The organism is Streptomyces sp. NPDC048290, from assembly GCF_040652095.1.
In the GTDB taxonomy this organism is placed as follows: Bacteria; Actinomycetota; Actinomycetes; order Streptomycetales; family Streptomycetaceae; genus Streptomyces.
Window position 1 is genome coordinate 109,042 of record NZ_JBEZLM010000020.1, and the last position, 56,389, is coordinate 165,430.

The following is a 56,389-nucleotide window of genomic DNA, read 5'->3' on the forward strand; positions in this document are numbered from 1 at the left end:
CGGGGTCTGCTGAGGGGGTCGTGGCCCCTGCGGTGTCTGGGCGGCGGGGTCTGCTGAGGGGGTCGTGGCCCCTGCGGTGTCTGGGCGGCGGGGTCTACTGAGGGAGCCGTGGCCCATTCGACGCCTGCTCGGCGGGGTCTACTGAGAGGGTCGTGGTCCCTTCGACGTCTGGTCGGCGTCGGTGTGGAGTCCGGAGCAGAGCATGTCGAATGCTCGGGCTGCCGCCGCGGCGACGCTGTCGCGGGCGTGGGCGCGTGGTGCGCCGGACAGGACGCGTCGTTGCAGTTCGTGCAGGGCGGCCCGGTGGGTACCGGCGAGGGCTCCGGCGAGGAGCGTGGGCATCGGGGGGTCGCCCTGGTGCGGCGGGTGTTCGGCCAGGGCGGTCGCCAGCGCCGCCTCGGCGCGTTCGCCGATCTCGCGTTCGCGTGCGCGCAGGGCGGCGCTGTCGTGGATGACCTGCCAGAACCGGGGCGCGTCGGGGTGGAGCCCGAGTGCGGGGTCGTTGTGCCGCAGGGCGGTCAGGAGGTCGTCGCGGACGGCCTCCACCGGGCAGACGCCGGGGGCACGGTCGTGTACGAGGGTGGCGAGGTGGCGCTCCGCTTCTGCCTGGCGATCGAAGAAGAGGTCTTCCTTGGTGGCGAAGTAGTTGAACACGGTGTTGGTGGAGACACCTGCGTGTCGTGCCACCTCGGCGACCGTGACCTGGTCGAAGCCGTGTTCCAGGAACAGGGGCAGGGCCGCGTCGGCGATCGCCGTGCGGGTCCGCTGCTTCTTGGTCTCTCGTAGGCCCATGCCCAGATGTTAGTGTCACTGCAAAGTTGGAGTGACACCAATATTATGGGGTGGGGTAAGCATGAGCCTGTTCTTCGGCATCTATCCCGGCGGGATCTTGGGCGATGACCAGGGCATCGTCCATCCAGTCCGCCCGGACGTGCCGGACCGCATCACCGAGGCGCTGGACACGCTGCAAGGCGACACGGCGACGCTGTCCGTGCGTGCCTACCGCTCGTTCGCCGCCACGGAGACGCCCGAGCCGCCCACGCCCGCCGATCCCACGACGTATCTCCAACGGGGTCGCAAGCTGGACCTGGTGCTGCAATTCCGGGAGCCGACCGGTGAGTTGCGAGGATGGCGGGAGTTCGTCCGTGAGGCCGTCCGGAGCGCTGGGCCGGAGCTGGCATCCGTCCAGATCTGCGAAGAGCCCAATGCCGACCTGCCGCCGGTCGACGGCAGCACACCGAATGTTCTGAACGCGCTCGTCGAGGGGGTCGTCGAGGCCAAGCGGGAGGCCAGCGCCCTGGGGCGCGGTGTGGCGGTCGGCTTCAACGCCGTACCGACCTTCGACCCGGCCGACACCTTCTGGTCCGACCTCGGCGCTCTGGCCGACGACCGCTTCCGGCGGAGCCTGGACTACGTCGGCCTGGACTTCTTCCCGGACGTGTTCCGCCCCCTCGCCGCCGACCAGTTGGCGGATGCGGTCGCCACCGTCCTCACCGCGTTCCGGCACACCGACCTGCCGAGGGCCGGGATCCCCGGCAGGGTCGCGATCCGTGTCTGTGAGAACGGCTGGCCCACCGGTCCGGGCCGCGGCGAGAAGCGCCAGGCCGCGGTGCTCGAAACCGTCGTGCGGACCGTCGCCGCCCACTCCGTGGACCTGAACATCGATGGATACTCGTTCTTCGCCCTGCGCGACGCCGACAGCACCGCCGAAGGGATCTTCCACCACTTCGGCCTGCTGCGCGACGACTACACCCCCAAACCGGCCTTCGAGACCTACCGGCGTCTCATCGGCGAACTGGGCGGTCCGCAGGACGCGCCGCACTGAGCGTCGGGGGCGGAGTCCGCCCGGGTGAGGAAGGCGTGTCGGGCCCTCACCTGCGGTCTTCCTCGATGGGGGCGGGGCGGCGAGGTGCGGGCACGGGCATGTCGGTGATCCCGTACTGGCTGGCCTGGGCCAGGAACATGTTCCGGTACACGCCCCCTTCGATGGCCATGAGGTCGTCGTGGGTGCCCTGTTCGGCGACGCGGCCCGCGGCCATGACGTAGATCCGGTCGGCGTTCGCCGTCGCGGCGAGGCGATGGGTGACGAGGACGACGGCGTGTCCTTCGGCGGCGAGTGACCACAGGCTGCCGAACGCGGCGATCTCGGCGTGCGGGTCGAGCGCGGACGTGGGTTCGTCGACGAGGAGGAACGGCGCGTCACGGTAGAGACTGCGGGCGGTGCCGAGCTTCTGCCACTGTCCGCCGGAGAGCTGGACGCCCCGCTCGTAGCCCTTGAAGACGATCGAGTCCCAGGCGTGGGGGAGTCGCTCGATGTGGTCGTGGATGCCGCTGGTGCGGGAGGCGTCGCGGACGCGGTCCATGTCACGGGGGCGGTCCCCGGCGCCGATGGCGACATTGGCGGCGGCGGTCATCTCCCAGCGGGGAAAGTCCTGCGCGAGCAGACCGGTCGAGGCGAACACGGCCGCGCGATGGGCGTCACGCAGTTCGGTGCGGGTGCCGTTCGTGTCCTCCCACCACACATGTCCCTGGCCGGGCAGCAGCAGTCCGGAGAGAATCTTGGTGAGGGTGGTCTTGCCGGAGCCGTTGGCACCGACCAAGGCGGTGACCTGTCCCCGGCGCACCGTGAGGTCGACGTGGTCGAGGGCCGGTACGTCGGCCCCCGGGTAGGTGAAGGACACGTCCCGGACCCGGAGCCGGTCCACGCGGTCGGGCAGCGGGGTGCCCGCGTCGGGGATGGCGTGCTGGGCGGCGAGTTCGATGGCGGCCTCGGTGTCGGTGAGCAGGAGGAGTTCCTCGTAGAGACGGTTCACCTGCTGGACGAGCGAGGTGAGGCGGGCGGTCGAGGTGCGGATCGCGATGACGGCGGTCCCGCCGACGGCGAGCGGGAGCGCTCCGCCCGCCAGCAGCCACCACAGCAGTCCGTAACAGGCCAGCGACGCCACACCGGCCAGCGCGCCCGCCCACAGATCGGTGAGGGCCTGGGCGCGGGCGAGGCGCCGCTGCTCCGTCTCGCTCTGCCGGGACATCTCCTCGTAGCTGTGCAGCAGTTTCGTCCCGGCGGCGTGGACGCGGATCTCCCCGGCGGCGTGCGGGCGGGTGAGATAGGCCAGCAGCGAGGCGATGGCCCGCCGGTGATCCACCCAGTTCAGCCGCGAGACGTACTCACGGCGCGCCGACAGCACCGCACCCCACCCCTTGGGCAGGGCGATCGCGAGCAGCATGGGCAGCAGCGTCCAGTGCAGGGACACCAGGACCGCCGCGGCGGCGGCCATCGCGATCACCACACCGGCCACCCCCACCGACAGACGGAGCATTCCGCGTGCCGAGTCGGTGCCGAAGCGGCCCGCCTCCAGGACCCGCTGGATCTCCGGCCGCTCGCTCGCCTCGACCTCGACGCGGGTCACCGCCGCGTAGTAGCGCCCGGTCACCGCCCGCTCCACCTGCGGCTCCAGCCGCCCCGACATCGCCGTCGACCACGCCGCCAGCAGAGCCCCGCCCGCCGCCGCCGCGCCCAGCACCAGCAGCGACGGCAGCGCCTCACGCAGCCGGTTGGCGGTCGGGCCGCCCGCGAACAGTTCGGTGAGCACGCTGTTGACCGCGATCAGCCCCCACGCGGACATCACGCCCTGGCCGAGCTGCGCGGTCACGACACCGGCCATCGCCCGCCGGTCCGTGCGCCAGCCGGTCCGCAGGACCATGGCCGCCATACGGGGGAGCGCGCCCGCCATATGCCCGAACGACAGCCGCAGCAGGGGGCCTTCGTGCCGGACGTAGGACTGGTCATAGCGCAACCGTCCCCCGTACAGCTCCTGTTCCGCGTCCGAGACCGGGATGTCCCCGGCCCGCCCTGGACTCGCTCCGTCCTTCGCCGCGCGGCTCGCTTTCACGATCGTTCCTCCTCGAGGTGTCGGTACTGCCGGGCCCAACGACCCACGCCGGGTGGTCGGGCACATGCGTTTCGGTCGGAAGGGGGGCGTTGCCCACCGTGGTTGTCGTCTTCCCGCGCCTGGGCCGCGGTCGGATACGCCGTCCATCCCGCCCTGTCGTCGATGTCGACGCACACGCAGCGCTCGCACTGTTTCCGGTCATCTTCCGAGGAGACGGATCAGATCCCCGATGAGGTGGGCGGCGGACGAAAACTGGAGCCGGGTACATCGGCTGCGCACAGGCCAGACACGCATATCAATCCGTGTGTTGCCGAAAAAATCCGGATGCGGCGCGGCTGCAAGACCGGAGCGAATTCAGCCTCGCCGGAGCGTGCACGGCAACGGGCTGTTACTGGCTGAACAATCACTGTGGCAGCGGAAGTTGGGTGAGAGCCGCTTGAGCATGAGGGGAGCGGGGGAGACTTGCCGGGAGGCCCGGCTTGTGATCTTCCCTAGCCGGGCCGAGCCCTGCGATGACCAATCAAGACGGAGACTGAATGATCGAGCCGCCATGGAAGGCATTGCTGGACCGCACCCGTGAGGACCGAATACCCGATGGGCAGGAGCACTTCCCGTCGCCGCCCACGGAGAATTCTTCCCCGGATACCGTGGCGGGACTTTCGGATCTTCCTCCGGAAATCGCCTCGATTCTGGCTCCCTGGGCCGGTACGACCATGCCAGGATTCAGCCTGCCTCCTGCCACTGGGTCGGACGAAGACGCCTTGGCATTCGAGGAATCCCTGAGCGAAGCATTCGCCTATGCCGGCGAGGGCGCGGATTTCACGACACTGGCAGGATGCGCGGTCTTGTCCGAGACGATCGCCGTTCGTCTGCTCCCGGGCATCGTCGCCCACATACGCGATCACGCCCCGGAAGGCCGCCCCTCCACCCCCGGGGCACTGCGCGGATCTCGGCGGATCGACCTTGACCCACCGGCACCCACCGGCCTCGGCCTGATCAGCGGCGGCCTCCAGTTCCTCGGCGACGTCCTCCAGAGCCGGCTTGCCGTCATGGCCTGGCTGGTGCCCCCCACCTGGGCGGGCGACATAGACCCCGCTCATGTCATCGACGGCTACAGAGCGGCGTGCGCAACCGCCATCGACTACCAGGACGACAGCCTCAGCAAGGAAGTCGGGGACCTGAGTGACTGCGCCGACTGTCCTCCGGTGCGCGAGTTCACCAGCTCGATGGCATTCCAGGCGGCCAAGAACCATGTCTCTCCCGACCTCACGGAATTCGCGGCATCCGTTGCTGTCTCACCTGGCTGCACCGCCACCGAGTGGCTGATCGTGCAAGTCGCCGACACCGGATGGTCCGGCTACGCGGGCCACGCACAGCGAGAGGCCAATCCGAACTCTCTCGGACTTTACGCGCTCACCCGGTTCGTGAATGACGCCTACGATGTGTACAGCGACACCGAAACCGGGGAATGGTCCAACTCGGCGCGGGTACACCGGAATGCCGACTGCACCGATCCCGACCGGTGCTACGAACAGACCGTGGCCATGTGGCTGAGGCGGGGATTCGCCTCCCGGAACGCCGGCCATGTACGGATGCTCAACTGCGTGAACATCGCTTACGCCTCCTTTCTGGAGCGATGCGGCTATCCCGCCCGCAACGCCCAAGCCCTGACCGAACTCCTGACAAATCCAGCGGACATGCACCGCGCCGTCGAACGGGCCCTCTCCGAGATGTCCCGCATCCGTACCGAGGACAGCGGCCCGGTGTGGGACAGCATGGAGAGCACGGTCGGCCGGTGGCTGCGTGGAGAGCCGTGCCCGAAGGCCGATCGCAGCATTCCCGCCACCGGCCGCCGCCCGAGCCCCACACGCTGGGCCATCGAACTGGCCCAAAACATCGCTCGGCGAACCGACGTGACCGGGCACACCGACCTGCTGGCCACGCTCGCGGACGCGGCCGTCGAGGTACTACTGACCCATGGTTGCGAGGACGGCGGCCTCGCTCGCGAGGCGGTCCGCCGATGGCTCACCTCGTACTGGGGATCTCCGGCCGGGCCGGGAACGCCGGACATGACCGGCCCGTACGGTGGCGATGTCCCCGTGATGCTGGATGAACTCGCCTCCCTGATGCTGCGGATGACGCCGATCACCGAGTTCCGGACGCCGGGCGCGACCGCCGCGGAAGCGCTGTGCTACATGACCTTGATGTGCACGCCCGCCACGTTTGGGCAGGGGCATTTCGAAGTTGCTCGCTGATCGTCGCGGTCTGCGTCGGTAGAGACTCGCTGTTCTGCCCATTCTGGGATGCAGGGTCCGCCTTCTGGACGGTGGGCGGGAGTAGCTCCGCCGCTGGCGGGCGGGCCTTGCCGGTCTTGGTGGTCGTGTTTCCCTGGCCGGGGGCGGTTCCTGGCGGTCGTGTCCCCCTGGCCCGGGGCGGTTCCTGGTGCTCGTGTTCCCCCGGCCGGGCACGATTCCTGGTGGTCGGTCGGTGGGAGTGCCGGGGCCGGTAGGTAGGGCGCGTTGCCGCGCCGGAGCAGGCACGTATCCAGAGCAGCATGGGCGGCAGGGCCCAGCGCCACCGCGCGATGCCCGGGACCCATCGGGCTCCACCACTCGCGGTATTTGGCCGTGACGGCCCCTCAAGGAGCCTGCCTATGGCTTCGCTGTCCGACCCAGATGCTGGTTGACGTGTCATCCATCGACATCTAGCGTGGATGACACATCAACCAAACGATGGGGGTCGCCGGTCGATGAGCCCATGCATGGCTCAGTCCTCCGACACCGAGAGGTCGTCGCACGGCCGGGGACCCGCGGACGCGAAGCTCCAGAAGGGCAATCCTGTGAGTACTGAGAACAAGGCCGGACTCGGCGCGCTGCTGACGCCCGAGGAGAGCGTGGTCGTCCTGATCGACCACCAGCCGTTCCAGGTCGCCAACCTGCACAGTCACGAGCCGACGATGGTGATCAACAACGTCGTCGGGCTCGCCAAGGCCGCCAAGGTGTTCGACGTTCCGACGATTCTGACGACCGTCCTGGAGGAACGCGGCGGCCTTCTCGTCCAGGGGCTTCAGGATGTGTACCCGGAGCAGAAGCCGATCAACAGGACCTTCATCAACACCTGGCAGGACGAACGTGTCGTGGACGCCGTCAAGGCGACGGGACGCAACAAGCTGATCCTCGCCGGTCTCTGGACGGAGATCTGTGTGGCCATGCCGGCGATACAGGCGGCGGGTGAGGGCTTCGAGGTGTTCGTGGTGACCGACGCGTCGGGCGGTGTCTCCAAAGAGGCGCACGACATGGCGGTACAGCGCATGATCCAGGCCGGGGTGGTCCCGATCACCTGGATGGCCATACTGGGGGAGTGGCAGCGCGACTGGGCCCGGGAGGAGACCGTGCAGGGCGCCGCCGAGGTCCAGGCGCAGCACGGCGGTGCCAGCGGTGTGGCCTTCGCCTGGGAGATGCAGCTCCTGGCCACGCCCACCGAGAGCGGGGCCTGACATCCCCACCCGGATCGGCTACGGCTGGCACCGCTGAGGACTCGACGGGAACGGTCCGCCGAATCCGGGGTGGATCCGCTGGGGCGCAGGGGGCGCCACACCACCAGTTCGGCGCCCTACCTACGCCCCTCTCCGGCGTCGATGACGTGGATCGATCCGCGTCATCAGGTCATGCGAGCCGCAGTCGGAGGAACAGTCAGCCGTCCACCGCCGTCACTTCGCGAGGAAGTCCCGCAGCGCGGTGTTGACCTCGTCGGCGTGGGTCCAGAGCAGGCCGTGCGGCGCTCCTTCGACCTCGATGTAGTCGGCCTCGGGGAACGCCTTGTGGAATCGGCGCCCGGTGGCGTCGATCGGGAGGATGTTGTCCTTGGTCCCGTGCAGGATCAGCGCGGGCTTGCCGCTCGCGCGGACCGCCTCGACGTCGGGACGGAAGTCCTCGATCCACGCCGGTACCACGGCGCACGCGGCCACCGGGGCGCTGCCGATCGCTACGTTCCAACTGCCCGTCACGGCCTCCTCGCTGATACGCGTGCCGAGGTTGTCGTCGAGGTTGTAGAAGTCGGCGTAGAACTGCTTGAACCAGGCGTACCGATCCGCCCGCGCGGTCGCGGCGATGCCGTCGAAGACCTCCTGCGGCACCCCGTCGGGGTTGTCGTCGCGGGCGACGAGGAACGGCTCCAGCGAGGCGAGGAAGGCGAGCTTCGCGACCCGCTCATGACCGTAGCGGCGTACATAGCGGGCGAGTTCGCCGGTGCCCATGGAGAAGCCGACGAGGATGACCTCTCGGAGGTCGAGGGTCTCCAGGAGGGTGTTGAGGTCGGCGGCGAAGGTGTCGTAGTCGTAACCGGAGTTCACCTTTGACGACTGGCCGAAGCCACGTCGGTCGTAGGTGATGACCCGGTAGCCCTGGGAGAGCAGTTCGCGTGTCTGCCGTTCCCAGCTGTGGCCGTTCAGGGGGTAGCCGTGGATCAGGACGACCGGCTGCCCGGAACCCTGGTCCTCGTAGTACAGCTCGACCGGTGTGCTGTTCTCCGTGCCGACGGTGAGGTGACCCATGTTCTCTGTCCGTTCTGGCCGACGAGACGAGCGTCGTGCCCTGTGTGTTGTCGGTGTGTGGCCGTGGGGGGCGTAGGCCCCGAGCACCCGGGCGGTGCGCGCGCTGGGCGCGGGCCAGGGCGACCGGTCCCGCGCCGATCGCCGTTCTGGGTCGGCCCGATGGTGGAGCGCGTATGGCAGTCCGGGCGGTCAACCGCCCTGTCCCTGTGCCGCTTCCGTGGCCTGGAGGTCGGCGTACTCCACGGTGTCCACCACAGTGATCCGGCCGCCGTCGCCGGGATCGGGGTCCGGCATCACCGATTCCGGGTCGATGAGGTAGACCTCGTGCCCCGTCAGCGTCAGTCGACGGGCGACCTCCAGCAGTACGCGCCGTGCCACGTCGTCGATCGCGTGGACCCTGGTCAGGTCGAGGGCGACCCTGATGTCCCCAGGCGGAATGGCCATGGCTTCCTGTATGGCCCGCTCGGCTCCGGCGAAGCCGATGCCACCTTGCAGTTCCAGGACCCGGAGGGCGTTCGGTCCGCTGCCCACGACATGGTGGGAGCGCACGACGGCCCGTCCGGTGGCGGGGACCTCCATCACATGCAGACCCATGTCCGAGGAGAAGCGCTCGAACAGTGACACCCCGCGAACGCTGTTCCCATGACGATCCAGCCGTGGCGAGAACGTCGCCATGCCGATCTGACCGGGGAGCGCGCCGATCAGGCCCCCGGCCACCCCGCTCTTCGCCGGAATACCGACCTGCGTCGCCCAGTCACCGGCGGCGTCGTACATTCCGCAGCTGAACATCACGCTCAGCACCTGACGCACCACCGTCTCCGACACCACCTGCTCACCGGAGAGGGGGTTCGTCCCACGGTTGGCCAACGTCGCGGCCATCATGGCCAGATCGCGGGTGGTGACGAGCACCGAACACTGGCGGGTGTAGCCGTCCACGACGGCTCTCGGGTCCTCGGTGAGGATGTCATGACTGCGGAGCATATGGGCGATGGCGAGGTTGCGGTGCGCGTGCTCCATCTCCGACGCACACACCGACTCATCCACCGTCAGACGACGACCGGCGAACGCCGAGAGCCCGTCGACGACACGTTCCACCCGGTCCGCCGGGGCCAGACCCTCCGCGCCGGCCAATGAGTGCGCGGTGATCGCACCGGCGTTGATCATCGGGTTGAGCGGGCGCCCTGTGTCGCTTTCGAGGGAGATCTCGTTGAACGCCTCCCCGGACGGTTCCACACCGACTTTGGCGAGCACGGGGCCGAATCCGCGATCGGACAGGGCCAGGGCGTAGATGAAGGGCTTGGAGATCGATTGGATGGTGAACTCGATATCGATGTCACCGGCACCGTAGACCGCGCCGTCGAGCATGGCGAAGGCCGCGCCGAGGCGCTCGGGGTCCGCCGCTGCGAGTTGCGGGATGTAGTCGGCCAGCGCTCCGGACGTGTCCGGCTCCACGCCACTCAGTACCTCGGCCAGATAGTCGGGAATGATGGGCCGCAAGTCGTCCTCCAGGCATCGTTGCGATCGTCAGGTGATGATCACCATGACACGTCGTCCGCCCTGATACGCGCTCCTACCGAGCGGGGGCAGGGGAAGTGACCGCCGGGGTGCTTCCCTGCTGCCCTGCCCGTCCACCTGTCACATGTGCTCGGACCGTTCCGCCTCCGCCGGTGCGGGGGTGGTGGTGAGAGCGCGGAGCTGGTCGGCGTCGACGTTGGCACCGAAGGCGGGGGTCCCGGGTTCGAGGCGGATGCCCGCCGCGAGGCCGCCGATGGTCAGGGGGTCGAATCCGAGACTGTCGATCAGCGCGGACACGACGGCGAGATCCTCGGGGGAGTCACCCGCGACGGCGATGGCCTTGCGGCCGGGGGCACCGGCCGGACGCGCCCCGTCCTCCAGGTCGTGATAGCCCATGTGGTTGAGGGCCTTCACGACCCGCGCGCCCGTCAGGAACCGCTGGACGATCTCACTGGACGAGAGGTCGGGCGGGAGGATCGTGTCACGCGGACCGTCGACCTCCCACCAGTGGTTCATCGCGTCGATGACCAGCTTCCCGTCCAGCTTCGGAGCGGGCAGCTCCCGGTGTCGGCCGAGCGGGAGAGCCAGGACGACGACATCGGAGGCATCCGCGGCCTGCTCCGGCCATACCGCGGTCGCTCCCGGGGTCAGGACCTCGGTGGTGAGCGCGATCCTGGACGGGTCACCGGACCCGGAGATCAGGACGCGATACCCGGCGGCGACCGCCAGACGGGCCAGGACGGTGCCGACCTTCCCCGCTCCCAAGATCCCGACCGTGGTGACAGCGCTGGTCATCGCGCCGCTCCCGCCGAGGCCGAGGGCTGCTCGGCCAGCAGCTCGCGGACTCGGGGGATGACCTGGGTGCCGTACAGCTCGACCGAACGCAGTCGGGCGGAGGCCGCCACGGTGCCCGCGGCGGAGTAGATCAGGTCGAACCGGCCCGCGTCGAGCACCTGGACGGCATGGGCGATCTTGGCCGCGACCGTCTCGACCGAGCCGACGTAGAGCGAGCCGCGGGCCACCTCGGCGTCGAACTCCTGTCGGCGGAGCGGCTGCCAGCCGCGCTGAGCCCCGATCCGGTCGCGGATCTCCTTGTACCCCGGGTAGAAGAGTTCCTTGGCCTCTTCGTCGGTGGCGGCGACGAAGCCGGGTGAGTGCATTCCGACGGGCTGTGCGGTCGTGCCGAACTCGTCACTGGCGCGCCGGTACAGGTCCACATAGGGCGCGAACCGGTCGGGGGCGCCGCCGATGATGGCGAGCATGAGCCGGAAGCCGTACTGGGCGGTCCGCAGCACGGACTGGGGTGTCCCGCCCACCCCCACCCAGGTGCTCAGGCGCCCCGATTCGGTCTTCGGGTACACCTCCACGTCGTTCAGGGCGGCGCGTGTGGTGCCTTCCCAGGTGACCGGCCCCTCGGCCAGGAGCCGGTGGAAGAGCTCGATCTTCTCCTCGAACAGCACCTCGTAGTCCTTGAGGTCGTACCCGAACAGGGGGAACGACTCGGTGAAGGAGCCACGTCCGAGGATCACCTCGGCGCGGCCCTCGGAGAGGGCGTCGACCGTGGCGAAACGCTGGAACACCCGCACCGGGTCGTCCGACGACAGTACGGTCACGCCGGATGCGAGCCGGATGCGCCGCGTGGCCGTCGCGATGCCCGCCAGTACCGTCTCAGGGCTGGAGATCGCGAACTCGGGCCGGTGGTGCTCGCCCAACGCGACGACGTCGATACCGACCTGGTCGGCGAGGACCGCTTCGGCCACCGCGGCACGGATCGCCTGCGCGTGGGAGACGATCACGCCCTGGTCGTCGCGGGGGCGGTCGCCGAAGCTGTCGATGCCGAACTCGATGTGCGCAACATCCCTCGTGTCCACTTCACTCAACGCTTTCGTCGTGTCGCGGGGTGCGGAGGCGCGTGGTCCGTGACAACCGGGCGGGGCGTCAGCCCCCGGGCGACCTGTGTGAGGTAGCTGCCCGTCAGGTCCCGCGCGTCCACACCACCTTCGCCGATCTAGTTGACATGTAAACCATGCCACTTCTATGGTTTACATGTCAACTAGATGGCTGTGGGGGTGGGCGTGACCGCACGCCAACGGCGACGCGATGGTGTAGCCGGTTGGGGCGCCGCGATGGCGCGAAGTGGGCTGGCCGCGAATCGCTCGACGCGCACCTTGAAGGGCCGTGGCGGGGCTGCTGGCCAGTGAAGCTGGCGGGTCGACCAGGTCGCCTCAGCGTTCCGGTCGACGGCTTGGGTCGTCAGTCCGGGTGCTTGTCCATGTGGTCCAGGACGCGCTGGGAGATCCGGCCGAGGGTCTGGAGCTGGTTCGGGGTCAGGGCGTCGATGAAGAGACGGCGGACGTGCTCGACATGCTGCGGCGCGGCTTCCTCGATGGCCCTGTAACCGGCCGGGGTGGCGACGATGAACGCTCCGCGACCGTCGTCGGGGCACTCCTCCCTGGCCACGAGCCCGCGCTTCGCCATCCGCGTGACCTGGTGGGACATCCGGCTCTTCTCCCACTCCACGAGCTTGGCCAGGTCCAGGAAGCGCATCCGGCCGTTGCCTCGCTCGGTGAGGCTGGCGAGCACGATGTAGTCGGAGGCTGACATCCCGGAGTCGGCCTGGACGCGCCGGGAGAGCCGTCCGATGAGCGTCTCCTGCATCCGGATGAAGCTGTCCCAGGCAGCCTTCTGCTCCGGGTCGAGCCAGCGCGGCGGAGGTGCGTCCATGGGGTCAGTCTAACGAAATCGTTGATACCTCATCTACCGGCGGTGGCGGTTCCGTGCCCGCTGGTGTGGCCGCGACCGGGAGGGGCGTAGGGATCGACGCCTCCCTGGGTGCGTGGAGAGTGTCCCGATTTTGCCAAATGTGGGGGTGAGGGAGAGTGAGTTCCGGAGGCGGCATCCCTTGGTGGCTCTGCATCATGGGCGCCCTCGTCGCGGGTCAAGTTGATGCATCAACCTTGTGTTGGGTAGGGTGATGGCATGGCTGAGGCGAATCAGCCGAGCCGAGCGGGATCGGCCCCCCCCTGAGGAGGAAACATGACCGTCGAAGTGAAGGACGTGCCCGAGGCGAAGCGCTACGAGGCCCGGGTCGATGGACAGTCCAAGGTGGCGGGCATCGCCGAGTACATCCGTACGAAGGAAGTCGTCGCTTTCGTGCACACCGAGGTCGAGCCGGAGTACGAGGGCAGGGGAATCGGGTCCGCGCTGGTCCGTACCGCCCTCGACGAGGCGCGCGCCCAGAACCTGCGGGTGCTGGCCACCTGCCCCTTCTTCGCGGCCTGGATCAGCCGGCACCCCGACTACCAGGACCTGCTGTACCAGTCCCGCAGCAAGGTCACTGACTGACAAGCCGAGCACGGCAGGAAGGTAGGCGGGCATGAGCGGCGGGACCGAGCGGAAGACATACCCGGCGGAGTCGATCACGGTGACCTTCGAGGCGAAGCGCTGCCTCCACGCCGCTGAATGCGTGCATGGCCTGCCCGAGGTCTTCGACACGACGAAGCGACCGTGGGTCCAGCCGGACAGGGCCACGGCCGAGCGCCTCGCCGAGGTGGTACGGCGCTGTCCCTCGGGCGCGCTCCAGTACGAACTCGCGGAGGGTGCGGGGGAGACCCCCGACCGGCCCACCACGATCACCCGCAGTGCCACCGGGCAGCTGACCGTGCGCGGGGAGCTGAGCGTGGACACACCGCAAGGGGCGCGCGCCGAGACCCGGGCGGTGCTGTGCGGCTGCGGGCAGAGCCGCCTCCAGCCGTACTGCGATCACGCGGGGCCTTGCGGTCAGTGATGACGGACCCTGGGAAGAGCCGACCCGGTAGGTGACTCCGCCCCTGGTCAAGGTGTGGCCGGTAGCCGGATGCGCAGGGTGAGGCCGCCGCCGGGCCGGGCGGTGGCGCTCGCGGTGCCGCCGTGGGCGCGGGTCACGGAGCGGACCAGGGCGAGGCCGAGTCCATGGCCGTCGTGGCTGCGGACGCGCGGGGTGGCGCGGTAGAAGGGCTCGAAGAGGCGGTCGGTGGTGCCGGGGTCCAGGACGGGTCCGGAGTTGGTGACGTCGAGGAGTACGTGACCGCGATCGTCGATGCCGGGGGTGATCGTGACGAAGGCATGGGGGCCGGTGGTGTTGTGGGTGACGGCGTTCGCGATGACGTTGCGGACCATCTGGCGCAGGAGTGTCGGATTGCCGCGCACCGCACAGGGCGGATGGTCGTCGCTGCCGGGGACGCGGACGGTGAGGGGCGGCCCGTCAGGAGCACATAGTTCCTCGGCGACTTCCTGCGCGAGTCGTATGAGGTCGACGGGCTCGGTGTCCTGGGGTGCCTGGCCGGCGGCGGCCAGGGCGAGCAGTTCCTGAACGACGGCGATGTTGCGCTCATTGCTCTGGGTCAGCAGGGGCAGCAGTTCGCGCAGGGAGGCGCCGGAGTCGTCCGCGGCGGCGAGCTGGAGGGCGGCGCGGGTGGTGGCCAGGGGAGTGAGCAGCTCGTGGGAGGCGTTGGCGGCGAATCGCTGGTGGGCGGCGAAGGATTCCTCCAGCCGCTCCAGGGTGGTGTCGAGGGTGTCGGCGAGCTGCTTGAGCTCGTCGCCCGACCCCTTCGCGCTGATGCGGTAGGACAGGTCCCCCTCGCCTGCCCGTGCCGCGGCCTGGCTGATGGTGTGCAGAGGAGCCAGGAGCCGGCGGGAGAGGAGCCAGCCGCCTCCCAGGCCGACGGCGGTCACCAGGAGCAGACCACCTGCCGAGACGGCCAGCACCGTGGACCAGACGTCTTCCTTGTCCTGGATGAGTCCGGTCACATCGACGGTGCGGCGCTTCTGCGCTATCTCAGTGGGGGAGGGTGAGGGCGGCTCCGAGACCTTCTCGGTGGAAGGGGGCGCCGAGGCGCCGGCGAGGGGGAGGGGAGCGCCGAAGTCGTAGGTCGGCAGGAAGCGGATGCCGATGTAGATGATGGTCACCATGAGCGTGCAGCAGGCGGCCAGTGCCGCTCCGAAGCCGAGGAAGAGCCGTAGGTGGATACTGAGTCCCCGCTGACGTCGGCTCCGGCGGAGGGCCCGGATGCGGGGGCTCATCCCGCCGCCAGGTAGTAGCCCGCGCCGACGGCCGTGCGTATCAGGGGTGGATCGCCCAGCTTTCTGCGCAGGGTGTGCACGACGAGCCGGACGGCGTTGGTGAGCGGATCGGTGTCCGCGCCCCACGCCTTGTCCAGGAGGGTTTCGGGGGAGAGCGTTCCGCCGTCGGCGCGCATCAGCAGTTCCAGGACCGCGAGTTCCTTGGGCGTCAGCTGGATCCCCGTACCGGCGCGGAGCACATGCCGGCGGTGGGTGTCGTAGACGAGATCGGCGAAGGCCAGGACCGGGGGGTGTGCGTACGGGCCGCGCCGGTACAGGGCCCTGAGCCGGGCGACGAGTTCGGGGAAGTCGAACGGCTTGGCGAGGTAGTCGTCGGCGCCCAGGCTCAGGCCCCGCACCTTGTCGCCGAGCCTTCCCGCGGCTGTCAGCATCAGGATGCGGCACTCCAGCCCCTGGGCGACGAGGCGGCGGCACACCTCGTCTCCGTGGACCACCGGAAGATCCCGGTCCAGGACGACGGCGTCGTAGTCGTGGACGGCCGCCATGGCCAGGGCGGCGGCACCGTCGTGCGCCACGTCGACCGCCATGGCCTCGCGCCGCAGGCCCATATCGATCACCTGCGCCATGAAGAGGTCATCCTCGACGACCAGCACCCGCATCCGCCGCACCCTTTCGGTCGGTTGAGTCACCCACGCCATCCGCATGAGAATTCAATGAGAAGTCAGGGGCGTTCCAGTCCCCGTATTCTCCCTTCTTCCAGATCTACCAGATCCCGCATTTGTGTCGTGTATGAGCATCCCCGGCCTCATCGGATCTCGGAAACACGGCTCACAAGGGGCAGCGGATAGCGTCCCGCTCCATGAATCTGATCAAACGCGCCTGGTGGCGCTTGACGACCTGCCTGGTCAAGACCACGATGCTCACTGGCCTCTTCCTCGTGATCTGCACGCTGGTCCTGTCCGGATTCCTTATCCAGGCCGCGGCCTCCCGGGCTGCCGAGGACGCCAAGGAAGAGATCGGGGCCATCGCCACGATGCAGCTGGATGTGAACGGCCTGATCGATTCAGGGAAGGGGCAGGAATCCGAAGGGCAGCAGGTCGGCCGGATCGGCGAAGCAGGTGACCTGCACCGCAGCCTCGTGAAGAAGATATGCGCCTCATCCGTGGTGGAGAAATGCAACTACTCCACCGAGGGCGGTGCTTACCCCGCCGCAGGCACCGAACTGCACCAGCCGGTTCCTCCGCCGGACGGCCAGGGCGGGCTGGGTACCGACCTCTTCACTGTCTCCGGCGTACTGGACTCCGCTCAGAGCAAGGACTTCCGGTCCGGTGACTCCGAGATCGTCGACGGGCGGGGTATCACCCCCGGCAGCAAGGACGACGAGATCCTCATCGAGGAGCGCCTGGCCAAGGACAACGGTCTGGAGCCCGGCGACAGCATCAAGCTCATGGTCGGCCAGATCCCCGGGCCGGAGGACGAGCGCAACACCAGCGAGTACACCTTCAAGGTCGTCGGTATCTACAAGAACAGCACCCCCGACTCCGGCAGTTACGTCCCGGCCGTGATGGACCCCGCCAACCAGCTCTATGCCACCCCCGGCGGCGGCTCCCTCCTCAATGGGAAGAAGGCGGCCGACCCCGTCCTCGACAGCGCCACCTTCACCCTCAAGGACCCCGCGCACTTCGGCCGGCTCAAGAAGGACGCCCGGAGCGCCGGAGCCGACCTGGACATCTTCCCGATCACCGTCAATGACAAGCAGTACCAGAGCATGGTCGGCCCCATCACCCGCACCGCGGGTTTCGCCACCCTGACCGTCTGGCTCGTCGCCGTCGCCGGCACCGTCATCCTCGGCCTGATCGTCGCCTCCTCTCTGCGTGAACGGCGCAAGGAACTCGGCATCCTGCTCTCCCTCGGCGAAAGCCGGCCGCGGCTGCTGGGGCAGCACCTCCTCGAAGTCGCCGCCTGCGCCCTGATCGCCGTCGGCCTGGCCGCGGCCGGCAGCCAGGTCCTCTCCCAGAGCGTCGGCAACGCCCTCCTGGCCCAAGAGGTCTCCTCCGCCGCACAGGACGAGAACGACAGCACCGGCAGCCCTTCCGAGTACAGCGACACCGGCGACGGCACACAGAGGATCGGCAGTGAACCCTCCGCCGAGGACGACATGCCCGCACCCGACCCCATCACCTCCATGGACGTCCGCCTCCGTCCCGCCGACATCGCCAAGGTCGGTGCCACCGGGCTGGGCATCGCCGCCCTGGCCACCCTGCTGCCGGGGGTCCGCATCCTGCGCCTGAACCCCCGCGACATCCTCACGAAGGGCGAATGACCGTGACCCGGACCGCACTCGAACTCGCCGGCCTGACGCGCACCTACCAGAACGGCAACCGCCGCCGCACCGTCCTCAAGGGCATCGACTACCGTTTCGAAACCGGCCGCATGTACGCGGTCGTCGGCCCCTCGGGGTCCGGCAAGACCACTCTGCTCTCGCTCGCCAGCGGCCTGGACACCCCCACCGCCGGCACCGTCCGCTTCCAGGGCCGCGACATCGCGGACCTCGGACTGGCCCGCTACCGCAAGAAGCATGTCGCCACGGTCTTCCAGTCCCTCAACCTCCTCACCTACCTGACCGCCGTCCAGAACATCACCTCGGCCATGGAGATCACCGGCGCACCGGGCGGCCACCGCCGGAAGAGGGCCGAGGAACTGCTCACCCTCCTCGGCGTCGAACCCGCCGAGCATCACCGGCGCACCCTCCAGCTCTCCGGCGGCCAGCAGCAGCGCGTCGCGATCGCCCGCGCACTGGCCTGCGAGGTCGACATCCTCTTCGCGGACGAACCGACCGGCGCGGTGGACCACGAGACGGCCGACGGCATCATCGAGACCTTCCGCACACTGGCCCACGACGACGGGAAGTGCGTCATCGTCGTCACGCACTCCAAGGAGGTCGCCGCGGCCAGCGACGAGATACTCCACATCCGCCGCGGCAAGCTCACCTCGTAGCCACCGGACCACGGGGCCTGCCGTGACACCCCTCGGCGCAGGAGTACACACGCCGCGGTCGGCGGACCGACGCTGGGAGCGCCCTGGGTGAACGCCCTCTCGGCACGGTACGCCCGAGTTCGGGAGGGGGAAAGGGCGATCGGCTCCCGCTCCGGCGGGGGCCGTCGTGCTGCGCATGGTGGTGCGTCAGTCGGTACCTCGCCGACAGCTTCCGCACCGTGTCGCACCGGCCGTTCGACCATGGCGACTCATCCGACGGGGCGCCACCGAACAGATACGGCAGCCCCCGGTTCCTGTCACTTGCCCCACTGACCTGCATAGACAGTCCTCCAACGCTGGACAATGACTGGGGGCCACCCGCCCCCTCGGCGTGCCATGAGCACTCTCTCACCGCTGTCTCACAGTCAACTCACATGATTCCCACAGGATCTCCGTGCACGGCATCCACGGGGGATGCCTGGACACAGGAGAAGTGAGCATGGCCGAACTACTGGAACGCGCACGTTCGTTCCAGCGCCGGGGAGCGTTAGAGCAGGAGCCCCTCCGTCACATGTCCACCCGGACGCGCGGAGCTTCGCCATGTCCCTCACCGCACCTTGTGCGAGCGGCTGTCTTCCTCTCCACCCCGACTCTGCGCCGTCCAGGGCCCGCCGGCCACTGGGCCCGCAGCCGGTCCAGCAGGGTTCCACGCCCCATTTTCTGTCCAGCTCTGAAGGAGGAGTCACCTCATGGAACGACCCCATGCCCGACCTGGTCTGCCAGGCAAGTACCTGATCCTCGCGACCAGTGTCGCGTTGCTGGCCGGTGGAGGTCTCATGGCGGCGAACGCATCTCAAGGCGGTTCGTCCGCGAAAGCGTCCGGGACAGCCGCGGGAACGGTGGAACAGGTGGCGCAGCGTGGCACCGAGACGGGAACCGCTGATGTGAACGGCGCGGCCGGTGCCCGAACGGCCGGGGCCGGGCAGGTCTGTGACCGCGGCGCCAAGTGGCTGCGGGTCAGGTTCGACCAGCTGTCTCTGCGCGGTGGTGACACTGTCACCCTGAAGGGCTCCGAAGGCGGCAGCTATACGCTCACCGCCGCGAACTGGCCGGGCCGTGCGTTTCACACGCGAGCGTTCCAGGGCGAGTGCGTGAGTGTCACGCCGAAGCTCAGCAATCCGGGCAGCAGGTTCTCGATCGACGCATACCAGTCGGGTGCTTCCTCCCTTGTCCGGACATCTGTGACCGTGGCAGCCGCGGGGGACATCTGCGGCGGCGATGTGTGCGGTGAGACCGCCAGGCTCGTCAGCGCGATGCGGCCCGAGGCCGTCCTCACTGCGGGAGACAACGCCTATGAGAGGGGGACTCTGTCGGAGTACAACCGCACCTACGACCCGACCTGGGGCAGGTTCAACAGGATCGTCCATCCCGCCCCCGGCAATCATGAGTACAAGACCCGTGACGCCTCGGGCTACTTCAGCTACTTCGAGGGCAAGGGCGTCAACGTCGGCGGCAGGGGCAGAGGGTTCTACAGCTACGACGTCGGCGACTGGCACATGGTGTCCCTGAACACGGGCGGCGGCGTGAGCTACAGCGCCGGCAGCGAGCAGGAGAAGTGGCTGCGCGCGGACCTCAGGGCCAGCACCAAGCCATGCACCATGGCCACCTGGCACCACCCTATGTTCAGCTCCGGCGACCACGGCGACCAGCGAGCCTCGTCGGCTCTCTACAAGGCGCTGACCGATTTCAAGGCCGACGTGGTCGTCAGCGGCCACGACCATCACTACGAGCGGTTCGCGCCGGCCATGGCCGACGGGAGGAAGGACGCGGCCAACGGTGTGCGGGAGCTTCTGATCGGCACGGGAGGCCGCGGCCTGTACTCCAGTACGCAGAATTCCAGAGGCCCTTCCGAGAAGTTCAACAAGAACACGCACGGTGTCGGTGAGTTCCAGCTGTCGTCGACCGGCTACTCGTTCAACTTCCGTCCCATCGCCGGGCGTACCTTCACCGACTCGGTGAGCGGCACCTGTCACAACAAGGGCAGGGGCGGCGGCGCCGCCCCCGCGCCCGCCCCGTCGGCGCCGGCCGTCGTGCCGTCCTCGTCCGTCGCGGCGTCTTCTGCGTCATCCACGGCATCACCCGCCAGGCGCGGAGGTGTTCCCGTCACCACGCTGCGGTCACCCCACGGCAGTGACCACGCCAGCCCGTCCCCGAGGGGTGCCGACGCCGAGGTCACCGACGGCGAGGAAGGCGGCGTCGAGGAGGCGGACGACTAGGACGACGACAGTTGCCGTAGCGAGGGATGCCGGGTGCCACGGCGGACGCCGAGCACCCGGTCCCCATCGTGCCGCAGGCGGCCAACGGCCGCAGGAGCCGGCAGCCGAAGCCGACCGCCCGCCGACCCGACCGCCGCCCCCCACAGCCGGAGAGTCTTCGATGTATCTGTCTCATGCCCGAGCCGCCGACACGCGGCACGACAACAAGACCGCCGCACCCGACTCGCCGCGGGCCGGCGGACGAAGAGGCAGGGTGCCCGCCACCGTGCTGGCCCTGGGCATGGTCAGCCTCTTCACCGACGCATCGGCGGAGATGGTCACCGCCGTGCTGCCGATGTACCTGATGTACGGCCTGGGCATCGGTTACCTGCAACTCGGCGCCCTGGACGGGCTCTACACGGGTGCCACAGCGCTGTTCCGGCTCGGCGGTGGCTACGCCGCCGACCGGCTCAAGCGGCCGAAGCCGTCGCCGCCGCGGGGTACGGACTGTCCGCGCTGACCAAGCTCGCACTGCCCGCCGCCGGGCCGACGGTGGCCGGGATCGGCTCCGTGATCGCCGCGGACCGCATCGGCAAGGGCATCCGCACAGCGCCCCGGGACACGCTGATCACCGCGGCGGCACCAGCCGACGCCCTCGGCCGGGCCTTCGGTGTGCATCGCGCCCTGGACACCTGTGGCGCGCTGCTCGGCCCGCTGCTGGCGTTCGCGGTGCTGTGGGCGGTGCCTGGGGACTACAGCACGGCGTTCCTGGTCAGTTTCTGCCTCGCCGCCGTCGGCGTGGTCGTCCTGGTCTGTTTCGTCCGGTCCGGCACCACCCCGGCGCCGGACCACGACCGCGCCGCCGGACCGCGCGCGTGCCTGGCCGTCCTCAACACCCCCGGCATCCGCCGTTGCATCCTGGCGGCCGGACTCCTCGGACTGGTCACCGTCGGCGACATGTTCTTCTTCGTCAGCGTCCAGCAGCGCACCGATCTGCCCGTCCGGATGCTTCCGCTGCTGCCCATCGGCACCGCCCTGGTCTTCATGGCCGCGGCGGTTCCGCTGGGCAGGGAGGCCGACCGCCTGGGACGCTGGCGGCTGTTCCTCACCGGACATGTGGCGCTGCTGGGCGCCTATCTGCTGCTTCTGTCGCCGTTCACCGGCTGGACGGGCACCGCCTTGATCCTCGTCCTGCACGGCCTGTTCTACGCGGCCACCGACGGCGTCCTGATGGCGCACATCGCCCCCGCCGTCCCCGAGGCGGTGCGCACCACCGGGCTCGCCGCCGTCCAGACCGCCCAGGCGCTCGCCCGCGCGGGCGGGGCCCTGGCCTTCGGCGCCCTTGCGACGCTGCGCGGGCCCGACACGGCGTTCACCGTATTCGGCTGCGCTCTTGCCCTGTGCGTCGCCGGCCTGTTCCGCACGACCGGGAGCACAGAGTGAAACTCACCCGAACCATCACCGGCACCGCGCTCATCACCGTCCTGCTCGCCACCTCCGTCGGCGTCGTGGCCATGCGCGGCGGCCCGGCCGCCCCGGGCGGCGACTCCCTGCGCCTGGAGCGCGAGGACTCCGTCGTCTATGTGGACGCGGGCAGCAACCGTGTTCACCAAGTGACCCGAGAGGGCGAGTCCATCGGTCAGGGCCCCATCTGCCAACGGGCCGCGGTCGCCGCCGGAACACTGGCCTGTCTGTTCGACACCCCCGCGCCCGCGTCCTCCCAGATGCGCATCTACCGGCACGGCACCGCCTCCCCCGACACCTCCCTGGTCCTGTGGGGAGAGCCGAGCAGGACACGGGTCTCACCCTCCGGCCGCCTGGTGGCATGGACGGTCTTCCGCAGTGGTGACTCCTACGTCCAGCACGGCGCCTTCTCCACCACGACCGGCATCTACGACCTGCGCACCAAGGCCCACTACGGCTCCCTCGAGGACTTCACCGCCTACGTCGGCGGCAAGCCCTTCAAGCGGGACGACATCAACTACTGGGGCATCACGTTCACCGACGACGACCGGCACTTCTACGCCACCATGTCCGCGGCAGGCAAGACCCGGCTGATGCGCGGAGACCTCAGGACGCGCCGCCTCACCGCCCTGCGCGGCAACGTCGAATGCCCCTCCCTGTCACCGGACGGCACCCGCATCGCCTACAAGAAGCGCTCCGGCGACCGCTGGCGGCTCCACGTGCTGAATCTGAGATGGGGGACCGACACCGTGCTGGCCGAGCGGGACAGCATCGACGACCAGGCCGCCTGGCTGGACGACACGACCGTCGCCTACGCCAAGCCCGAGGGCCGCAGACCCGCGGTCTACACCGTGCCCGCGGACGGATCGGGTACACCGACGAAGCTGCTCGACGGCAGGTCACCGACCGCCATCACCAAGGACGCCGGTGCGAAGCCCCCCACGGAGTCGGGCAGGCCGTAGAGGGCCAGGTCCTGCCCGGGTACTGGCTGCGGTGACCGCGGGGAACAGGTCGCCTACGGCAAGGGCCTGGTGGACCGGGTGTGAGCGGTCTCGCCTCGCGGAGTCGACTGTCGCAGCCCGGTCCCGTCAGGCGACCGCTCAGCCTCCCCTGTCGCAGCCCCGTCCCAGCTCACCTCGGCTGATGGTCGAACCAGGCGCGGCTCTCCGGCTGATTGGGCCGGATGACGGACAGGACGGCCGGTGCGAGCAGGGCCACTCCCAGGATGGGGACGACGAGGAAGTAGGCGACGGCGGTGAGCAGTGCCGTCCACCCGTGGGCGAAGGCGGAGACACGCAGTCCGGTGTGGCGCGTGTGGAGCTTCTGGGAGGTGATGATGCCCCACGCGGCCAGTGCGAGGGCGAGCACTCCGACGAAGACGATGATCCCGGCGTGATCCTCTCCCGGTGTCGTACAGCAGGGGGTCGAGGCGTCGCCCTCGCCCCAGATCTCCGTGGCGACGGCCACGCTGTTGGTGACCAGGGCGAGCCCGAGGACGGCCTGCGCACCGCCCACGACCAGCAACAGCACACGCAGACTCCGTACCGCTGTCGGCATCGGCGAACCTGGGGGAATCGGGTCGTGGCCGAAACCGCCCGGCCCGTAGGGGCCTCCGGAGCCGGACGCCGCCGGACCGCCTTGCGCACGCGACCGATGACGCCAGGGCCGGTCTCCGCCGGGCACCTGGCCACCCCGCAGCGCCTCTCCCCTCCGTCCCGCACCCCCTGCGACATCCCCCCTCCACCCACCTCCCCCTCGCTCGTGTCCGCCTGGCCCGTGCCTGTCACCGAAGACCATGTCTACGGGTCCTCCCTTGTCTCGTACCCCCGAGCGAGGCAGGGGTTCTTGTCCCTGCCTCGCTCCCCCTCCCCCGCGGGGGGCGGATCGCGCGCGGATCCGCCGGCCGCGTCCGGCTCTCAGCAGTCCGCGAAGACGGCGCTCAGCACGTCCTCGTGCGCGCTCGCGAGGTTGCCCTGGAACCAGGCGGGGACGGTTCCCAGGTACCCAGTGTGGTCGCTGTGCTTGTAGAGGTGGATACGGGTCGGCGTCCGGTTCCAGGCCGAGCTGGCCCGGTCCTCGAACCACGAGGGCACCTTGTGATGACCGCAGCTCGGCACCACCCACAGCCAGCCCCCACCGCCGTCGTTCTGGAAGAAGCAGGAGCCGCTTCCACACTCGGAGTACGCCCGGGTGCCGTAGTCGCCCCCGGTGAGCCGGTACACGCCGTCCACGCCCGGCACCTCGGTGACCCGGGTCTCTTCGGCACCGGTCGCCGCCGCCGGTGCGGCGAACATGACGACGGCCGCCATGGCCGCCACGCACGCCGCGATCCGCTTGCGCATGTCTCTCCTTCTGGAGCCCCTGGAGTGCTGTGCGTTCACTGTGTCCTGAGGCGCCCACCGGGTCCTCGGCAATGAGCGCACGCTTCCTAGTCATCCAGCGCAGACGCCCGTGCCGCCCGACTCGCCGCCCGTACCTCGCTCGGCGGTGATCCGTACGCTCTACGGAAGGCACGGCTGAAGTCCGCGGGATGGCGGAAGCCCCAGCGGGCGGCGGTCTCCGCGACGGTGCGGTGGGCCAGCGCCGGATCGGTCAGGTCCGCGTGACAGCGTTCGAGGCGCAGCCGCCGGATCATGGCGCCCACGGTCTCCACCTCGCCCTCGAACAGCAGATGGAGGCTGCGTACGGACATGTGGTGGTGCGCGGCGATGGCCGCGGGGAGCAACTCCGGATCACCCAGGTTGTGTTCGATGAAGGTCCCGATCCGGGCGCGTAGCACGGTTCTGCGGACGGCTCCGGGCAGGGCGTCCCGGGTCGCTCCGAGCCGCCCCGCCAGCGTGGCGGCGGCCAGGTCGACCCCGATCATCCCCAGCCGGGCCAGCTCCTCCGGGCCACAGGTGCGCGCGGCCGACGGCAGCCCGGCCAGATACGAGCCGAGCAGCGCCGCCGACCCTGCCCCGGCCCGGGTGGACAGTGGCTCGGCCAGCAGCCGGTCGGCCCGGCCACCGGCCAGCGGCAGCATGGTCCTTGAGAGCCGCAGCAGCGTCAGCCGGGTCTGCCGTCCCTGGTCGACGCAGTCGCAGGTCAAGGGCACCGAAGTGGAGAACAGACACATGTCACCCGCCCCGAGGCAGGCCACACCACGGGCTTGCTCCAACCGGATGGGGCTGCCATGGACCAGGACCAGGTAGTAGTCCTCCGGGTCGCGCCGACGGATGAGAGGCGCGGAACGGCGGGCCGCCACCGGAGAGAAACGGAAGCCCACCACCTGGCTGTGCGGCATCGTCACGGTTTCCGCACTGCCCCGGAAGCGTTCCGCGTTCGGGCTGCGGGTCGTCAGGGGCATGACCTCACCGTCGATCATCTCCTGCCACCAGTCGAAGCGGTCGGCGGCGGGGATGTCGTCCGTGCTCGCCGAAACGACCGGGGTACCGGTGCCGTCGGCCCGCTGCGGTGGGCCACTGATGCTGCTCATGTGGCGATCGTCGGGGGAGAAGGCTGGGGGCGGAAGGGGGGTGTCGGTCAGATGGCGGGGTTCGGGCGCTGGTGGCCGGGTGACCCACGGGATGGTCAGGCGTCTGATCTCGTCGAAGCTGAGGTGGATGAGCGGGGAGGTTCCGCTTCTGCTGTGTCCGTGTCCAGTTCGCGTGCCCGCGGGACGGTGAGGCAGGCGTGGGCGGCCATGGCGAGGGTCATGTGGCGGTGGTGGGAGGGGTAGCGGCGGACTTGGTAGTTGTTCAGGTCGCACTCCCGTTTCGCGCTCTGGAAGCACTCCTCGCCGACGATGCGGATCAGCTCGTCCAGGGTAGGTCGGTGGGGCTGTGGGCGATGTCGTAGGAGATCTCCTCGGGCTGGCAGGCAGTCACTGCGGCGGGCGATGACCCAGTGTCAGCGGTCTTCGCGGTGCCGGGGCCCGACCTCGACGCGGGCCCAGTCGTGGACCCGCGGGCCATGGGCGCCGTCGTCGCAGGAACGGCGCTTCTGCCGGGGCAGACTGGGGAAGAGGTCGTAGGACGGGGCGGTCGGGTGCCAGTGGGTGACGACGGTGTCGTGCCGGGTGGTGGCCATGACATGGACGACGTTGGCCTGTTCGAGTTCGTATCGCCAGCTCTTGCTGAGGCTGTGGGCGGCGTCCGCGGAAGACGCCGGTCTGGGAGTTCTCCGTGCGGCTCGTGGTGCCGGAACACTGGTGCTGGACCCTCGCCGACCAGGTGCCCTTCTTGAGGAAGCCGGTGTCGGCGACGGTCAGCACCGCTCGCCTGATGGTGTGGCGGTGGGGCGGAATCTGCCGGTCCACCGTTGTCGTTGATCCGGTGATGTGACGGGTGAGTGAACGCAAGCCGTGTCCGGGGGACGTCTCAGCTCAGGCACCCCGCGCACCGGCGGTCCAGTCGCTGGAGGCTCGAACGGGCTGCTATCTGTCCCGCCACGCACTCACGGTCCAGAAGACCGCGAAGCCCGTCCACACGATGGCGAACACCCAGGCCACGGGGTGGCCGCCGAACAGTGCCATGGAGCCGAGCCAGCCGACCCCGGCGGCCACGAACAGCAGGCCGAAGTTGGGGAAGGCGAAGAGGCCGGAGAGCCGGCCGCTCAGCAACGCCCATGCGCCGCTCGCCAGGATCAGACAGCCCAGCGCGAGCCATGGGAGCACCGCCTGTTGCGAGGAGGGCGCGTAGGAGTCGATGTGGCCGCGAACCCTCAGCTCCACGACGTCCCCCTGCCACAGCCGGACTTCGGCCTGGTCACCCTTCCTGGCATCGTCGTACGTCTCCGATCCCACACCCAACCAGGCTGTGCCCCCTGGCCGTTGGACCCTCAGGTCGCGGTACGTTGTACACGTCGTACCTCCTCCTCCGCCGCCTGCGGTGGTGACCCCGCCGGCGGTCACTCCGCCGCTGGCACCACCGGCGGTGTTCATACCGCCTCCGGCCGTGATACCTCCGGCGGTGATGCCTCCCGTCGTGCCGCCGCTCGTGCCGTCGGACGTGCAGCGCTCACCCGTCCGCCGGTCGAGCACCGTGCCCGGCTCGCGCCGCACGCACGGTTCCCCCTCATCCCCGTCTCCGCTCCGGCCCTCGCCCTGGCAGAGCGGTGCGTCGCGGTACTCCATGGTCGCCCCGTAGCCTTCAGCGACCTGCTGACCGCAGAGCAGGACTCCCCATCCGGCCGCGAGGACCAGCAGCCCCCGTAACCAATGGGGCAGCCGCCCACGGTCCCCGACGTTCCCGTACCCCCTGCTTTTCATCCAGCTGTAATCCCCGTTCGGCTGAGCCCTCATGCGTCGGCCTCGCCACGGAATGTGGTACACGAGCGAGAACAGACGGGTTGGAATCCCAACCTGCCGCTGTCGGAGCGCCGGGCGTCAGGTCCAGCCGCCGCAGAGCTTCATCCTGGGAGTGATGGTGTACGCGTCGCCTGGGGTGGCGGGTTGGGCATGTACCGCTGAGGCATCGGCCAGAGCTTCGCGCTCCTGCACTGAATCCGTCGGCTACGCCCGTGCTGGGAGATGCGCGACGACATCCTCCTGGCAAGTTTCGTTCGCCTCGGTACCAGGCGCAGTTGTCGGTGCCCGGCGCCGTGGCGGCTCGGCCTTCTCGTGCCCGCAGACAGGATGCGCGATGACGACCCCGAGCACGGGAACCCCCGCCACCACCCCGGTGCGGACGCGTCGAGGGGCGTTGCGTCCGTTCTGAACGGCAATTCTCGGATGCGGTACGCCGCCGCCCCGTGGTGGGATGCGACGCATGAGGGACCTATCGCTGCGCGCCCGTATCGAGCAGTACTACGCCACCGTGCCCCTGCTCTTCGCCGACGCCGAAGACTTCGGCCCGCTGCGGCTGTTCGTACGGAAGGAGCCAGGAACCCCGTACTACGGCGGGCCGAGTCACGCCCAGCCCACCGCGGAGGGCTCCGCGGTCGTCACCGCCGCCGACATCACCCGGGTGCGCGCCCGGCAGCGCGAGCTGGGTGTGCCGGAAGCCTTCGAGTGGCTCGCTGAGGCGGCGCCGATGCTGCGCGCCCGTATCGAGGCGGTCGGGCTCCCCGTTGAAGAACGCCCGCTGATGGTCCTTCCCTCGCAGCACGCGTTGCCTGCGCCGTCGCTGCCGGACGGCGTCACGGTCCGCGCGCTGACGGCCGACGACCCGGCCCTGCCCTCAGCACTCGCCCTTCCCCGCCTGGCCTTCGCCGACGTGGGCACCGCGGTGGGTTCGGCGGGTCGCGCGGAGTTGTCGGCGGTGACCGAGGAACTGGTCGCGGACGGCACGGTCGCGGCGATTCGCCCTGCCATCCAGGCCGGGCACAAGACACTCATCGCCGCTCTCGCCCCGGACGGCACCCCGCTCGCCGTCGGCCACTACCACCCCGCGATCGGTGCGACCGAGGTCGGCGGCGTCGGTACTCTGCCCACCGCTCGCCGCCAGGGGCTCGGCGCCGCCGTCACCGTGGCCCTGGCCCAGCACGCCCGCGACCACGGGGTGCACACCGTCTTCCTCGCCTACGCCGAGGACGCCGTCGCCCGCATCTACGCCCGCCTGGGCTTCCGCGCCGCCGACAGCACGCTGCTGATCGCCAACCAACCGGCACGATCGTAGGCACGGGACGGTCTTCGCTTCAGCCACCTTCTCCGCAGGCACCGAGGCTTCGTGGCCTTGCGAGGCCAGGTCGCGTTCAGATGAGGTGGATCGGCATGCCGAGATCCGCTCGGGCGTGATCCTCATGGCGGGCGCGTCGGTGGTGCGGGCGCGCTGAGGCCCGCGCCTTACCGAATGAGCCGGGGTTCCGCCCGGCACCGCCAGGCTCTGGCCGCGGGCTGACGGTGCCCCCCGACCAGCGTTACTCGCTGCGGGCCACGCCAGTACGACACCTACCCCGCTCGCACGTGCCGCCCCGCAGCGGCGTGATCGGGCATGTCACGATGCCGCCCCAGCAGCCCCTTCCGCCGGTCGTGGGTTCAGCAGGTGGGGTTTCCGTCGCTGTCGGTGCGGGCGGGGGCGATGGAACTGGTGGCTTTCTGATCCTCGGGAATCTGGTCGAGGGAGGTGCCGGCCTTCCACAGGCCCTTGGCGCCTTCGTAGCGGAAGTCCTCGTACCAGCAGAAGTCGTGGGTGGTGTTGTTGCGGTAGGAAACGACCTCGTCGTTGATGTCCCACCAGTCGAGTTGGGTGACGTCGGGGGCGTCGACGAAACGGACGCCGTCGCCGGTGTGGCCGGTGCCCTTGTAGAGGCAGAGCTGGTCGGCGGGGCAGTCGGCGCTGCTGTAGGTGCGCCAGGCGGCGAGGTGGTCGTCCCGGTCCGTCCACGCCTGCTTGAGGTTCGGTTCCTTGGGCATACGCAGGAAAGTCTTCTCGACCTCGCCGGATTCGTCCCACGCGGAGAGGACCCAGCCCTTGCCCCACAGGTCGCTGCGGTCGAGCCAGTAGAAGTCGCCGGTCGTCCGGCCGATCGGCGCGGGCATGCAGCCGGTGTTCCAGGCGCTGCTGACGGCGAAGACATGGGTGGTGTGGACGATGATCTCCCGGTACAGGGTGGCGCCCGTGCCCACCTTCCACTGCCCCAGCGCACACTCACCCGCCGCCGCGGCGGGGGCGAGTACCGGTGCCGCCTGGGCCGGGAGGGTTGCCCCCGTGCCCAGTGCTGTCAGCGTGACGGCCGTTCCCATCAGCCGGTGGACCGGCCGCTTCGCTCGTGCGTTCGTGCCCATGTTCTGTTCAACACCTCGTTCGGCGTGAAGGGCCGGCCCGCTGCTTCCGGCGGGGCACCACGGCTTCCTCACGCGGAGTGAAACGATCAAGGGGAGGCGGGGACACTCCTTCTGGTTCCCCTCGGCGCCGACCCCCGTTGACGCCCCGTTACCCTTCCCAGGTGAACGGTACGAACGAACACCGACCCAGCCCCGACTGGCAGGTCCTCGCCGTCGGGGGCGCGTCAGGGATGGGGAAGACCGGTGTCAGCCGGGCACTGGCACGTCGGTACGGTGTCCCCGTCGTGGAGGTCGACGACATCGTGGAGGCCCTGCTCGCGGTGACCCTGCCCGAGCAACTGCCGGAGATCCATGTCTGGCGCACTCACCCGGAGGCCGCCCGGCAGGCGCCCGCGTCAGTGGTCGAGCGGCAGATCGCGGTCGCCCGCGTGCTCGCGCCCGCGATAGAGGCAATCGTGGCCAACCATGTGGACACCGGCACCCCGGTGATCCTGGAAGGGGACTACATCTTGCCCGTGCCGATGTCGCCCGGCGGCCCGGTCCGGGGTGTTTTCCTCCATGAGGACGACGAGGCACGGGTGACAGCCAACTACCTGAGCCGGGAACCTGAGGCCGGACCGCAGCACCACCGCGCCCGCGTCAGCGTGCTGTACGGCCGTTGGCTCGCCGCGCGGGCGCGGACGGCCGGAGTGCCGGTCCTCGCTCCGCGTCCTTGGGAGGATGTGGCCGAGCGGGTCGCCGAGGTGGTGTCGGACGTGGGGTGATGGTACGGATCGCGGACGTGAGCGCCCGCCCCGCCTCCGAAGCGCGCGGGACTTCGCCCGGTTCCTCGGCCGCGGCCTCCGTGTCCGGCTGGTGCCTCTTCTCAAGGGGAGGCGGCGGGTGTGGGGGCCGGAAAAGGGTTCGCGGTGGGAGTGGAGCGGCTGGAAGGGTGCGGCGTATGGCTCCCCAGTATGAGATCCGCGCCGACTTCGATGCTCGGACGATCGTGGTCTATCAGGCGTACGCGCCTGCCATCGCCGACGCGGCGCTGCGGGCGGGCCGTTTCGTCGCACCGTTCTCGTTCCGGCGGATGACCTGGATCAAGCCCTCGTTCCTGTGGCTGATGCATCGCAGCAACTGGGCCCGCAAGCCCGGTCAGGAACGGGTTCTCGCGGTGCGGATCACCCGGCAGGGCTGGGAGGAGGCCCTGTCCCGGGCGGTCCTCACGACCGCCGACCCCGATGCCGTGGCCGCGGCGGACGTGCATGTCCAGTGGGACCCGGAGCGGTCCGCGCGGGGCGCGCCGCTGAACCACTACAGCATCCAGGTCGGTGTCGGTCGTCGGCTCATCCGTGACTTCACCGATGAGTGGATCGTCAGCCTCACCGATGTCACCGCGCAGGCCCGCAAAGCCGGCGCGCTGATCCAGAGCGGGCAGGCGGCGAAGGCCCAGCGGCTGCTTCCCGCGGAGCGCGTCTATCCGTTGCCACGGGAGCTCGACGGCCGTCTTTGCCGGAGCTGATGGACGGAAGAGGCGGTGCGGGGCGTAGGACGGGGCTGCCACGGCCTCACCGCCCGGTCGATCAGCCGGTGACGCGGTCCCGCCCGCCCCGCACGAGCGTGGGCAGGACCGCGTGCCGGCCCCGGCACTGTCAGGGATTCCGGGCCGGCCTCGACGCCTCCCGGCTCAGCGGGCGTCGAGCAGTACGCGGCCGTCCGCCGGGGCTGCCGTGGCGGTGCGGCCGGTGTAGGCCGACTCGACCCGGGCCCGTTCCGCCGCGTCAGGGACGGGGTTCGTGCAGCCGGTACCGGCGCTGGAGCCCGACATCAACTGGGAGCACGGGCCGGGCTTGGTGTCCGGCAGACCCAGGTTGTGGCCGATCTCATGAGCAGCGATACGGGTCTTGTCGTGGCCCTGGGTGACAGCCTGGGCGCCCAGGGGGTGTCTGACGGAGATCCGTCAGACACCCCCTAGCTCCGCCCGTGCCTGGCCGCCCGGCCGTACGGGGCCCAGGGTGGCCTGCGGCCAGCCGTTGGTGGCGATGATCTGGATCTCGGCCCGGGTGCCGGGCGGTGCCTTCACCAGGCGCACATTGCTCACGTTGGTGTTCCAGGAGGCGGCTCCGGCGGTGATGGCCGCTTCCCAGCCGCGGGCGCGGGTGCTGTCGTAGGTGAGGGTCGTCACCGCCGCGGACTGACGCGGGGCGGACACGGAGTGGGCCGTGGGCGCCAGCATCATGGTGAGGGCCGCGGCGGCGCCGGCCGCCGCGAACCATGTGGAGTGGGGCATTGCTGTCCTTTCGCTGGGCTGTGGGGTGTGGGGGAGCTGACACAGCGGGTCCTGAATGCCTCCCGGACGAGGTCGAGCAGCAGCGGGCGGGCGCTGATGAGGGGCGAGGCGAGATGCAGGGCGAGCAGATGCCTGCCGAGCAGTGGATCGCCGGTGAGCCGTCGCATGACCACGCCCTCCCGTGCGCGGGCGGACCCCTGGGCCAGGGTCAGGCCGACGTCCTGGGCGACCAGATCGCACAGGGTGCTCAGGTCCCCGACCCGGTGCGGTGAGACCCGGGGGCTGAAGCCGGCCTTCCCGCAGGCGTCGACCAGTGCCCCGTAGTCGTCGCAGCCCGGGTCGTTCGGCGGCAGCAGCCAGGTCTCGGTGGCGAGCCCCGCCAGGTCGATCCGTTCCTGTGCGGCGAGAGGGTGACCCGCGGGGAGGATCACCACGACCGGTTCCAGTCCGATGACGTCCACGACGACCCCGTCGCCGGGTGCCGTGCCGAAGCCGTCCAGATCGACCAGGCATCCGGCGTCGATCGTCCGGTCGCCCACCCGGCTCATCGCCTCCCCGGTGCTCGCGAACTGGACGAAGCTCACCGGGTTGCTCAGCGCGCCCGGCAGATGGAGCGTCAGATGACTGAGCATCGGGCCGGAACTGCCTCCGACGGTCACAGGTTCCGCGCCCGCGGGCGGCCGGAGCCGGTAGCCACGGATACGGTCGGCGCTGGCCACCGCGTCCCGGGCGTGCACGATCACGAGTTCCCCGGTGAGGGTGGGTACCACCCCACGGGCCGAGCGTTCGAAGAGCGGCTGGCCGAACGACTCCTCGATCCGGCGGAGTTGGGTGCTCATGGCCGGCTGGGAGAGCATCAGGGTGGCGGCTGCCCTGCTCAGACTGCCCGCCTCGGCGATCGCCAGCAGAATGCGGAAGTGCCGCAGTTCCAGGTCCATGGCTGGTGGAGGCTAGTTGCCTCGCGTGTGCGATGTCCATGGGTGTCCATGGGTGTCCATGGGCGGGGTGCCGGGTGTGGAGACCGGCGATGCGTGAACGGTGGGCTCATGTTCCGTGGTGGGGAGGCGGTGGTGTGCGGGGTACGGCCGGGGCCGGAAGTCCGTCGTCTCCGGCCCCGGCGGCGGCTGTCCCGTGGCCCAGATCCGCGGCCGGAACCGGGCCGGGGGAATCCTCCTCGGGCTCAGAGCACCCCGGTGTACTGCTGAATCCAGGACCGCCAGGTGGCCACATCGGTGTAGACGGCGCCGCCTACGCCGCAGGTGCTGCTGTTCGCGCCGCTGCGGCTGGTGGCGCCCGCCAGTTCGAGACGCCCGTTGCGGTTGATCAGGGCCGGTCCGCCGGAGTCGCCGTAGCAGGCGGTGTTGGAGGTGGTGCCCGCGATGCACAGCTCCCGGCTGTTCACCATGCCGGTGCAGGAGCTGTCGGGCAGCACCCTGGTGTCGAGCTGCTTGAGATAGCGGGGCGCCGCCGTGGAACAGCCGCGCTGCGGACAGGTCTGTCCCCAGCCGAGCAGGCGGACGGCGGAGTTGTCGGCCGGTGTGCCGGCGCTGATCGGCGCGGGCGTGTTGCTGACCTGGGTGCTGAGGCGGAGCAGGGCTATGTCCTGACCGGGCATGCTCTGGCTGCTGGAGGGCCGGACGATCTGTGACACACCGACCAGACTCCCGCCGCTGAGGCGGTCGTTGGAGCCGATCCGCACGCGCAGCGCGGAGGGCGGCAGAGCGCCGTTGCCGTACGTACAGTGCAGGGCGGTGACCATCCACTCCGGTGAGATGAGTGAGGCCCCGCAGTAGTGGCTGCCGTTGACCTGGATCGATCCCATGAACGAGTAGGTGGAGGTGGCCTGTTCGCCGCCTACGATGGGGTTCGGGGCGGCGGCTGCGGTGCCGCCGAGGGCCGGTACCGCGGTGGCCAGGCCGAGGGCGATGCCCGCGGCGAGCAAGGGCCGGGAAAGACGCATGGGGGGTCCCTTCGCATGAGCATGAGCATGGGAGTGGGAGTGGGAGTGGGAGTGGGAGTGTGGGGTGGGAAATCAGGGCTCAGGAGGGACGAGCCCCCGGACTGGCTGCCCGGATTGTTCGTGGTCCGTCAACCTGCCCGTGCACAGGAGTATGCGAGAGCGCCGGGCCGGTGCGCCAATGTCAGCGACCCATAACATCCGGCAGAACTGGAGAGTAGTTCCGGTGCCGTGCCGCGTCCCCAACCTCACAAGGCAATACACCTAGCGGTCAACCCTCGGCAGCCACTCTCGCCGCAGGAGCCCGAAGACCCAGGAGTCGGAGACGACATCGCCCACCACGCAGTCCTCGCGCAGGGTGCCTTCGTGGACGAAGCCGAGCTTCTCCAGGACGCGGGCGGATGCCACGTTGCGGGTGTCGGTCTCGGCCTGGACGCGGTTCAGGTCCAGGGTGTCGAACGCCCACCGCAGGACGGCGTGCGCGGTCTCCGTGGCGTAGCCGTGGCCCCACGCGGCGGTTTCGAAGACATAGCCCAGGGATGCGGATCGGAAGTCCGGGTTCCAGTTGGTCAGGCCGCACCAGCCGATGAATGTGCCGTCGGAGACGCGGTCGATGGCCAGCCGAGCTCCCGTCCCTTCCTCCTCGATCTTCCGGCAGGTCGCCAGGAAGCGCTGGGCGCGGGCCGGTTCCGTCCACGGCGGGGAGTCCCAGTAACGCAGTACATGGGCGCTGCTGTGGAGCGCGTAGAGCGGTGCCGCGTCGGCGTCGGTGAACGGACGCAGTCGTAGACGGGCGGTGTGCAGTTCGGGTGTGGGCAGTGTCATGCGGAGCATCCTGCCGCGTGCCGCTCGCTCGGGACCATCCGTTTATCGGGGCGGTCGGGGGTGCCCGTACGTCCCTGGTGGTGCCGCGTGGGCGGTGAGTCCGCAGAGGCTGGTCGGCGCGGATGGGGCCGCGCTGACCGGTCGTCGTTCCTGTCCGGATGCGTGCAGCGAGCACGCCTTCATGCTAGCTTCAAAGCGTGCACCGTGCACGCGTAGCTGGAGGTGTTCCGCATGGGGAGTGGTGTGCGCAAGGACAGGGAACCGGGCGCGGAAGCCGGGCCGTCGAGCGGGGACGGGCGGGGGGTCACCCCGACGGACGTGCTCGCCGACGGTCTTGACGGTGGTGAGTACGCCGGGACGTACGTCCGGAAAGGATCGATCCGCGCGGCGATCGAGAACATCAAGGCCATGGAGGGACTGGCTCCTGAGGACCCGGCCCGCAGACGGTACGAGGACGCGTTGCGCGCCCTCCGGCCCTCCCTGATCGCGCTCGAACTCTTCGACCACTTCACTCCCCTGGACCCGGCCGTAGCGGCGATCTTCGAGGGCTGAGGGCCATGGCACTGGACCGACGGAGTTCCAGCGGCACGGTGGCCACCGGGGCGGTCGTCGCCCTGCTCTTCCTCGTGGACAACGCCGATCGCGCGCTGATGGCGACCTCGCTGCCGCTGATCGGCGACGAGTTCGGGGTGGGCGCCGGACAACTGAGCTGGCTGGTCGGGGGCTTCGCCCTCACCGGGGTGCTGACCCAGATACCGGGCGGGCTGATCGCCGACCGCTTCGGACCCGGCCGGGTGCTCACCCTGGAGTTCCTGGTGTGGGCGGTGCTCGCCGCCGCCACCGGCCTGTCGGCGACCTATCTCCACCTGGTGGTCTTCCGGCTGCTGGGCGGAATGGTCGCGGGCGCCCTCGTACCCAATGTCTTCAAAGCGCTCAGTGAGCGTTCCACCCGGCGCGGGCGGACGGTGGCCGTCGGGCTGGTGATCGCCTGCAACCTGGTGGCGGGCGCGCTCGTCCCGCTGCTGGTCGCCCCCTCGGTCGGCGGGCTGGGCTGGCGCACCACCCTGCTGATCCTCGCCGCGGTCTGCGGGGCGACGGCGATCGTGGTGTACGGCGTACTGGGCGCCCGGCGCCGCCCGGCCGACGACCAGGACGACCCCGTACCCGAGGAAGCCGAGGCGCGGGGTGGACCCGCGTTGCCGACCGCTCTGACGGCGGCGCTGCGCTCACCCCTCATCTGGGGCTTCGCCGCGCTGTACTGCTGCACCAACATGCTGTCCTTCGGCGTCGTCAGCTGGATGCCCGCCTATCTGGTGCGGGAGAGGGGCGTCGCCATCGGGGACACGGGACTGGCCACCGTCGTACCGCTGACCGCGATGAGTCTGACGGCGGTTCTCGGTGGGGTGCTGTTCACTCGGTGGTTCGCCGCGCGGCCCCGGGTGCTGGCGGTGCCCGCGCTGCTCGCCGGTACGGGGTTCCTGGGGTTGATGATCGGGGCGGGGTCGCTCACGGAGTTCATCGTGTTCCAGGCCCTCGCGCTGTGTGCCTCCGGGCTGGCGGAGGTGACCATCATCGCCACGATCGTGCGGGCCGTGCCGCCCGAGCTGACCGGTTCCGGGATCGGGGTGCTGATGACCGGCGGGCAACTCGCGGGCGTCCTGGCGCCGCTGGGCATGGGGATGCTCGCGGACCGGTACTCCTTCACCGCCGCCTTCGCCCTTCTGATGGCGACGACGTTCACCTCGGCGCTGGCGTTCCTCCTCGTCCGCACGGGCCCGGTCCTGAACCCGCTGAGCGGACGCCTCGACGGGCATCGACGGGCGGCTGGGCGCGGTCAGGTGGTGTCCTGACGGGCATCGACGGGCGCCTGGCTGCGGTCAGGTGGTGTCCTGACGGGCTTCGACGGGCGCCTGGCCGGGGTCAGGTGGTGTCCTGACCCCAGGGGCCCTCCTCCACGAACCGGGTCAGGGACGTCACGAAGGCATCCGCCTCGGCGGCGTCCCAGGTGGTGAGGTAGTCACCTACGGCGTGCGCGAGACGCTCACGCATCACCTCGACGGCCCGCTCGCCCCGCGGGGTGAGCACCAGCAGCGTCGCCCGGCGGTCGGACGGGTCGGGTGCGCGGCGCAGGAGCCCGGCCTCCTCCAGGCGGGTGGCGTGACGGCTGGTCACCGAGCGGTCGATCCCGATCTCGGTGGCCAGGGTCGCGGCCGACCGAGGTCCCTTCCTGTCGAGCCCCGACAGCACGGGGTACGTCGCCTCGTTGACCCCGGGGGCGACACCCTCGGTGAGGATGCCGTACAGATGGGCCCGCGTACTGCGCTGCATGAGTACGGCGATGGCGTCGGCCACCTGCCCGCCCCACTCGTCCCTACTGGTCACCCCGGCACTCTAGCGTGCAGCGGGCACGCTTCACATGCTTCACCGGGTGGGCGCTCGGAACGGTCGGCCGCCGTGTGCCTCGTCGTACTCGTCAGGGCCGGAGGCCGCTGGCTCTGGGGCGTTTCCGGGGCGGTTGCGGCATGATCGGGACCCGGTGACTTTCTGGGGGTCGGCGTGGTGTGGTCCGAGCAGGTGGTGGTGCGAGCCGGGGTCCGTCTTGTCTGCCGGGACTGGGGCGGGTCCGGACCGCCGGTCGTGCTGCTCCACGGCCTGGCCGGGCACGCGGGTGAATGGGACGCGCTGGCACGGCGGTTGCACTCCAGGTACCGGGTCGTCGCGGTCGACCAGCGCGGGCACGGCGCGAGCGAGCGCCACCCCCGGGACGTCTCCCGCGCCGCCTACGTCGCCGACGTCATCGCCGTGGCCGATCGACTCGCGCTGCGGCGGCCCGTCCTGGTCGGCCAGTCCCTCGGCGGGCACACCGCGCTGCTCACCGCCGCCGCCCACCCCGGACGGGTGCGGGCGCTCGTGCTTGTCGAGGCCGGTCCCGGTGAACCTGCCCCGGACAGGCCCGCGGCCATCGGGCGGTGGCTCGACTCCTGGCCGGTGCCGTTCCCCTCACGCGCGGCGGCAGCCGCGTTCCTCGGCGGCGGGGCCGTGGGGGCGGGCTGGGCGGCGGGGCTGGAGGAACGGGAGGACGGCTGGTGGCCGCGGTTCGACCGGGACGTCATGGTCGGCTCGCTGGCGGAGAACGCCAGGCGTTCCTTCCGGCACGAGTGGGAGCAGATCGAGTGCCCTGCCCTGGTCGTCCTGGCCCAGTCGAGTTTCGTGCCCGGTCCCGAAGTGGACGACATGCTCCGCCGGCGGCCCGCCACGACGGCCATGAGCATCCCCGGCACCGGTCACGACCTGCACCTGGAGCGGCCTGAGGTGCTGCACAGCCTGCTCGCGGGGTTTCTGGAGGGGCTCGCCTGAGCCTTCGGCGCGGCCCCGGGCTACGGGCTCCGGCCGTGGCTCACCGAGGAGGGAGGTGGGCGCATCCGGGACGGTGGTCTCGGCGGAACACACAGGTGTCCGCAGCCGTATCCGCCGTCTCCTGGGAAGAAGCTGACGCCCATGCACATCTCGGTCGTCCTGTTCACCGCCGATCTGCGTCTGCACGACCATCCGCCGCTGCGCGCCGCGCTGGACGCCGCCGACGCCGTCGTCCCGCTGTTCGTGCTCGACCCGGCCATCGAGGAGTCGGGGTTCGCCGCGCCCAACCGGCGGGCCTTCCTGCACGACTGCCTCGCCGACCTGGACGCCTCGCTGCGTGAGCGCGGCGGACGGCTCGTGGTGCGCCGGGGCGCCACGGTGGACCAGGTGTGCCGGGTGGTGACCGAGGCCGACGCCTGCGAGGTGCATGTGTCCGCCGGGCACAGCGCGTTCGCCATGCACCGCGAGGAGCGGTTGCGTACGGCCCTGGAACGGTCGGGCCGTCGGCTCTTCGTCCACGAGGCGGTCACCGTCGCCGTTCCGCCCGGCACGATCACACCCGCCGCCTGCGACCACTTCACCGTCTTCACGCCCTATCACCGGCACTGGGAAGGCACCCCGCTGCGCGCTGTCGTCGCCGCCCCGGGGCGGGTCCGCGTGCCCGACGAGGTGGGCGGCGAGGAGATCCCCCCACTCACCGGGACCGGCGTCTCACCCGCCCTGCCGCCCGGTGGCGAGGGTTCCGCGCGTGCTCAGGCCGCCGCCTACTGGCGCGACGGGCTCGACGCCTACGACGACACCCGCGACGACCTGGGCGCGGACGCCACCTCCCGGTTCTCCGCCCCGCTCCACTTCGGCACCCTGTCCCCGGTGGAACTGGTCCAGCGGGCCCGTCGGCACGGCGGCGCCGGGGCACGGTCGTTCGTACGGCAGCTCGCCTGGCGCGACTTCCACCGCCAGGTGCTCGCCGCCCGCCCGTCCAGCGCCCACACCGAGCTGCGCACCCGGCACGACCACTGGCGCACCGAGCGCGACGCCCGCGCCGACATCGACGCCTGGCGCGAGGGCCGCACCGGCTACCCCGTCGTGGACGCGGCCATGCGGCAACTGCGCGAGGAGGGCTGGATGCACAACCGGGCCCGCCTCCTCACCGCCAGCTTCCTCACCAAGACCCTGTACATCGACTGGCGTGTCGGCGCCGCGCACTTCCTGCACTGGCTGGTCGACGGCGATCTGGCCAACAATCAACTCAACTGGCAGTGGATGGCGGGCACCGGCACCGACACCCGTCCCCACCGGGTCCTCAACCCGGTCACCCAAGGCAAGAAGTACGACCCGAGCGGGGTGTACGTGCACCGGTGGGTGCCGGAGTTGCGCGGTGTCGCCGCGCCGCGGGTGCATGAGCCGTGGCGGCTGCCGGGGCTGGACCGGGCCGTCCTGGCGTACCCCGAGCCGGTTGTCGACCTGGCGGAGGGGCTTGAGCGCTTCCGGCGGGCTCGGGGAAAGCGGCCGTGAAGCCATGAGCAGGTGGCGGGAAACGGCTCTGACTTGGGGGCGGTGGTGAGTTCTGACCCGGTGGCTGTGATGGGCCCTGACCCAGCGGCCCGGCAGCGCTGACCCACTGGGCCTGGTGTCCGCCCGCCGCGCTGAGCAGTCGGCCGCGCTGAGCCGCCGGGCCCGCTGCCGGGCCCGCTGTCCGTCGCCGGGCCCCTTGCCCGACGACCGTCGCCCCCATTCAACCCCCAGCCCCGACGGCCGACGCCCGCGCCGCCACCCACCGCAGCGGCGCCGAGCGGCCCCGCTCGGGTACGGTCCACAGTTCGTGCCCGCGCAGCCCCCACCGCCCGAGCAGCACGTTCGCGGCGAGGAAGCCGCTGGTGGCGGCGCGTTCCATCAGGGCCACCGGAAGACCGGTGCGGACCATGTCACCCGCGACGACCAGACCGTCCGTGGGCGTCCGCACCGCCGGGCGGTCCCGGTAGCCGCCGACCGGGAACAGCGGGCAGTCCGCCCGCCATTCGTGCCGGGCGTCGAGGACCCGGGCCGCCGCCGTCTCCGGGTAGACGCGGTGCAGGGCGTCGAGGAGTTCCCGCCGCACCTGGTCCCGGTCGGCGTCCCCGGCCACCGCGTACGCGTGCAGCTCCACCACCGAGCCGCCGGTACGGGCCGCCCAGCGCGCGGCCTCGCCCTCCCAGCCGCTGAGCACGCTCACGTTGTCCAGCGCCCCGAAGCCGCTCGTGCCGAGGAAGCCGGGCCGGTCCGCGGCGACGGGCCGGTCCAGCCACAGCCGCGACACCAGGAACGGCGGCGCCGTCCGCAGCCGCGCCACCCGCTCCCGCCAGCCCCGGTCGCCGACGGAGGGCGAGCGGGCCACCAGCGACCGCAGACCTCCCGCGTCCAGCGCCAGCACCACCGCGTCGTACGCCGTCCCGCCCTCGTCGGACGTCACGGTGAAACCGGCCGTGGGCCGTGCCCGGATCTCCGTCACCGCCTCGCCGAGCCGCAGCCGGGCGCCCAGCGTGTCCAGCCGGTGGGCGAGCGGGTCCCACAGGGCCTGTGGGAACGGCTCCGTCGGCACATCGAACAGCAGCCCCTCGGCCGACCCCAGGAAGTAGATGTGGAACATCAGCGCCATCTCCGCCGCCGACAGTTGCCGGGGGTCGGCGAAGAAGCTGCGGGAGAACACCTCGAAGGCCAGATGCCGGGCCGCCGCCGGAAACCGGATGGCCTCGAGGTAGCCATGGGCGCTGACCTGGTCGAGCCGGTCGTACACCCCGGGCACCCGGACGTCTAGGAGGGGCAGCGCGGCGCGCGGGTTCATCCGGGTCAGGTCGCGCGCGCCGAACGACTCGCTGAGGGCGACGAAACCGAGCGCGCTGAGCGGCGGGGTGCGCGGCACATGCCGGAAGCTGTCCTGCCGTCCGCCGCCGTGCCGCAGCGGGTAGTCGGGCAGCCCGGTCAGCCGGGCGAGGCCGGGGTCGGTGCGGCGCAGCAGGGCCCGCAGGTTGTAGTACTGCCGGAAGAAGGCGTGGAAGCCGCGGCTCATCGTCGCCGCCGTGCCGTCCGCCAGCCGGGTGGGCCAGCCCGCGAGGCGTCCCCCGAGGTGCGGTTCCCGTTCGTAGAGGGTGACGTGGACGCCGCGTTCGGCGAGCGCGGTGGCTGCGGTGAGCCCGGCGACGCCGCCGCCGACGACGGCCGCGGTCGGCGGGGTCGCGCCTTCGGCCCACGGTCTGCCGGGCGGGGCGGGCAGCCGCCGGGCGAGCCGGTCGCGGCCGGGACGGGACCGGCCGCCGTCCGTGCGGAGGGAGGGCGCGCCGGTCATCGCCGTACTCCCGCGCGGGGGCTCATCGCGCCGCCTCCCGGGCCGCGACGACCGTGTGGGTGATCCCGGTCTGCCAGCCCGGCAGCGGCAGCACCCGCACCCCCGTGAACCCGGCGCGCTCCACCCGTCCGGCGAGCTGTCCGGCCGTGTCGAAGCCGGTCACGCTGCGCCGCAGATGCCGGTACAGGTCCCCGTCCCCGAGGAGCGTCGCCACCGGCAGGACGAGGCCGCCGGTCACCGCGTTCCACACCGCCCGGTGCGCCCGTCGGCCGCTCAGCGCGTACTCGTGCACCGCCAGCCGCCCGCCCGGGGCGAGCAGTCCACGGATCGTGGCGAGGACCGCGTCCGGGTCGGCGGTGTTGCGCAGCAGATACGCGGCGAACACCGCGTCGAACGGGCCACGCACCCCGGCCTCGTCCAGGCCCTCCGCGCGGGCGTGCACGAACCGCACGGGGCGCGGCCACCGACGCCGCTCCGCGCGGCGCAACATGCCGGGCGAGGCGTCCACGGCGGTGAGCGCGGCGTCGGGCAGTACGGCGGCCAGCGCGGTCGTGGAGGCCCCGGTGCCGCAGCCCAGGTCCAGCACCCTCAGCCCCGCCCCGGTGCCGGACAGGCCAAGGCGCCGTGCGGAGCGCCGCAGGTGGGCGTGGTAGCCGGGGTTGGCCGCCACCAGCGTGTCGTAGCTGCGGGAGGCGTGGTCGAACGCGGCGGCCAGATCGGCGTCGCGCAGTACGGTCATGCCCTGTTCCTCTCGGATCGTCGGTCGGGTACGGGAGGCGTCCGGCGCGGGGTGAACGGCAGGGCGAGCGCCGAGCCGAGCATCGCGGCGACGGGCACGTGCCGCCCCAGCGCGAGATCGTGCGGCAGACTGCCGCGTCCGTCGAGGAAACGCAGCAGCACCGGCGCCGGGACGCGGTCGAACAGCCGGGCGAAGAAGGCGGGCCCGTCGACCCGCCCCCGGTCCAGCGCGTACAGCAGTACGGCGTCCATCAGCCGGGCCCGCGCCGGGTGGACCCGCGGCGGCTGCGGCACCCGCCCCGTGTGCAGCGCGTCGGCCACGGCGGCGCACTGGCGCTGCACGGCGCTGAACGCGAACCCGGTCGAGGGCCGTACCGCCCCCGCCGCCGCCCCGATCCGGAACACGTGCGCGCCCGCCCGCCGGGGGAAGTCGCCGTCGGTCATCGCGATCACCCCCTGCTCGCACCGCAGCACCTCGTACCCGCCCAGCCCCAGGACCCGCGCGGTGTACTGCCCGAGAGCACGGTCGTACGCGGCCCGGCCGAGCGGGCGGCGCGAGAACTCCGTGTACTCCACCAGCGCCTCACGCGGCCCGGTCGGCAGCACATAGCCGAAGGACAGCCCGTGCGGCGGCTGCGGCGTGCGGAAGTCCATGAACTCCACCGCGCCCGGGTCGAACACCGGCTCCCGGGTCCGTACGAACCAGCCCCGGAAGTGCTGGAGCAGCGTCGTGCGGGCCGCCGGGAGCCGTGCCGGGGGACGGGAGTCCAGCACCCAGCGGGCGCGCACCGTCAGCCGGGTGCCGTCCGCGCGCCGCGCCCGCACCAGCGCCCCGCCCGGCACCGACTCCACGCCCTCGGCCGCCGCCTCCACCCACCGCACCCACGGCGCCGCCGCCACCACCCCGGCCACATGCTCCTCGAACGCCCCGGAATCCAGCATCTTGTACCGCAGCGGGGCGAGCGCCGCGTCGACCGTCTCCCCGTCGCCCGACCGCACCCGCAGCCGCTCCCACGACGCGGTGAGCACCTCGTCGTACGGGCCCGCGCCCTCTTCCCAGTAGCACCAGGTACGCCGCGCGGTCCGCGCCGGGCCGGGCGGCGCCGCCAGCACCACCGCGCGCACCCAGTCCGCACCGGCCGGGGGCCGGGCCAGCCGCAGCGCGAGCGACAGCCCGGCGGCCCCGGCGCCCACGACTGCGACGTCGGCGTCGATGTCGGTGTGGGTGTCCGTGTCCGTGTCGGTGCCGGTGTCGGTGTCGGAGTCCACGGGTTCCTTCGGTCGGATCGGGCGCTCGGGGACGGTCGGGACTGGGGGCCTCGGGCCGTACCGGTCGAGTCACCCTGTCTTCCGGTCGGGCGGTCGCGGCGGATGCGGGCCGGAACACGCCGGGACTGTCGCCCGGGGGCAGGGCGGGCTCTCCCCGCCGCTTGGGCTACGTCCGTGGGGTGAGAACGCCCCCGTGCCGCTCCCGCCGCATCCGTACGGGGGACCCATGGCGAAGACGGGGTGACGACCGACGTGACACGACACGCGTGGGCAGCGGCGCCGCGCCCGCCCGCGCCGACGGCGAGAGGAACCGCGATGCGCTCCACCCCCGCGCCCGGCCTGCCCACGGCGGACCCGCCGCACAGGCCGTCCGCCGACCCCGCCGGGCCGGGCGGCGACGGTCCCGTGGAGGCGTCCGCCGTGGACGCCGACGTCCCCGCCGCGGTCGGCCGTGAGCTGCGCGCCCTGCTCGCCGTACGGCTCGTCGGGTGCCGTGAGCTGGACCCGGTGTTCGCCCGGGACATCGCGGAGCGGGTGGCGCACTTCGCCGGCCGCGGCGGGCGCCGTATCCGGCCGCGGCTGCTGTGGTGGTCGCTGCGCGCCTGCGGCGGCGAGGACGCGCCGCGCGTGCGGGCGGCCCTGCGGACGGCGGCGGCGCTCGAACTCGTCCAGACCTGCGCCCTCGTCCACGACGACCTGATGGACCGGGCCCCGGTACGGCGCCGCGGGCCGGCCCTGCACGCCGACCTCACCGCCCAGTACACCGGCGCCGCGCTCCCGCCCGCGGCCGAGCGGCTCGGCACCTCGGGCGCGCTGCTCGCCGGGGACACCGCGCTGGCCTGGGCCGACGACGTACTGACCGACGTCCTGCTGGACGGCGGGCTCCCGGACCGGACGGTGGCGCGGCTGCGCGGGGTCTGGCGGGCGCTGCGCACCGAGATGGCGGCCGGGCAGTACCTGGACGTCCAGGGCCAGGCCACCGCCGACCGCACCCTGACCCGCGCGACGCGCGCCGCGGAGCTGAAGAGCGCCCGCTACACCGTGGAACGCCCCCTGGAGCTGGGCGCGGTGCTCGCCGGAGCGGACGCCGTCACCACCGCCGCGCTGTGCCGGGCGGGCCGTGCCGCGGGCCTCGCCTTCCAACTGCGGGACGACCTGGACGACCTCTTCGCCGACCCCGGGAGCACCGGCAAACCCTCGGGCGGCGACATCCGCGAGGGGAAACCCACCTCCCTGCTGGCCATGGCCCGCGCCCTGGCCGCCGCGGGGGACCGGGACGCCCTCGGCGTACTGGACCGCTCCACCGGCCGCGCCGACCTGACGCCCGCCCAGCTCGCCGACGTCCGCGCGGCCGTCGTCGCCACCGGCGCCCCCGGCCTGATCCGCGCCCGGATCGCCCGGCTGACCGCGCAGAGCCTGCGCCACCTGGACGCGGCCACGCTGCACCCCGTCCCCGCCGCCCGGCTGCGCGCCCTCCTCGACGAGATCACCGCCACCCCGGACACGAGCACGGAGGCCGCCCGATGACCCGGAGCATCCAGGGACCCACCGACCATGTGGTCGTGGTCGGCGCCGGACTGGCCGGACTCTCCGCCGCCCTGCACCTGCTGGGCGCCGGGCGCCGCGTCACCGTCGTCGAACGCGGCAGCCGACCCGGCGGCCGGGCCGGACGGCTGGAACGCGGCGGCTACCTCATCGACACCGGTCCCACCGTGCTGACCATGCCGGACATCGCCGACGAGGCGTTCGCCGCCGTCGGCACCAGCCTGCGCGAGAAGGTCGAGCTGATCGCGCTGCGCCCCGCCTACCGGGCGCGGTTCGCGGACGGCAGCAGCCTCGACGTCCACACCGACGCCGACGCCATGGAGGCGGAGATCGAACGCTTCGCGGGCGGCGCCGACGCGGCGGGCTACCGCAGGCTGCGCCACTGGCTGACCGCCCTGTACCGGGCCGAACGCGGCCGGTTCCTCGACGCCGACTTCGACTCGCCGCTGCGGATGCTCACCCCCGACCTGCTGCGGCTCGCCGCGCTCGGCGGCTTCGGCCGCTGGCAGACCCGGATCGCCCGGCACCTGCGCGACGAACGGCTGCGCCGCGTCTTCACCTTCCAGTCCCTGTACGCGGGCGTCGCACCCGAACGCGCCCTGGCCGCCTACGCCGTGATCGCCTACATGGACACCGTCGCCGGGGTGTACTTCCCGCGCGGCGGCATGTACGCCCTGCCCCGCGCGATGGCCGACGCCGCGACCGAGGCGGGCGCCGACCTCCGCTACGGACACACCGTGACCCGTCTCGAACGCTCCGGCGAACGGATCACCGCCGTGGTGACCGACCACGCCCGCATCCCCTGCGACGCCGTCGTCCTCACCCCCGACCTGCAGGTGACCTACCGGCTGCTCGGCCGCACCCCGCGCCGCCCCGCCCGGCTGCGGCACGCCCCCTCGGCCGTGGTGCTGCACGCGGGCTGCGACCGCACCTGGCCCGAACTGGCCCACCACACCCTGTCCTTCGGCCACGCCTGGCAGCGCACGTTCCGTGAACTCACCCGCACCGGCGACCTGATGACCGACCCCTCCCTGCTGATCACCCGCCCCACCGCCACCGACCCCGGCCTCGCCCCACCCGGCCGCCATCTGCACTACGTCCTCGCCCCCTGCCCCAACACCGACATCGGCCCGCGCTCCACCGACTGGTCCGACCTCGCCCCCCGCTACCGCGACAGCCTGTTGCGCGAACTCGACCGCCGGGGCCTGACCGGCATCGCCGCCGCGATCGAGGAGGAATGCCTGGTGACCCCGGCCGACTGGAGCGCGGCGGGACACCCCGCCGGAACCCCGTTCTCCGCCGCCCACACCCTCACCCAGACCGGGCCGTTCCGCCCCCGCAACCTGGTGCGGGGCACCGCCAACGCCGTCCTCGCCGGTTGCGGGACCACTCCCGGGGTGGGCGTCCCGCCGGTCCTGCTGTCGGGGAAGCTCGCGGCTGCCCGTGTCACCGGTTCGGTGGGCGTCGGTCCAGCCGTCCGCCGTAGCGCGCGTGCCCGGGAAGGAGCCCGCCCGTGACGGTCCGGGATTTCGCCGCTGCCCGTGTCACCGGTTCGGGGGGCGTCCGCGCTGCCCGCATCACCGGCCCACCGCCCAGCCCGCGGCGTAGCGCGCCTGCCCGCGAAGGAGCCCGCCCATGACCGACCGCGAACTCGACGCCGCCGGCATCACCGACCCCCGGCTGCGCGCCGCCTACACCCACTGCCGCGCCCTCAACGCCCGCCACGGCCGTACCTACTTCCTCGCCACCCGGCTCCTGCCGCCCGACCGGCGCCCCGCCGTGCACGCCCTGTACGGCTTCGCCCGCCACGCCGACGACGTCGTGGACACCCCCGCCGCAGGCCCCGCCGCCGAGCCGTCCCACCGAGCTGCCGCGCTGGACCGGCTGACGGACGACCTCAGACACGGCCTGAACGGCGGCCCCGCTGACGACCCGTCCCACCAGGACCCGGCCCTGGTCCGGCTGACCGACGACCCGTCCCACCAGGACCCGCCCCTCGACCGGCTGACCCACGACCTCGGACACGGCCTCGACGGCGGCCCCGGCGCCGCACCGGTCGTCGCCGCCCTCGCCGACACCAGCCGCCGCTACGCCCTGGACCACCGCCACTTCACCGACTTCCTCACCGCCATGCGCAGCGACCTGACCGTCACCGACTACGCCGACTACACGGCACTGCGCGCCTATATGCACGGCTCGGCCGCCGTCATCGGCCTCCAGCTCCTCCCGGTCCTGGGCACCGTCGTCCCCCGCGCCGAAGCCGCTCCCTACGCCGCCGAACTCGGCGTCGCCTTCCAGCTGACCAACTTCCTGCGCGATGTGGGCGAAGACCTCGACCGGGGCCGCGTCTACCTCCCCCAGGACCTCCTCCAAGCCCACGGAGCCGACCGCGACCTGCTGCTCCACCTCCGCCGCACCGGCCGCTCCGACCCCCGAGTCACCGCCGCGCTCCGCGCCTTCGCGTCCCTCACCCGCGCCGCCTACCGCCGCGCCGCGCCCGGCGTGGCACTCCTCGACCCGGTCGCCCGCCCCTGCGTCCGTACCGCGTCGGTCCTTTACGGCGGCATCCTCGACGCCGTCGCCGCCGACGGCTGGTCGGTGCTGCACCGCCGCTCCGCCGTCTCCCCGGGCCGCCGCGCCTTGGTCGCCGCCGACGGCCTGCTGCGCCTCGCGGCGGCACGCCTCACCGCCCGCCGTACGCCCGTCCACGAGGGAGCCGTATGACGCCCGGCGCACCCCGCCGCAGGATCCCGCTGCTCCGCCTGCGCCGCCGCCCCGTCACCTGGGAACGTCAGCAACCCACCTGGCGCCAGGCCAAGCCCGCGCTCATCGCCGCCGCACTGGAGCGTGCCCGCGCCCGGCCCGGCGGGGACTGGTACGTCGCCGGCGCGACCGGCGACCTGTCCCCGCACCGCCCGCTGTCCGCCACCGTCGCCGGGCACGAGGCCGTGCTCTGGCGCGACGCCACCGGCCGTCTCGTCGCCGGGCCCGGCATCTGCCCCCATCTCGGCGCCCCGCTCGCCGACAGCCCCGTGCGCTGCGGCACCCTGGTGTGCCACTGGCACGGCCTCGCCCTGCCCGGCGGCCCCCACGCGGGCTGGCACCCCTGGCCCGCCCACGACGACGGGGTCCTCCTGTGGGTACGCCCCGAGGCCGCCGCCGACCCGCCCCCGGCCATGCGACGTCCCCCGGCGCGTGACGCCCTGACCGCCGTCCACACCGTCACCGGCGTCTGCGAACCCGAGGACGTCGTCGCCAACCGGCTCGACCCCTGGCACGGCGGGTGGTTCCACCCGTACTCGTTCACCGACCTGACGGTCGTAGCGGCGCCGGGGGAGGGCGCGGACCCGGACGCGTTCACGGTCGATGTCTCCTTCAAGCTGACCCACCGTCTGGTCATCCCCGTCCGCGCCGAGTTCACCGCACCCGCGCCCCGCACGGTCGTCATGCGGATCGTCGAGGGGGAGGGCACGGGCTCCGTCGTCGAGACCCACGCCACGCCTCTCGGGCCCGGCCCCGACGGCAGACCCCGGACCACCGTCGTGGAAGCCGTGGTCGCCACCTCGCACCGCCCCGGCTTCACCCTGGCCCGCCACGCCGCCCCCGTCCTGCGCCCCCTCGTCCGCCGCGCCGCGGGCCGCCTGTGGCGGGACGACCTGGCGTATGCCGAACGCCGGTACGCGCTGCGGGCGGCGGGGCGGTTTCCGGGGTGAGCGGCGGGGGTGACGCGGCGCGGGCGGGGCGGTGGGGTCACTGCCGTGGTGGCGGCCGGTGGGCGCTGTGCGTGGTCGGCCGCTTGTGACTCCGTTCGTCCGGCGACGGGACTACTGGTAGGTGCCGCGCGCCGCGGGCTGCCCTCCAGAGCGACCGGCGGACATGACTCCGCTCATCCGGCTCGGCAAGGTCACTCCCGCCCCGGCGGACGCCGCACCGCCCCCTCCGCCCCGGACAGCCCGCGGAGCATCCGCACCGCCGACCCGAGGCTCCCGCAGTGCGGGAACTCGACGGCCGTACGGCGGTCCCAGCCCGGCCCCGTCGGCAGCACCAGAGGGCGACTGCGCGCACCGGCGGGCCCCCACTCCAGCCCCGCCACATGCCGGGCCAGCGAGGGCGACGCCGTGGCACGGGCCTGCGCCCACAGCACCACGGCGGCCGGACCCGTACGCCGTACGCAGGCCAGTAGCGCCTCCGTCGGCACCGCGGCACCCAACATGCGGGTGGGCACCCGGGCCTCCTCCAGCGCCGCGTCCAGCGCCTCCAAGGGCAGTGAGTGCTGTTCGTCGGGTGCGCAGGCGAGCAGCACCGGCGGTCCGGCGGCCACGGACCCGTACGGGCGCGGCAGCAGCAGCGGTGCGCGCCGCAGCGCGGTGGAGATCTGCCACGACAGCAGATGCTCCACCTCCACATAACGATCCCCGGACGACTCCCACTTACGGCCCACCGCCCGCAGCGTCGGCACCATCACCTCCTCCCACGCGGTCACCAGCCCGTGCGCGGCGACCGAGTCCAGCAGCCGCGCCGAGAGTTCCGCCGCGTCCAGCCGCACCGCCGCCCGCGCCAGCCCTCGGCACTCCCGGCGGACATCACCGAGCGGCAGCCCACTGCCCGCGCCGCCCCGCCGGGCGCCCTCGCCGGGTGGCGGCAGCACTGTCTGCCCAGCGCCCGCACCACGCTTGAGTCTGGCCACGCGCGCGGCCTCGGCAGGCGGTACCCCGTCCGCCGCCAGTCGGCACATCTCCTCCACCATGGCCACATCCCCGGGCCCCCACCGCCGGTGACGTCCCTGCGACCGCAGCGCCGGTCCCAGCCCGTAGCGGCGGTCCCAGGAACGCAGCGTGGTGGGCGAGACCCCGAGCCGTCGGGCCACGGCCCCGGTGGTCAGCCCGGCGGCCCCGACTGCCGCCCCCTCGTCACTCATGTCGCCCCTTCTGCCGGGTTGCTGTGCACGCCCTCACCCTAGGGCGCCATCCGATGCGATATCGATGCGAGTTGTTGACGGCACGACCCCCGACAGATCCTCGGGACGGCGCGGAACAGACGCGGCGGGACGGGTGCGGCGGCCCGCGCGGACGCCCCCCCCGAGCCTCACGAGGAGAGATGCGGTCATGAAGCGTGCCCTGACGGCGACCGGCCCGGCCACAGGGCTCGGCGAACGGACCCCGACCCCCGGGCCCGACCTCGCGGACGAAGCCGACTGGACAGCCCTGCACCGGCAGTGGGAGGGCCTCGTGCGGGGACTGGCCCGGCAGGCGCTCGGCGACCCCGGCGAGGCCGAGGACGTGGCCCAGCAGGTGTTCACCGCCGCCTGGCGCGGCCGACGCGGATACGCCCCGGAACGCGGAACGCCCTCCGCCTGGCTGGTCGGCATCACCCGCCGCAAGGTCGCCGACGCGCTGGCCGCCCGCGCCCGCAGGGACCGGCTGGCCGCCGCCGCGGGCGCCCTGTCCGGCACCCGGGACCCCGAGACGACCGGCGGCCCGGACGCGACCCTGGACCGCCTCGTGGTGAGCCACGCCCTGCGGCGCCTCAACTCCCCCCAACGCCGCGTCCTGCACCTCGCCTACTACGAGGACCTCACCCAGACCCAGATCGCCGACGTCACGGGCTGGCCGCTCGGCACGGTCAAGAGCCATACCCGGCGGGGGCTGGACCGGCTGCGGGTGTGTTTGGAGGACGACGGGGTGGTGGGGAGGGCGGGTGCGCGGGGGTGAGGGCTTGCAGAGCATCGCAGTGTCGATGTGATCGAAAGGAGCACTTTGCTCCTCAGTAAACCCCTGGCACGCAGCGGAGGTCTGACCTGAGCCGAGATCGGTGGAATCCCGGGTGTGAGCAGGCAGGCGGCGCAGCAGCGCTTCGTGCCCAGGGCCGCGCCCCCGGCGCGCTCGACGCCGCCGCCTACGAGCGCTTCACTCCCCGCGCACAGGCGGTCCTCACCGCGAGCGAGGAGGAGGCGCGCGCCGCGGGCCACGCGTACCTCGGGACCGAGCACGTCGTTCTCGGCCTGCTGAGCCAACCGGACGGGCTGGCGGCGCAGTACCTGCTGGGGAAGACGACGCCGGAACGGCTGCGCGCCGAGATGAAGCCGTGGGTCATGAGACCTGAGGTCATGAGGGCCGAGATGCCACGCCCGATGGCATGACCCCGGTGCCACGCACCGCAGTGACCGCAGTGACCAAGTCAAAGTCCGGCGATGCCCCGACGACTACTCGACGGGATCGCCGTCGTGAATCGAGCACAGGAGCCCGGCGATGACCGGGTAGAAGATCTCCGTGCAGGGCGCGCAAGGCACCCAAGGCGCGGACCCGCGCCGCTGGAAGGTTCTCATGGTGATCTGCAGGGCGCAGTTCATGCTGATGTTGGACACCACCCGCGATCAATGTCGCTCTGCCCGACCTCAGTCAGGCCCTGGACCTCAGCTGGGAGGCGTTTGCCTGGGCCGTGAGCATCTATGTGCTGTTCCTCGGCGGGCTGCTGCTCGACGGTCGGCTCGCGGGCATCTTAGGTGCGCGGCCCATGACCCTCACCGGTTTCTCCGTCTTCACGCTCGCGTCGCCGACCAGCGGCCTGGCCCAGGACGAGACCGTGCTGATCGTCGGGCGTGTGCTGTAGGGCATCGGGGGTCTTGCGCATCTTCGACAAGAGTCCTGTTGCAGGTGTGGCCGTGCGACCGACAGGGAACTCCCCAGTACGCCACATCGTCCCCTTCGCCGAGGGGACGGCACTGCGATGCGACAGCCGGTCGACAAGGCCGCGCGCCTCGGACAGAAGGGCGGCTGTCCGCTTGTGAAGCCTGCGCTGGTGGTGGTCATGGGGTGCTCTCCCGCCACAGCGCGACGCCAGGCAGAGACCGGTCCGTCATCGCGGCCAGCAGCGCCCGCCCGGCACCGGTGAAGGGGCTCCTCGCCGCGACTTCCAAGCCCTCCCACCGCGGTTGGGCGATCATGGCCCGCACACGGCCCACCGCCCCCGTATCGATGATCACTCCCCGTAGCTCGGCCAGTTCGTCACCGCTCATCCCGGTACACCCGGGCAGGCGTCCCGTGACCCTCCGCTGCGCGGCCGTTCCCCCGGGCGGCGAGTGCGACGACGACCGTGTGCTTGGCCTCCCGCAGATCCTCCCCGCTCTCCTCGTCGGCTGTGACGTCACCCAAGTCGTTCTGGAGCTGGAACGCCTCCCCCAGTAACCGGGCGTATCCGGCAAGCGCGTTCATCGCCCGCCGATCCGCCCTGGCCGCTACCGCGCCGATCAGCAACGGCCCGCGAACCGTGTAGGCGCCCGTCTTGGAGTGGATCACGGCGAACGCCTCCTGCACACTGGTGGACGGTCCCGGCAGCCCGGCCAGGTCCAGCAGTTGTCCGTGCGGCAGCTCGCTGCGCATCGTCCCGAGATGAGTGCGGGCAGTGGTCGGCACCTCGGGTTCGTACAAGTACTGCAAGCACCACTCAGCCCACAGCGCAGCCAGATCGCCCAGGAAGACCGCGGCTCCGACAGCGTGCCAGGCGTCCCCACCGCGCAGCCCCCCCACAGTCCACGTGCAGTGTGGGCCGCCCAGTCGCCATCTGGAACGATCGACGACGTCGTCGTGCGCGAGAGCATGGCCGTGCAGGAGTTCCAGTCCCACACTGACGTCGGTCAGGCGCGGGGGCGGTGGTGTGTCGTCGACCGCTCGCCAGCCGACCTGGCAGAAGAAGGGGCCGCACCCGATTGCCGGGCCCGGACAGGGAAGCCCGCAGAGCGGCCACCGGTGCGCTCAGGCCGTCGGCGCCGGGCTTCTCGGGCGGCTGCTTCCTTGCCAGGAAGTGTGCAGGGCACAGTCGACGGCGGCGCGGGCGCTCGTCAGGAATGCATACGCGGCGGCTGTTTCCGCCTCACTCGGCCCACAAGCCAGTACCGATGCGCTCATCAGTCCTCCTCTGGTTCCCCCTGTTTCCGCAACCGTCTTCGAGCTGAACCACTCGACCGCGGTGTGACAGCGTCACGCTCCAGGAGGATGCCCTTGGACGAGTGCAGTGGCTGAGCTGATCAGAGCAGAGGCTCCCACCGCGCGAGCCGCGTTACGCCCGAGCATGCGGTGCTGAAAGGTGGTCTCGCTGCGCAGGGAACGCAGCTGGGCCGCCGGGGGCGGGGAGTCCACAGGGGAGCTGGAGGGCGACGACGGCCAGCGCATTGCCGAGCGGCGGTACGGGTCGTGAGGCGAGCGTGTGCTGATGGCAAGGTGGGCGCGCAGGCCCTGATGGGGACGAGTCCAGTGCTGGGGGTGCCGGGTGCTCAAGGTGGCGGTGACGGCGGCCAGGGCGACCTGGTTGAGGCTGGCCCGATGAATCCGGGCGACCTGGTGCGGTGCAGGCGGGCGAGCTCGACCGTGATGGTGCGGGCCACCCGCCGTCCCGTGGGCGGGGTGGCGAGAGCGGGCCAGTGCGTGGTCGGCCGCAGCGGCGGCAGCAGATCTTTGATGACTGGAAGGCGTGGTGCGCCTTGTAACCGATGGCATAACCATCGGCGCACCTCACCCATAGGAAGCAAGCAACGCCCTGCCGAACGGGGGCGAACTGCGAGTCCGCTCAAAGCCTCGCCGCCCGTGCCACCCGAGGCGGCACGGCCGCGCCGCCACCCGCACTCGCCTTCCTGCCCGATGTGTCACCGGGCTGATGACGCAACAGGCGGGTCGGCCATCGATCACACGGCGTCAACGGCGAAGGTCAGTCCAGTCGCTCACAGCTGTTCGGATCTACCGGGTGGCCGGTCCACGCGCTGTCAGCGGATCAAGTGCCCCCGGCCTGTGTCTCGCAGACACAGGGGAAGCCCGTTGCCGTCCCGGCTCTGGGAGCGCCAGACCCGGCTTCGGTTGCCGCAACTCCGCTGAGCCACACGACTGGGGGTGCAGCTCCAGCTCAGACGCTCCCGCGTGGCCCGTCGGTGGTCGTCCGAACCCGAACGCCCACGCGTCGTCGTCACCGGCATCGGCGTGAATGCCCTGGCGGTCTCGGCCTTGAGGAGACAGAGGCCATGGTGCGGTGGAAGCCCGGCTCGGGTCGCAAGCTCAGGTCAGGAGCAGGCCGACACCGATCAGCAAGGCGGTACAGGCCAGGGCCGCGACGACCAGGACGGTGCGCTTGCTTGCAGCGCGGAGGCGGAGCGCGAGTGCCAGCAGGCCGATCGGAGGAGTCCCGTTGTCCATGTCCGTCTCCTTGACGGTCCGGGTGGTCTTGGCTTGGGCGAATTCGGCTGCTCAGGGGGTGTCTTGTCGCAAGGCGTCCCGCAGTCGCAGTAGTTCGCGTCGGCGGCGCCGCGCCCGTACCAGGGTGAGCATCGCGGCGGCGGTGACGGCGACTCCGCCCGCGGCGGTGGCCACCACGTCGGTGGTGCTGCCGCGGACCGCAGCCAGCGTCACCCCGGCCAGGGCGGTCACCACGGTCGCCGCCACGGCGATCCCGGCGGACAGCACCCGGTCCCGGGCGAATAGTGGCCGACGCCTGCTGAGCACCCATCCGGCGAAGACGGCCCAGACCAGGCCGACGGCGATCAGTCCGGCGAAGACGGCCCGGGTGCGCGTCGGCAGAGCATTCGGCTCAGTGGCCCACAGCATCGCGATCACGGCCGCGCCGCATCCCCCGGCCAGACCCGCAGCCACGTGGCGCAGCCTGGACCGCAGCGACACCTCCGCGGCCAGCGCGCGCTCCAGTCGCTCGGGCACAGCCCGCTGCGCCGCGCGGTGCTGCTCGCTCATGCCTCGTATCCCTTCTCGGTGAGGTGGTTGCGCAGCATGCGCCGGGCGCGGTGCAGCCTGCTCTTGACCGTGCCGGACGGTACGCCGAGCACCTCCGCGCAGGAAGCCAGTGGCATGTCCTCCAGGTGGAAGAGAATCAGCACCTCGCGCTCCAAGGGCGGCAGAGCAGCGAGACCTGTCTCGATCTGCATCGTGGTGAGCACGCCGCTGAGCCCGTCGTCGGCGACGACGGCCGTGGCTTCCGCCATGGCTGTGTCCGGGGCCCTGTATGTCTGCCGCAGGTGGTCGGTGACCGTGCGCCGGGCAATGGTGAACAGCCAGGGGGCGAACCTCTCCGGCTGTCGCAACCGTGGCAGACCGCGCACCACCGCGATCCACGCCTCCTGAACGAGATCGTCCGCGAGGTACGAAGAGCCGACCATGCCCCGGACATAACGCCACAGTGGGGGGTGCCACAGGGCCACCAGCTCGCGGAACGCCTCCCGCTCCCCAAGCTGGCAGCGCACGACCAGCAACCCATCGTTGCCCACCACACCTCCTTGCCCTGCACCGTCCGTCGCATACACAGTCGGCCTTCGGGGCGGAAAGGTTCACGGGGTCTTGAGCAGCCAGTCGAAACGCCGGTCGCAAGCCGAGTTTCCCCCTTGATCACGACTTCGGACGGGGTCCAGCGTGTACCAGGCGACCGCACATGGGCTATCGCCAGTCCGCCATGGGCTGCTGGGCGACGGCCGTCCTGGCTGACGGGGCTGGCCGAACAGCTCCTGGGCGAGGAACCGGCACTCCTGCCCGCCCTGCCCCCGACCCCGCCGTCGCCTGCTCCGGGCGGGCGCCGCCGCTGGGTCTGTCTTACCTGGCGCCCTCCGTCCGGAGTTGCCGTGGTACGCCGCCCCCGCTCGCCCTGGGTGCTGCTCGTCGGCATGGACGTACCGGGCGGCGTCCGCGGTCACGCCCGCGCCCGGAACCGGCGTCCCACGCCCCCGCTCACCCCGCCAGAGGAAACCGCTCTCCCAGCCACCCCCCGATGACCTCCCCGGCGAGGCTGCTGCCGGTGGGTTCGCCCTCGGCTATGGGGCCGCCGAAGTGCAGGCCCCGTACCCGCGCGTGGGTACGGTCCACCGCGCCGAGGGTGTCCGCCATCGCCTGGGCGTCGGCCGGGAACGACGCCTGGTCGCCGGTGAGTTCGACGAGCAGGGCCGGGGCGGTGACTCCGGGGGCGCAGCGCAGCAGGTCGGCGTTGCTGGACAGGCCGGACCAGGTGGACAGCCAGGCCCCCGGCGTGGAGAGCCGGCCGAAGCCGACCAGCCCGTAGTTGATGAGGTCGGGACGGGAGCCGAAGAGCGAGCCGTAGGGCCGCTCGTTGGGATCGAGTGACGGGTCGACGCCGCGCAGGTCGGCGTCGGTGCGGTACACGGTGATGAGGCGGGGGGCCAGGGACCGCCTGCGGTCGGCCGCGGAGCCCGTGCGTCGGTGGCTGCGGCGGGCCGCGTCCGACTCCGCCGCGAGTTCCCTGGCACGGGCGTCGATACGGGCCACCCGCTCCCGCTGGGCGGCACGGTAGCGGGTGATGAACCCGGGGTCGTAGGACGAGGGGGCGGGCGGTTCGGCGAAGCCGTTGGCCGCGGCGTAGGGGTCGAGGTCGGGGTCGATGGAGAGCGGATCGGACTCGTCGGTGACCGAGGGGTCGATCAGCCGGGTCAGCAGGGCCCCCTGTCCGGGGTGCGGCGCCAGGAACACGGCCGCGTCGGGCCGGGGCAGCCGGGCACTCGCTAGGTCGACGGGTCGGCCGCCGGGGGTGCGCGCGATGCGCTCGGCGGGGGGCAGTCCGGCCTGCTGGTGGTAGAGCGCGGTCAGGGTGCCGCCGCCGGAGTGTCCGAGGGTGACCACGTGGTCGAATCCGGCGTCGCGCAGGAACCCGATCCCGGCGCCCAGGTCGAGCACCGCCTGCTCGTGCAGCA

Annotated in this window: 53 protein-coding genes and 2 pseudogenes (1 of these 55 cut by a window edge); 25 read left to right on the plus strand and 30 right to left on the minus strand. The window is 71.5% G+C overall.

Annotated elements, in window-relative coordinates; all coding sequences use genetic code 11:
- Positions 1-138: 138 nt before the first annotated feature.
- Positions 139-792, minus strand: a complete 654-nt coding sequence (locus AB0D49_RS29590; protein ID WP_362762939.1) for a helix-turn-helix domain-containing protein — start codon at positions 790-792, stop codon at positions 139-141.
- Positions 793-853: 61 nt separating this feature from the next.
- Between AB0D49_RS29590 and AB0D49_RS29595 the strand changes: the two genes are divergently transcribed.
- The gene (locus tag AB0D49_RS29595) at positions 854-1,825 is read left to right on the plus strand and encodes a hypothetical protein (protein ID WP_362762942.1); all 972 of its coding nucleotides are present in this window, start codon (positions 854-856) and stop codon (positions 1,823-1,825) included.
- Positions 1,826-1,871: 46 nt separating this feature from the next.
- Here the strand turns inward: AB0D49_RS29595 and AB0D49_RS29600 are convergent, their stop codons facing one another.
- Positions 1,872-3,890 (minus strand): ABC transporter ATP-binding protein, encoded by a 2,019-nt coding sequence (locus tag AB0D49_RS29600; RefSeq protein WP_362762946.1) that lies wholly within the window; start codon positions 3,888-3,890, stop codon positions 1,872-1,874.
- A 536-nt stretch (positions 3,891-4,426) separates the two neighbouring features.
- On the opposite strand from AB0D49_RS29600, the gene AB0D49_RS29605 reads away from it, so the two are divergent.
- Together AB0D49_RS29605 and AB0D49_RS29610 are read left to right on the plus strand one after the other, a co-directional pair.
- Complete coding sequence (locus AB0D49_RS29605) at positions 4,427-6,145, plus strand: hypothetical protein (protein ID WP_362762949.1); 1,719 nt, start codon at positions 4,427-4,429, stop codon at positions 6,143-6,145.
- 584 nt (positions 6,146-6,729) lie between these two features.
- On the plus strand, positions 6,730-7,386 hold the full coding sequence (locus AB0D49_RS29610) for a hydrolase (RefSeq protein WP_362763141.1): 657 nt from the start codon (positions 6,730-6,732) through the stop codon (positions 7,384-7,386).
- 213 nt (positions 7,387-7,599) lie between these two features.
- Here AB0D49_RS29610 and AB0D49_RS29615 read toward each other — a convergent pair whose 3' ends face one another.
- The 5 genes from AB0D49_RS29615 to AB0D49_RS29635 form a co-directional block, all read right to left on the minus strand.
- Positions 7,600-8,442, minus strand: a complete 843-nt coding sequence (locus AB0D49_RS29615; RefSeq protein WP_362762952.1) for an alpha/beta hydrolase — start codon at positions 8,440-8,442, stop codon at positions 7,600-7,602.
- Between the two features lie 189 nt (positions 8,443-8,631).
- Positions 8,632-9,939: a glutaminase gene (locus tag AB0D49_RS29620; RefSeq protein WP_362762955.1), complete on the minus strand. Its 1,308-nt coding sequence runs from the start codon at positions 9,937-9,939 to the stop codon at positions 8,632-8,634.
- A 138-nt stretch (positions 9,940-10,077) separates the two neighbouring features.
- Entirely contained in the window at positions 10,078-10,752 is a 675-nt protein-coding gene (locus AB0D49_RS29625; RefSeq protein WP_362762958.1) for an NADPH-dependent F420 reductase, read from the minus strand.
- Positions 10,749-11,837 carry an LLM class flavin-dependent oxidoreductase gene (locus AB0D49_RS29630; protein ID WP_362762961.1) on the minus strand — a complete coding sequence of 363 codons (1,089 nt, stop codon included), beginning with the start codon at positions 11,835-11,837 and terminating at the stop codon, positions 10,749-10,751. The genes AB0D49_RS29625 and AB0D49_RS29630 overlap by 4 nt, the downstream gene beginning before the upstream one ends.
- A 373-nt stretch (positions 11,838-12,210) precedes the next feature.
- Positions 12,211-12,681, minus strand: a complete 471-nt coding sequence (locus AB0D49_RS29635; protein ID WP_362762964.1) for a MarR family transcriptional regulator — start codon at positions 12,679-12,681, stop codon at positions 12,211-12,213.
- Positions 12,682-12,993: 312 nt separating this feature from the next.
- On the opposite strand from AB0D49_RS29635, the gene AB0D49_RS29640 reads away from it, so the two are divergent.
- Together AB0D49_RS29640 and AB0D49_RS29645 are read left to right on the plus strand one after the other, a co-directional pair.
- Positions 12,994-13,302, plus strand: coding sequence for a GNAT family N-acetyltransferase (locus AB0D49_RS29640; RefSeq protein ID WP_362762967.1), 309 nt, complete (start codon positions 12,994-12,996; stop codon positions 13,300-13,302).
- A gap of 31 nt (positions 13,303-13,333) precedes the next feature.
- Complete coding sequence (locus tag AB0D49_RS29645) at positions 13,334-13,744, plus strand: (4Fe-4S)-binding protein (protein WP_362762970.1); 411 nt, start codon at positions 13,334-13,336, stop codon at positions 13,742-13,744.
- A gap of 47 nt (positions 13,745-13,791) precedes the next feature.
- Here AB0D49_RS29645 and AB0D49_RS29650 read toward each other — a convergent pair whose 3' ends face one another.
- Both AB0D49_RS29650 and AB0D49_RS29655 read right to left on the minus strand, forming a co-directional pair.
- Positions 13,792-15,018 carry a HAMP domain-containing sensor histidine kinase gene (locus AB0D49_RS29650; protein WP_362762973.1) on the minus strand — a complete coding sequence of 409 codons (1,227 nt, stop codon included), beginning with the start codon at positions 15,016-15,018 and terminating at the stop codon, positions 13,792-13,794.
- Positions 15,015-15,677 carry a response regulator transcription factor gene (locus AB0D49_RS29655; protein WP_362763144.1) on the minus strand — a complete coding sequence of 221 codons (663 nt, stop codon included), beginning with the start codon at positions 15,675-15,677 and terminating at the stop codon, positions 15,015-15,017. The genes AB0D49_RS29650 and AB0D49_RS29655 overlap by 4 nt, the downstream gene beginning before the upstream one ends.
- 200 nt (positions 15,678-15,877) lie before the next feature.
- On the opposite strand from AB0D49_RS29655, the gene AB0D49_RS29660 reads away from it, so the two are divergent.
- From AB0D49_RS29660 to AB0D49_RS29685, 6 genes are all read left to right on the plus strand, one after another.
- A complete protein-coding gene (locus tag AB0D49_RS29660) occupies positions 15,878-17,341 on the plus strand; it encodes an ABC transporter permease (RefSeq protein WP_362762976.1) in 1,464 nt (487 codons plus the stop codon).
- Positions 17,338-18,015 (plus strand): ABC transporter ATP-binding protein, encoded by a 678-nt coding sequence (locus AB0D49_RS29665; RefSeq protein ID WP_362762979.1) that lies wholly within the window; start codon positions 17,338-17,340, stop codon positions 18,013-18,015. The genes AB0D49_RS29660 and AB0D49_RS29665 overlap by 4 nt, the downstream gene beginning before the upstream one ends.
- 728 nt (positions 18,016-18,743) lie before the next feature.
- Positions 18,744-20,270, plus strand: coding sequence for a metallophosphoesterase (locus AB0D49_RS29670; RefSeq protein WP_362762982.1), 1,527 nt, complete (start codon positions 18,744-18,746; stop codon positions 20,268-20,270).
- Positions 20,271-20,523: 253 nt separating this feature from the next.
- Entirely contained in the window at positions 20,524-20,769 is a 246-nt protein-coding gene (locus tag AB0D49_RS29675) for a hypothetical protein (RefSeq protein WP_362763156.1), read from the plus strand.
- Positions 20,770-20,780: 11 nt separating this feature from the next.
- Positions 20,781-21,692, plus strand: coding sequence for an MFS transporter (locus AB0D49_RS29680; protein WP_362763147.1), 912 nt, complete (start codon positions 20,781-20,783; stop codon positions 21,690-21,692).
- Positions 21,689-22,675, plus strand: coding sequence for a hypothetical protein (locus AB0D49_RS29685; RefSeq protein WP_362762984.1), 987 nt, complete (start codon positions 21,689-21,691; stop codon positions 22,673-22,675). Before AB0D49_RS29680 ends, AB0D49_RS29685 begins: the two co-directional genes overlap by 4 nt.
- Positions 22,676-22,844: 169 nt before the next feature.
- Here the strand turns inward: AB0D49_RS29685 and AB0D49_RS29690 are convergent, their stop codons facing one another.
- The 5 genes and pseudogenes from AB0D49_RS29690 to AB0D49_RS29710 form a co-directional block, all read right to left on the minus strand.
- Positions 22,845-23,243: a hypothetical protein gene (locus AB0D49_RS29690; protein ID WP_362762987.1), complete on the minus strand. Its 399-nt coding sequence runs from the start codon at positions 23,241-23,243 to the stop codon at positions 22,845-22,847.
- A 386-nt stretch (positions 23,244-23,629) separates the two neighbouring features.
- A complete protein-coding gene (locus AB0D49_RS29695; RefSeq protein WP_362762990.1) occupies positions 23,630-24,055 on the minus strand; it encodes a peptidase inhibitor family I36 protein in 426 nt (141 codons plus the stop codon).
- 86 nt (positions 24,056-24,141) lie between these two features.
- On the minus strand, positions 24,142-25,188 hold the full coding sequence (locus AB0D49_RS29700) for a helix-turn-helix domain-containing protein (protein WP_362762993.1): 1,047 nt from the start codon (positions 25,186-25,188) through the stop codon (positions 24,142-24,144).
- A gap of 95 nt (positions 25,189-25,283) precedes the next feature.
- Positions 25,284-25,974: pseudogene (locus tag AB0D49_RS29705) on the minus strand (hypothetical protein); the annotation flags it as partial.
- A 153-nt stretch (positions 25,975-26,127) separates the two neighbouring features.
- Positions 26,128-26,496, minus strand: a complete 369-nt coding sequence (locus AB0D49_RS29710; protein ID WP_362762996.1) for a hypothetical protein — start codon at positions 26,494-26,496, stop codon at positions 26,128-26,130.
- Positions 26,497-27,460: 964 nt separating this feature from the next.
- Between AB0D49_RS29710 and AB0D49_RS29715 the strand changes: the two genes are divergently transcribed.
- Positions 27,461-28,309: a GNAT family N-acetyltransferase gene (locus tag AB0D49_RS29715; RefSeq protein ID WP_362762999.1), complete on the plus strand. Its 849-nt coding sequence runs from the start codon at positions 27,461-27,463 to the stop codon at positions 28,307-28,309.
- 359 nt (positions 28,310-28,668) lie between these two features.
- On the opposite strand, the gene AB0D49_RS29720 is transcribed toward AB0D49_RS29715, so the two are convergent.
- A complete protein-coding gene (locus AB0D49_RS29720; protein WP_362763002.1) occupies positions 28,669-29,418 on the minus strand; it encodes a peptidase inhibitor family I36 protein in 750 nt (249 codons plus the stop codon).
- Between the two features lie 161 nt (positions 29,419-29,579).
- On the opposite strand from AB0D49_RS29720, the gene AB0D49_RS29725 reads away from it, so the two are divergent.
- Entirely contained in the window at positions 29,580-30,182 is a 603-nt protein-coding gene (locus AB0D49_RS29725) for a hypothetical protein (RefSeq protein ID WP_362763005.1), read from the plus strand.
- A gap of 176 nt (positions 30,183-30,358) precedes the next feature.
- Complete coding sequence (locus tag AB0D49_RS29730) at positions 30,359-30,922, plus strand: DUF4291 domain-containing protein (RefSeq protein WP_362763008.1); 564 nt, start codon at positions 30,359-30,361, stop codon at positions 30,920-30,922.
- 165 nt (positions 30,923-31,087) lie between these two features.
- On the opposite strand, the pseudogene AB0D49_RS29735 reads toward AB0D49_RS29730, so the two are convergent.
- From AB0D49_RS29735 to AB0D49_RS29750, 4 genes and pseudogenes are all read right to left on the minus strand, one after another.
- A pseudogene (locus AB0D49_RS29735) lies at positions 31,088-31,690 on the minus strand (snapalysin family zinc-dependent metalloprotease).
- Positions 31,636-32,628: a LysR family transcriptional regulator gene (locus AB0D49_RS29740; protein ID WP_362763011.1), complete on the minus strand. Its 993-nt coding sequence runs from the start codon at positions 32,626-32,628 to the stop codon at positions 31,636-31,638. The pseudogene AB0D49_RS29735 and the gene AB0D49_RS29740 overlap by 55 nt, the downstream one beginning before the upstream one ends.
- Before the next feature lie 242 nt (positions 32,629-32,870).
- Positions 32,871-33,650 carry a serine protease gene (locus tag AB0D49_RS29745; RefSeq protein WP_362763014.1) on the minus strand — a complete coding sequence of 260 codons (780 nt, stop codon included), beginning with the start codon at positions 33,648-33,650 and terminating at the stop codon, positions 32,871-32,873.
- A gap of 261 nt (positions 33,651-33,911) precedes the next feature.
- Complete coding sequence (locus tag AB0D49_RS29750; RefSeq protein WP_362763017.1) at positions 33,912-34,472, minus strand: GNAT family N-acetyltransferase; 561 nt, start codon at positions 34,470-34,472, stop codon at positions 33,912-33,914.
- Between the two features lie 231 nt (positions 34,473-34,703).
- On the opposite strand from AB0D49_RS29750, the gene AB0D49_RS29755 reads away from it, so the two are divergent.
- Both AB0D49_RS29755 and AB0D49_RS29760 read left to right on the plus strand, forming a co-directional pair.
- Complete coding sequence (locus AB0D49_RS29755; protein ID WP_362763020.1) at positions 34,704-35,024, plus strand: hypothetical protein; 321 nt, start codon at positions 34,704-34,706, stop codon at positions 35,022-35,024.
- A 5-nt stretch (positions 35,025-35,029) separates the two neighbouring features.
- Positions 35,030-36,322 carry an MFS transporter gene (locus tag AB0D49_RS29760; RefSeq protein ID WP_362763023.1) on the plus strand — a complete coding sequence of 431 codons (1,293 nt, stop codon included), beginning with the start codon at positions 35,030-35,032 and terminating at the stop codon, positions 36,320-36,322.
- 70 nt (positions 36,323-36,392) lie between these two features.
- Here the strand turns inward: AB0D49_RS29760 and AB0D49_RS29765 are convergent, their stop codons facing one another.
- Positions 36,393-36,854 carry a MarR family transcriptional regulator gene (locus AB0D49_RS29765; RefSeq protein WP_362763026.1) on the minus strand — a complete coding sequence of 154 codons (462 nt, stop codon included), beginning with the start codon at positions 36,852-36,854 and terminating at the stop codon, positions 36,393-36,395.
- Positions 36,855-37,028: 174 nt separating this feature from the next.
- Between AB0D49_RS29765 and AB0D49_RS29770 the strand changes: the two genes are divergently transcribed.
- A complete protein-coding gene (locus tag AB0D49_RS29770; RefSeq protein ID WP_362763029.1) occupies positions 37,029-37,829 on the plus strand; it encodes an alpha/beta hydrolase in 801 nt (266 codons plus the stop codon).
- Positions 37,830-37,970: 141 nt separating this feature from the next.
- Entirely contained in the window at positions 37,971-39,344 is a 1,374-nt protein-coding gene (locus tag AB0D49_RS29775) for a deoxyribodipyrimidine photo-lyase (protein WP_362763032.1), read from the plus strand.
- A gap of 220 nt (positions 39,345-39,564) precedes the next feature.
- Here AB0D49_RS29775 and AB0D49_RS29780 read toward each other — a convergent pair whose 3' ends face one another.
- The 3 genes from AB0D49_RS29780 to AB0D49_RS29790 are packed head-to-tail and all read right to left on the minus strand — an operon-like array spanning position 39,565 to position 43,158.
- Entirely contained in the window at positions 39,565-41,151 is a 1,587-nt protein-coding gene (locus tag AB0D49_RS29780) for an NAD(P)/FAD-dependent oxidoreductase (protein WP_362763035.1), read from the minus strand.
- A 22-nt stretch (positions 41,152-41,173) separates the two neighbouring features.
- Entirely contained in the window at positions 41,174-41,890 is a 717-nt protein-coding gene (locus AB0D49_RS29785; RefSeq protein WP_362763038.1) for a class I SAM-dependent methyltransferase, read from the minus strand.
- Positions 41,887-43,158 carry a lycopene cyclase family protein gene (locus AB0D49_RS29790; RefSeq protein WP_362763041.1) on the minus strand — a complete coding sequence of 424 codons (1,272 nt, stop codon included), beginning with the start codon at positions 43,156-43,158 and terminating at the stop codon, positions 41,887-41,889. The genes AB0D49_RS29785 and AB0D49_RS29790 overlap by 4 nt, the downstream gene beginning before the upstream one ends.
- A 315-nt stretch (positions 43,159-43,473) precedes the next feature.
- Here AB0D49_RS29790 and AB0D49_RS29795 point away from each other — a divergent pair, with 315 nt between their 5' ends.
- The 4 genes from AB0D49_RS29795 (at position 43,474) to AB0D49_RS29810 (ending at position 48,416) form a co-directional block, all read left to right on the plus strand.
- Positions 43,474-44,685, plus strand: a complete 1,212-nt coding sequence (locus AB0D49_RS29795; RefSeq protein WP_362763044.1) for a polyprenyl synthetase family protein — start codon at positions 43,474-43,476, stop codon at positions 44,683-44,685.
- A complete protein-coding gene (locus AB0D49_RS29800; RefSeq protein ID WP_362763047.1) occupies positions 44,682-46,220 on the plus strand; it encodes a phytoene desaturase in 1,539 nt (512 codons plus the stop codon). The genes AB0D49_RS29795 and AB0D49_RS29800 overlap by 4 nt, the downstream gene beginning before the upstream one ends.
- Positions 46,221-46,338: 118 nt before the next feature.
- The gene (locus AB0D49_RS29805) at positions 46,339-47,427 is read left to right on the plus strand and encodes a phytoene/squalene synthase family protein (protein ID WP_362763050.1); all 1,089 of its coding nucleotides are present in this window, start codon (positions 46,339-46,341) and stop codon (positions 47,425-47,427) included.
- The gene (locus tag AB0D49_RS29810; protein ID WP_362763053.1) at positions 47,424-48,416 is read left to right on the plus strand and encodes a DUF5914 domain-containing protein; all 993 of its coding nucleotides are present in this window, start codon (positions 47,424-47,426) and stop codon (positions 48,414-48,416) included. The genes AB0D49_RS29805 and AB0D49_RS29810 overlap by 4 nt, the downstream gene beginning before the upstream one ends.
- A 191-nt stretch (positions 48,417-48,607) precedes the next feature.
- Here AB0D49_RS29810 and AB0D49_RS29815 read toward each other — a convergent pair whose 3' ends face one another.
- Positions 48,608-49,621: a MerR family transcriptional regulator gene (locus AB0D49_RS29815; protein WP_362763056.1), complete on the minus strand. Its 1,014-nt coding sequence runs from the start codon at positions 49,619-49,621 to the stop codon at positions 48,608-48,610.
- A gap of 187 nt (positions 49,622-49,808) precedes the next feature.
- Between AB0D49_RS29815 and AB0D49_RS29820 the strand changes: the two genes are divergently transcribed.
- The 3 genes from AB0D49_RS29820 to AB0D49_RS29830 all read left to right on the plus strand — a co-directional run bounded on the left by AB0D49_RS29820 (position 49,809) and on the right by AB0D49_RS29830 (position 51,312).
- Positions 49,809-50,414, plus strand: a complete 606-nt coding sequence (locus AB0D49_RS29820) for a sigma-70 family RNA polymerase sigma factor (RefSeq protein ID WP_362763063.1) — start codon at positions 49,809-49,811, stop codon at positions 50,412-50,414.
- An 86-nt stretch (positions 50,415-50,500) separates the two neighbouring features.
- Positions 50,501-50,842: a Clp protease N-terminal domain-containing protein gene (locus AB0D49_RS29825; RefSeq protein WP_362763150.1), complete on the plus strand. Its 342-nt coding sequence runs from the start codon at positions 50,501-50,503 to the stop codon at positions 50,840-50,842.
- Positions 50,843-51,141: 299 nt separating this feature from the next.
- Positions 51,142-51,312 (plus strand): hypothetical protein, encoded by a 171-nt coding sequence (locus AB0D49_RS29830; RefSeq protein WP_362763066.1) that lies wholly within the window; start codon positions 51,142-51,144, stop codon positions 51,310-51,312.
- 196 nt (positions 51,313-51,508) lie between these two features.
- Here AB0D49_RS29830 and AB0D49_RS29835 read toward each other — a convergent pair whose 3' ends face one another.
- The 6 genes from AB0D49_RS29835 to AB0D49_RS29860 form a co-directional block, all read right to left on the minus strand.
- Entirely contained in the window at positions 51,509-51,718 is a 210-nt protein-coding gene (locus AB0D49_RS29835) for a hypothetical protein (RefSeq protein ID WP_362763069.1), read from the minus strand.
- Positions 51,708-52,409 (minus strand): polyprenyl synthetase family protein, encoded by a 702-nt coding sequence (locus tag AB0D49_RS29840; RefSeq protein WP_362763153.1) that lies wholly within the window; start codon positions 52,407-52,409, stop codon positions 51,708-51,710. The genes AB0D49_RS29835 and AB0D49_RS29840 overlap by 11 nt, the downstream gene beginning before the upstream one ends.
- Positions 52,410-53,744: 1,335 nt before the next feature.
- Positions 53,745-53,882, minus strand: coding sequence for a hypothetical protein (locus AB0D49_RS29845; RefSeq protein WP_362763072.1), 138 nt, complete (start codon positions 53,880-53,882; stop codon positions 53,745-53,747).
- A 51-nt stretch (positions 53,883-53,933) separates the two neighbouring features.
- A complete protein-coding gene (locus tag AB0D49_RS29850) occupies positions 53,934-54,431 on the minus strand; it encodes a transmembrane transport protein (protein ID WP_362763075.1) in 498 nt (165 codons plus the stop codon).
- The gene (locus AB0D49_RS29855) at positions 54,428-54,961 is read right to left on the minus strand and encodes a sigma-70 family RNA polymerase sigma factor (protein WP_362763078.1); all 534 of its coding nucleotides are present in this window, start codon (positions 54,959-54,961) and stop codon (positions 54,428-54,430) included. The genes AB0D49_RS29850 and AB0D49_RS29855 overlap by 4 nt, the downstream gene beginning before the upstream one ends.
- A 454-nt stretch (positions 54,962-55,415) precedes the next feature.
- Positions 55,416-56,389, minus strand: the 3' portion of a protein-coding gene (locus tag AB0D49_RS29860; RefSeq protein WP_362763081.1) for a hypothetical protein. 286 nt of this gene lie beyond the right edge of the window; only the last 974 of its 1,260 coding nucleotides appear in the window; the start codon falls outside the window, past its right edge; it ends in the stop codon at positions 55,416-55,418.

Coding starts and splice junctions, on each gene's coding strand:
- AB0D49_RS29590 (WP_362762939.1), bottom strand. CDS start 792: ATGGGCCTACGAGAGACCAAGAAGCAGCGGACCCGCACGGCGATCGCC.
- AB0D49_RS29595 (WP_362762942.1), top strand. CDS start 854: ATGAGCCTGTTCTTCGGCATCTATCCCGGCGGGATCTTGGGCGATGAC.
- AB0D49_RS29605 (WP_362762949.1), top strand. CDS start 4,427: ATGATCGAGCCGCCATGGAAGGCATTGCTGGACCGCACCCGTGAGGAC.
- AB0D49_RS29615 (WP_362762952.1), bottom strand. CDS start 8,442: ATGGGTCACCTCACCGTCGGCACGGAGAACAGCACACCGGTCGAGCTG.
- AB0D49_RS29625 (WP_362762958.1), bottom strand. CDS start 10,752: ATGACCAGCGCTGTCACCACGGTCGGGATCTTGGGAGCGGGGAAGGTC.
- AB0D49_RS29635 (WP_362762964.1), bottom strand. CDS start 12,681: ATGGACGCACCTCCGCCGCGCTGGCTCGACCCGGAGCAGAAGGCTGCC.
- AB0D49_RS29640 (WP_362762967.1), top strand. CDS start 12,994: ATGACCGTCGAAGTGAAGGACGTGCCCGAGGCGAAGCGCTACGAGGCC.
- AB0D49_RS29645 (WP_362762970.1), top strand. CDS start 13,334: ATGAGCGGCGGGACCGAGCGGAAGACATACCCGGCGGAGTCGATCACG.
- AB0D49_RS29650 (WP_362762973.1), bottom strand. CDS start 15,018: ATGAGCCCCCGCATCCGGGCCCTCCGCCGGAGCCGACGTCAGCGGGGA.
- AB0D49_RS29655 (WP_362763144.1), bottom strand. CDS start 15,677: ATGCGGGTGCTGGTCGTCGAGGATGACCTCTTCATGGCGCAGGTGATC.
- AB0D49_RS29660 (WP_362762976.1), top strand. CDS start 15,878: ATGAATCTGATCAAACGCGCCTGGTGGCGCTTGACGACCTGCCTGGTC.
- AB0D49_RS29665 (WP_362762979.1), top strand. CDS start 17,338: ATGACCGTGACCCGGACCGCACTCGAACTCGCCGGCCTGACGCGCACC.
- AB0D49_RS29670 (WP_362762982.1), top strand. CDS start 18,744: ATGGAACGACCCCATGCCCGACCTGGTCTGCCAGGCAAGTACCTGATC.
- AB0D49_RS29695 (WP_362762990.1), bottom strand. CDS start 24,055: ATGCGCAAGCGGATCGCGGCGTGCGTGGCGGCCATGGCGGCCGTCGTC.
- AB0D49_RS29700 (WP_362762993.1), bottom strand. CDS start 25,188: ATGAGCAGCATCAGTGGCCCACCGCAGCGGGCCGACGGCACCGGTACC.
- AB0D49_RS29715 (WP_362762999.1), top strand. CDS start 27,461: ATGAGGGACCTATCGCTGCGCGCCCGTATCGAGCAGTACTACGCCACC.
- AB0D49_RS29720 (WP_362763002.1), bottom strand. CDS start 29,418: ATGGGCACGAACGCACGAGCGAAGCGGCCGGTCCACCGGCTGATGGGA.
- AB0D49_RS29730 (WP_362763008.1), top strand. CDS start 30,359: ATGGCTCCCCAGTATGAGATCCGCGCCGACTTCGATGCTCGGACGATC.
- AB0D49_RS29740 (WP_362763011.1), bottom strand. CDS start 32,628: ATGGACCTGGAACTGCGGCACTTCCGCATTCTGCTGGCGATCGCCGAG.
- AB0D49_RS29745 (WP_362763014.1), bottom strand. CDS start 33,650: ATGCGTCTTTCCCGGCCCTTGCTCGCCGCGGGCATCGCCCTCGGCCTG.
- AB0D49_RS29750 (WP_362763017.1), bottom strand. CDS start 34,472: ATGACACTGCCCACACCCGAACTGCACACCGCCCGTCTACGACTGCGT.
- AB0D49_RS29755 (WP_362763020.1), top strand. CDS start 34,704: ATGGGGAGTGGTGTGCGCAAGGACAGGGAACCGGGCGCGGAAGCCGGG.
- AB0D49_RS29760 (WP_362763023.1), top strand. CDS start 35,030: ATGGCACTGGACCGACGGAGTTCCAGCGGCACGGTGGCCACCGGGGCG.
- AB0D49_RS29775 (WP_362763032.1), top strand. CDS start 37,971: ATGCACATCTCGGTCGTCCTGTTCACCGCCGATCTGCGTCTGCACGAC.
- AB0D49_RS29780 (WP_362763035.1), bottom strand. CDS start 41,151: ATGACCGGCGCGCCCTCCCTCCGCACGGACGGCGGCCGGTCCCGTCCC.
- AB0D49_RS29785 (WP_362763038.1), bottom strand. CDS start 41,890: ATGACCGTACTGCGCGACGCCGATCTGGCCGCCGCGTTCGACCACGCC.
- AB0D49_RS29795 (WP_362763044.1), top strand. CDS start 43,474: ATGCGCTCCACCCCCGCGCCCGGCCTGCCCACGGCGGACCCGCCGCAC.
- AB0D49_RS29800 (WP_362763047.1), top strand. CDS start 44,682: ATGACCCGGAGCATCCAGGGACCCACCGACCATGTGGTCGTGGTCGGC.
- AB0D49_RS29805 (WP_362763050.1), top strand. CDS start 46,339: ATGACCGACCGCGAACTCGACGCCGCCGGCATCACCGACCCCCGGCTG.
- AB0D49_RS29810 (WP_362763053.1), top strand. CDS start 47,424: ATGACGCCCGGCGCACCCCGCCGCAGGATCCCGCTGCTCCGCCTGCGC.
- AB0D49_RS29815 (WP_362763056.1), bottom strand. CDS start 49,621: ATGAGTGACGAGGGGGCGGCAGTCGGGGCCGCCGGGCTGACCACCGGG.
- AB0D49_RS29820 (WP_362763063.1), top strand. CDS start 49,809: ATGAAGCGTGCCCTGACGGCGACCGGCCCGGCCACAGGGCTCGGCGAA.
- AB0D49_RS29835 (WP_362763069.1), bottom strand. CDS start 51,718: ATGAGCGGTGACGAACTGGCCGAGCTACGGGGAGTGATCATCGATACG.
- AB0D49_RS29845 (WP_362763072.1), bottom strand. CDS start 53,882: ATGGACAACGGGACTCCTCCGATCGGCCTGCTGGCACTCGCGCTCCGC.
- AB0D49_RS29850 (WP_362763075.1), bottom strand. CDS start 54,431: ATGAGCGAGCAGCACCGCGCGGCGCAGCGGGCTGTGCCCGAGCGACTG.